This window comes from Bacillus sp. JJ1773 (assembly GCF_036962035.1).
GTDB lineage: Bacteria > Bacillota > Bacilli > Bacillales > Cytobacillaceae > Cytobacillus.
Genome location: NZ_JBALNX010000049.1, coordinates 67,410 through 125,080 on the forward strand (window position 1 = coordinate 67,410; position 57,671 = coordinate 125,080).

Sequence of the window (57,671 nt, forward strand, 5' to 3'; positions counted from 1 at the left end):
TGTCGAAGGGTGCTATAGAGCCGGGCTTAACTACCTTGCGCAACCTTTTTTCCTGTCGAAGGGCATTACAGAGCCGGCTTAACTACCTTGCGCAACTTTTTTTCCCGCCGATGGGCGTTATAGAGTCCCCTTAACTACCTTGCACAACCCTTTTTCCTGCCGATGGGCGCGTTATAGAGCCCCCTTAACTACCTTCCCCTACTGTTTGTCCTGTCGAAGGGTGCTATAGATCGCCTTATTTGCTTTTTATTGCTTTACCTTTTAACATGGAAGATAAATGTGGCATTTTTGTGAAAGGGTGGATTTAGATGACAAAAGTTACAATTAAAGTGAATGATAACGGCTCTTACCGTATTACAGGGGATGTTGAATTAATTGATGCCGAGGGAAACAAGTTTGAAACAAAACAAACTTTCTCGCTTTGCCGCTGCGGCAGATCAGCTAAAGCACCATTTTGCGATGGATCTCATAAAGGAAATTTTGAGTCTGTTGTTCGTGCACCGGAATCCGAAGAAGCATAGTTCAACCAAAACTTTTCATTAAAAACGGGGATATTATCCCCGTTTTTTCGTTTCCTTCCCAACTTTTGCTGGAGCTGCCTCTTCTTCCTCCGTTATCCCCCGCAGAAGTTCCCGATCCATCAAGCTGCTGTCATCCCCTGCACCTGGAGCGACATTAGCCATCGGAAGCTGTTCGAGCTCGTTTCCTCTTGGCATGCGAAAAACACCTCCTTCTTTGTTAAGGTGCTTCTCCTGAAGGGTCTTTAATCATTTCCATTAGAAATGGGCTTTAGAGTCAGACTTGCAGCATATGTTCAAGCAATCGTTTAATCGATTCTAATTTGCGTTTTGGATAAATGATATAGCTTTGAATGATGGGCGGCTTCGTTTTCGATCGAAAGGGAAGTGACACAAGTTCACCTCTTTGTATGAAAGTATCTGCTATAACTGATGGCAAAAGTCCCAAAAAGTTACCACTTCGTAAATATTGGACATACAGGGAGGCGTGATCGACCATTAAAGAATGCGTTTCCTTTCCAACGTTCTCTTCAAACCAGTGGTTATAACTTGGTCCCCAATCCATATGAATATAGGGCAAGTTACTTAAATTAGCCAAATCGATTTCTTCCGTAAAGTCGGTATCTACATTTGTAACAAGTCTAATCTCTTCTTTTTTAAATGGAAGAACCTCGATTTCTGAATGAGTAGGTGGAATAAGGACGACTCCAAAATCAATGACCCCATCGAGAACATGCTGAACAATATCCCATGAATGTCCCGTAATGAAACGAAGTGCTGTTCTTGGGTACTTTGCTTGAAACTCTTTCATTATTGGAAACAGTAAATAATCCCATAATGAATGCAAGCTTCCTATGACTAAGGAGTCTTCAAATGTTTCTTCTATACTCACTTTTCTTGCCCCTTCATCAACAAGCTCAATAATTCTCTTTGCATAGTCCAGCAACTCTTTACCTGCTGTGGTAAGAAGAACTTGTCGATTATCTCGCTCAAATAATTGTTTCCCAAGTGTTTGTTCTAATGCTTTAATACGCATTGTAACGGTTGATTGGGATATAAACATTAATTCTGCTGATTTTGTAAAATTTTTCGTCTGAGCTACAGACAAGAACGCACGTAGCTGTTGAATTTCCACTTTATTCATCCTTACAATTAGGTTTTTTAATTAATGCTATTATAATTATTCGTTATACAAATGGCAATTGTGCTGATACACTTTTAATAGATTCGTTTTGGATGAAAGGTGAGAGCTTGATGAGAGCCATACGGTTATTACTAGTAAATTCATTTCTTATGAATGTCAGTTTTTTTGCATTTATTCCGTTTTTATCTGCCTATATTACTGGGAATTTAGCTCTTTCTGCTGGTATTGCAGGAGTCGTTCTTATGATTCGCCAGTTGACACAGCAAGGCACTTCCTTTTTATCAGGGATGCTCGGGGATCGGTTTGATTATCGAATATTGATTAGTACGGGGATGATTTTACGCGGAGCAGGATTTCTGTTATTTTCATTTTGTACAACTCCGATGGAATTAATTGTTGCTGCTATTATTGCTGGGATAGGCGGTTCCTTGTTTGAGCCAACAAGTAAAGCTGCTATGTCCATTTTTAGTCACCCTTCTAAACGAGGGGATATTTTTGCACTAGATAAAATCGTTCGCCATTCGGGGATTATTTGTGCCGGGATATTAGGGGGAATACTTTTGCAGCTTGACTTTTTCTATTCTTCCTTAGTATGCGGCGGGATTTTTGTTTTCAGCGGGCTAATTACTTTTTTGATGCTGCCTAAAGAAAATGTAAATGTACCGAAGCAGTCCTTTAATGACTCTTGGCAAAAAGTCAAGTCTGATCGACTGTTTATTTATTTTACGATTAGCATGATTGGATTTTGGTTTATGTTTATGCAGTTGTATTTGACGATTCCTCTGCATGCTGCCAAAGTGTTTAACAGTTCAACATTCGTGTCAAGCTTGTTTATCGTCTATGGGATGATTGTCGTTTTTCTCCAATATCCTTTGCAAAAATGGACGAAAAAGTTTTCGCGGTTATCGGTCATTAAAGCAGGTATGGGTATCATGGGAACAGGTATGTTACTAATTGGGTTGTCTGATAGCTTCCTAATTTTCTGGGGTGGCTTTTGTACATACGCTGTTGGCATTATGCTAGTGGAACCAACCTCCTACGAATACACATCGGAAATTGCCCCGCCACAATTTTCTGCCAGCTATTTTGGTTTTTCTCTGCTTGCCATGGCAATTGGAGGTAGCTTGAGCCAAGGTGGTGGCGGGTGGATGTATGAGCATATGCCACATGTAAATTGGATTATTTGTACTTTAGCGGGCCTCCTTTCGGCCATCAGTATTCAATGGCTGCAATGGATAACAAGAAAACATCTCCTATTAAGAGAGGTAAAGAATAGTAACTTATAATATTATTTTCACCATGTTTAGCAAGGTGACAGAACTTATTGTCTTGCTGCAAATTCATATGTTAAAACACATACCAATTTCTATGAATAAACTTAATTATTCCGTCTAGTAAAAAATGTTAAGTAGATATTTATGGTGAAATTATAAGGACCTTTCTTCGTGGAACGTTCGACTTTTATAAAATTAGGAATATTATTACAGTTGTTGAATATATTCAATGAATAATCATACTAAAAAAAAGTTATAGCCTTACACTCTCTCCTATTTCTAGCTATTTTTGACAAGGAGGAAAGCCAGGTTATGTTTCATAAGCATTTTAGTGCCTTATCTCTTGTAATATCAGGAACATTGTTTGTCCTTTATCCAGCAATTCGTCCTTTTTCTGATGAATCATCAATGGAAGGCGCTACAGCATTTGCATCAACAGAATGGCTTGTAGCTCATATTTTTGCAATAATCGGTTTCACATTACTACCATTTGGATTACTCGGTCTTCATAACTTATTAAAAGTTACTGCATTAAAATCTCTGACATATTCTGCGGTAATATTATGTTTATTTGGCGTTGGTTTAACACTGCCGTTTTACGGAGGGGAAACCTACGGACTACATGCTATTGGACTAGAAGCAATAACACGGCAGACTGATGCACTAGTTAGTCTTGTAAATGTGGTACGTTCCGGACCGGGGCTTATTATGTTCATTATAGGTCTTCTGTTTCTTGCTGTTGCTTCAATTATAGTTGCAATTACATTTTGGAGGTCGGGAACATACCAGAAATGGAGCGGTATTCCCTTCGCTTTAGGAATTTCATTATATATCCCACAATTCTTCGCCGGGCAGCCACTACGAATAGCACATGGAGTGCTTGTTTTCCTTGGATGTATATTGATTGCGGTTGCCTTATGGAGGCAAGACCTCCCAAATCACGAAAAGAAAGAATAGAAACTATTTGTTAAATTTTCGGAGAATTTAGGTGATTATGGTGAAATAACAAGCGCTCATAGCTTTTCATGTTATGAGCGTTTGTTGTTGTACTAATAATGGGGCGTTAATTCGCTAGTTTATTTCGATCCATATAACTGTAATTTTGTCATTTGTACTTCAAATGCTTACTCAGCAACCCGCACATCAGCTATATCAGAAATATGAATCCGGTGCACTTCCTCGAAACGATCAACAATATGCAGCTTCTGATTTATTTCATCCCAAAAATGAATGGTCCCCATTACAAGCTCATAATTTTTATGACGATAATGAGTAACAGCAACGCTTTTTCCAAATTCCATTGCCTCCGAAATGACGGTGTTCATGCTTTCAAAATTTTGTTCGTCTATGTCCCGTACTTGATCGTACATATCTTCCTTCGCCCAGTCTCTCAATAATTTCACATGTTCTGGGAGCATCATAGATGTCCACTTGATTCTGCCCCGATCCCGAATCATTTAAGATCCCCCTTCGCTACATTTTATGACCTCCAACTAAAGTCGCCCGGTGCTTAGCTGTTCCCGCATTTGTATAGGAGACTGCTCTTAAAAGGGCGCCTGCTCCGAACTTTGATCTGATGTAATCAACTGTGTAGCCAAGCTCCCTCTTCTTCCAGCCGTTACCATCAAAAAGGTTTAGCTGCATTTCATTATCATCAACAAGTTTTCCAATGGAGAGTGAAATTTGCCGCACTGTTTTTCCTTCATAAAATTGATGAAAAAGCTGTATGCATACACGATAAATATCCATTGTCACATTTGTTGGCTCATCAATTGTTTTTGAACGGTAAAAGCCGCCTCCAAATTCATCTTGGCTGTAGCCGATCCCAAAGCTGATCGTCCTCCCTGCCTTCCGGTGACTTCGCACCCTTCTCGCTACCTCCTCGCACATCTCAAGAATGACATACTTAATTTCATGCTCTTCTTTATAATCTCTGAGCAAAATTTGGCTTTTTCCAAAGCTAATTTGTCCCTCCATAATCGGGGCACCGATATCAGAAAAGTCAATCCCCCATGCATGATGGAAGAGCTGATTTCCCATAATGCCGAATTTCTTCTCCAGCTTTTCTAAATCATAGTGAGCAAGCTGGCCAACTGTGAAAATCCCCATTCCATTCAGCGTTTTTTCCACGCGGCGCCCGATCCCCCACATTTCCCTTAAAGGAGAGACCGGCCACAATTTCGTTTGAACATCCTCATAAGTCCACTCAGCAATTTCTAATTTTTTCGCTTCTAAATCAAGACAAAGCTTTGCGAGCAGCATATTAGGTCCAATTCCAATGGCACATGGCAGCTGAAACTCACGCTCAATATCATCCTTTATCTTTCGGGCAATCGTAAGAGCATCACCCCAAAGATGCAAAGCTCCATCCACCTTTATAAAACTTTCATCCACGCTATACGTGTGAATCGCCTCTTTCGGGACATACCGATTAAAAACTCGAGTAATTTCAGTTGATATCCTCAAATAAGTTGCCATTTTCGGTTCCGCAACAATAATGCGCGGATCATCCGGAACTTCATATAAACGGTTTCCCGTCTTAATACCGAACTCCTTTTTCATCTTTGGCGATGCCGCCAGAACTACACTCCCCTTCCGCTCTTTTTTTCCAGCCACAACAAGATAGCATTCTAGAGGATCAAGTCCCTCTATAACAGCGGAACAGCTTGCATAAAAGCTCTTCATATCGACACACAATATTTTATTTTTGGGCATCGTATTGTAATCAATCATGACTTTTGCCATCCTCCTAGAAAAACACAGGCTCCTTGCATAAAAAAAAAGAGAACACACATTCTTATATATACCCACTATAATAAGCGAATATACGTTCTGATTCAATGGAAATTTTACGACTAATTCCCTAAAAAAAGGGGGCTTTAATATACCTTTCCGCCTAAAAAGTCGTATAATCGACAAGAGGAGGCATACGAAAGATGGATCGAAAACTCATTTTTAAAATGATTCAAACATGCTTAAAGCAATATCATGAATCAATTTCTATTGATAGTGTGGAATTTGAGGGAATGTACGAAAAAATAAATTTACTAAAACATGAAGAAAAAGAAAGTGATTTGTACGACATTGTGAATGATGTCGTGTATGGGTATATAACGGATTCGCCTTATTTTTAGTAAGTGTGAATCAATAAGAAAAACCAGACATACTGAAGTTGTATTCAATACGCATGGTTTCTTTTCCGAATTAGGCTTGCTGTGTTTATTTTTGATTAAACATCCGTCTTCCAAGCCGCTCAAACAAGCGAGGAAAAAGGGTATATACAATACTGCCTGCATTCATCCAGCCCGGCAAATTAATTTCTCGTGTCGGGGTCAGCATCGCATCTACAACCTTTTTTGCCACATACTCTGGCTTTAGCATAAATCTTTTTACATTTTTAACATAGGTTCCTTTTTCATCGGCAATGGTAAAAAAGTTCGTTTCAATCGGTCCAGGGTTAACGGCCGTTACAAAAACACGATGGCTGGTAAGCTCCATCCGAAGACTATTTGTATAGCCGAGCACAGCATGCTTCGTTGCTGAGTAGACACTTGATTTAGGTGTAGCAATTTTTCCTGCCTGGGAGGCAATATTAATAATATGACCGCTTCCCTGCTGTCGCATGATAGGCAAAACCATACTTGTGCAAGCCATTAAGCCAACAACGTTGACAGCAAACATCCCTTTAATATCATCGATTTTTGCCTCATGAGCCTCGCGAAAAACCCCGTAACCTGCATTGTTAACAAGAACATCAACACGGTCAAGCCGCTCCAAAACCATTGAAAAAACAGCCTGCACCTCGTCCGTGTTGGAAACATCAAGCTTATGTATATCAACCTTTACATGAAAACGGCTTTCTAAATCAGTTTTCAGCGAAAGAAGCTTCTCATAGCTTCGGGCGAGCAAAACAAGATTGGCTCCTCTTTCCGCACAAAGTGAAGCCATCGATGCACCGATTCCGGCCGAGGCACCTGTAATAATAATAGTTTTATTTTTCAAACGATCCGACATATTCCACCTCAGCTAAGCAGAAAAATAAAATGCCTTCCCTGCCTTATTTATACTAATTTCCCCCAAAGCATCCAAATAGTCAAGCTGGGCAATCGTTTCTGAAATCGTTAAGCCAAACTCCCTTTCATATACGGCGGGAAATAGACGCTGGCAAATTTCAAAAACGGTAAGAGGCTCCTGCTCAAGCCACTTTTTTATAAAAATCGCACGCTCATGCTGGCGTGCCAGTCTTTTCTCAATTAATTCATTAGGATCATAAATATCCTCTCCATGCCCTGAATAAACAAGCCGGATTGGGAATTGCCTTAACTTCTTTAATGATTCATTATATTGCAGCTGCGGTTTGGGACGCTTTGTTTCTCCAGGAAGGGGCGGTTCCATTAAAGGATTCGGAGAAATATGTGCCAGTAAATGATCCCCTCCGATAAAAACCCCATCCTTCTCTCGGAACAAACCGATATGACTTTGAGCATGCCCGGGTATTTCAATAACCGTCCAGTCACCAAGGCCCAGCGGAGTGTCCCCTTCTTCCAATACACCTGTAAGGGAACGGCTGCAGGAAAAACGCAAAGACTTTTTTAACGAGCTAATAAAAGGAAAAAATTGATCTGGAATTCCGCACTTAGGAAATAGATCATAGTAAAATTCATCATGCGCCTTTAAAAATGAATCTGTCCGCATTAGCCATCTTTCATTAAAACGATGTCCATATACTTCCATACTGGCAGGGAAAAAGTCCAAAAGACCAGCATGATCAGGATGATGATGAGTAAGGACAACCTGATCAATATCCTCAGGAGATAGATTTAAATCTTGCAATTGTGCCTTTAAAGCCTCCCAAGCTTCTTCCGTTTTAGGCCCAACATCAACAAGTGTCAGCCGCTCCCCCTTCACCGCATATATATTCACATCACCAACCGCAAAAGGGGTAGGGATAACCAATTTAGCAATGCCATTTTTCCATTCTGTCATTTCTTCAACTCCTAAAAACTATATCTAAATAAAATAATATCTAATCCATGCAGTATATAAACATAAGTTTACTCTTAAATTTACCAATTGTCATTATTTTCACATAATTAGAGATAGGAGGACCATAGATCCGTTATGTATCTGAAAAGATTGTTTTTATCGAGGTTAATGGTCTCTGATTCCGCTATTACATGAAAAGAATGATATTTTTTCATCATTAACGGATTCTGTGTCCTATTCATTCGACTAAGGAGCAAATTTTACGGAAATAAAGGATTCTCTGTCAGCTAAATATAAAAATCTGAATAAAATTCAAATGCTAAAGAGTCGTTTTCGGTTTTCACTGTGAATGAATGCGCTATTTGATAAGTTTAATCGGAACTTTTTATTAAAATTCGCTTGCCTTATTCCTTGCCTAACATTATTCCTCTTATAAATGAATAAATATAAAAGAAAAGTCGAATTTATGGAGGAAGAAAATGAGATTCGGCAAAAAGAAAACATGGCTTTATATAACGGGAATTACTATTCTATTAATTTTAATAGGAACGGCAATATATGGATATTTAATTTATAAATCTATCACAGAAGCTGTCGTAACCATGCATCAGCCGATCAAACGAGAAATATCAGAAAAGAGGAACGAAGAAATCACATTAACAAAACAAGAACCTTTCTCTGTTTTGCTGCTTGGTGTCGATGAAGCTGAAGGTGACCGCGGCCGTTCGGACTCAATGATCGTACTGACAGTGAGCCCAAGTTTAAATTCTGTTAAGATGCTCAGTATTCCACGAGATACTAGAACGGAGATCATCGGTCGTGGTACAGATGACAAAATTAATCATGCCTTTGCATTTGGCGGAGCAGAAATGGCCATAGCGACAGTGGAGAATTTTTTAGATATGCCGATTGATTTTTATATTCAAATAAATATGGAAGGTTTTATAAAGATTATTGATTCATTAGGAGGGATAACCGTCCATAATGACTTAGACTTTACCTCAGAGGGGAAACATTTCCCAAAAGGTGAATTGACGTTAAATGGGGAAGATGCATTATCATTTTCCCGCATGAGGTATGAGGACCCGAGAGGAGACTTTGGCCGCCAAGGTAGACAACGACAAATCATACTCGCTATTCTTAAAGAAGGGGCAAGCATCTCCTCACTCATCAATTATAAAGAGATTTTTAGTACATTAGGCGAAAATATAAAAACAAATCTAGAATTGGATGAGATGGTTGACATCCAAAAAAATTATCGATCAGCTGCTAAGCAAGTTGACCAAATATCCATCGAGGGAAGCAATGCAATAATGAACCGGATATACTACTTCATTGTTCCTGATGAGGAAAAGCAGCGTATTCAAGGTGAATTAAAAAAACATTTAGAATTACAATAAATAAAAATAAAAACTTCCTAACAAATTCTCTGAAGCAATTCCATTGAATTATTCTTTGGCGAATTGACGAGTGAAGATACTTCATATGTCTCCATCAGTTCCTTATCAAGCGGCTTAAGGAATTGATCTAAATAAGCTGTATCAGTGATTGTTCGATCCAGCCAATTTTTTTCATCTTCCGGCTTTAAAATAACTGGCATACGATCATGAATGTCTTTTACGAGATCATTGGGTGTTGTCGTGATCACAGAGCAGGTGAATACCGATTTCCCTAGTGGAGATTTCCATTGTTCCCATAAACCGGCCATCGCAAATAGCTGATCCGACTTCAGTTTTATCCGCATCGGAGTCTTCGTATTATCATCATGCCGTTTCCATTCATAGAAGCTGTCGGCAATGACTAAACAGCGTCTATTCTTGTATGCATGGCGAAAGCTAGGTTTCTCATTTAACGTTTCAGCCCTTGCATTAATCAGTTTGTAGCCCATTTTCTCGTCTTTAGCCCAGGAGGGGATTAAGCCCCATCTTAAAAAACCTAATCGATTTTTGCTGCCATCATTAATGACCGATAAAACAGATTGGGAAGGAGCCACATTGTAATTCGGAGAAAATAAATCTTCTTCAATAAATTGTTCAATATCAAACCGGTCAATAATTTGCTCGAAAGAAGCTGTTAATGTGAAACGGCCGCACATACAGATCACCTCATGATTGTTTTGTTTATTTTATCAAGAATTAGCGGTTACTTCCAAAATAAGTAATGGAGTCCTCAAAAGCATCAAATTATCTTATTTGTACAGCAAAACAAAAGGGTTAGCAATTCACAAATAAACTATGAATTGCTAACCCTTTCTTTTAATCTATATAGGAGAAGATTGATTTATTGCAATTTCGCCCTACATTCTATCAATAGTTCTTCCACGATTTCATCTTCCGAAATTAAAAAGGCTTTTTCATATAAATTACAAACCGGGCAAATATGGTTAGGGATGATTTGCACTTTATCCCCTACATTCACTTGGTTGCTGAAATCCTCATTGTAAATGATAGCATGTTCGTCAAAAACACCAAAAATATGGACATCATCAAATTCTTTAATAAGACCAAGACCTTTTGTTTTTGTAAGTCCTTTATTTCTTGTTTGAGCTGTAATTCCTTTCGCTCCTACGTCTGTAATAACTCGTTCCTTAGTTGGCTTACTAATGATTGTCGTAAGAACTGATGCTGCACATTGGTCATACGTACCAATTACATTTGCCTGGGAGGAATCCATAAAAATATAAGTCCCTGGTCTTATTTCCGTGACACCTTTTGGTATTTCGAATTTTAGTATGAAAGGTGGGGTAGAACCGATACTAACGACTTTTGGTTTAAGGTCCATCTCTTCTGCAATTTCCGCAAAATGCAATGTTCTCTTTACACTTGCAACATAAAGCTCTCTGCACTCTTCTATATTTTCTGCCTTATAAGTATGTCCATCATGGGAGAAAACACCTTTAAATTCAACATTTTTACACCCTTTAACAGCTTCTAATAAAATACGAAAATCATTTTCTTCAATAATCCCGGAGCGTTCTTCTCCTACCTCAATTTCTACAAGAACTTGAGCTTTTTTCTTTGCTCCTTCGAAAACTTCTTCAATTTCATTTACTTGATAGATATTATCAATGCCAAAGGAGATGTCAATGATCTCAGATAGTTTTCTAATTCGTTCAATTTTTGATTTACCGACAATCTCATTGGCAATAAAAATGTCCTTTAAACCGCTTTTAGCCATCACCTCGGCTTCCCCTACTTTTGCTACCGTAATACCAACAGCTCCTAACTCCTCTTGTAATTGGGCCAGCTTAGGTATTTTATGAGTTTTCGTATGCGGTCGTAAGTTCACTTTGTATTCATCAGCATAATTTTGCATTGAATAAAGATTATCCATCATTATTTTTCTATCAATTAAAAGTGCTGGTGTTTCTAACTCGAAATATTTCATTTATCTCTCTCCTTTATGGCTGCTATAGTTTCAATCTCCACAAGACATCTGGCTTCCAATCAAAATATTCGGTTAATTCGACTTAATTCCTGCTCCGCATAAAGGAATAATAATCGTTTCAGCGGGCGAATGATTGTATTTTAAGTATCCAGCGTAGTTCGCAGCAGTTGTCGGTTCTACATAAAAACCTTTCCTTGCTAATGTAATACGTGCTTGTACAATTTCTTCTTCGGTTGTTGTTATCATTTCTCCATTCGTAGCACGAATTGCTTCTAAAATTTGAACTGAACGTGCTGGTGCTGCTATTGCAATCCCTTCCGCTATTGTGCCGTTATTTTGGACAGGTTCAAACGTTTCATTATTCATAAATACTTTTGCTAGTGGTGCACAATTTTCTGCTTGAATCGCAATTAACTTCGGCATTTTCGATATAAGCCCATTCTCTAGTAATTCCTTGAATCCATAATAGGCGCCTAACAACAAAGTACCATTTCCAACAGGAATAATAAGGGCATCAGGTACACATTTCATCTGTTCCCAAATTTCATAAGCATATGTTTTGGTTCCCTCATAAAAAAAGGGGTTATACACATGACTTGCATAGAATACATTCTCTTCATTTACTGCTTTTTGCGCAGCTTTAGCTACCTCTTCCCGTGTACCATTAATTGCCCGAACGTTTGCACCATGCGCTTTAACCTGTGCAATTTTTTTCGGGGATGTTCCTTCTCTGAGGAAAATATCACAGGCTATACCAGCACGTGAGGCATATGCCGCAATCGAAGTTCCTGCGTTCCCACTACTATCGGCAATGACTTTCGTAACACCTATTTCTTTTGCTTTAGCAATTAATACTGCTGCACCACGATCTTTAAAAGACAAAGTAGGCATCATATAGTCTACTTTGACAAAGGTATTCGGCTCTGATTGATCTAATATAATTAACGGAGTATATCCTTCCCCCAATGTAACTGCTTGCCATATGCCAGAGTTATTTTTAAATGGCATAGCATCTATGTACCGCCACATCGTTGCGGGTTTTTCTCGCAACTTTAATATATCAATGGTAATCCTTTCTTTTATTAAGTCTAACATCCCTCCACATTTGCACTTCCATATATTTTCTGTCACATTATATTTAGTTTCACATGAATAACACACATATTGTTCCTTAATTGTTTTTCACCCCTTTTTGTCAAAATGAAACTATTAAGATTAATAGATTCATAACTTAAATATATGCAATAGCTTCAATTTCTATTTTAAAACCAAAATGTAGCTCATTTGTTGGTACAACGGATCGTGCTGGTTTATGGTTTCCGAAGAATTCTTTGTAGACACGGTCAACACGATCCCATAATTGTATATCCGGAATATATAGTGTCATCCGCAAAATTTGATTCTTTTGGCTGCCTGCCTCATTTAAAATATACTCAATGTTTTTCAGTGCTTGCAGCGTTTCATCTTCAATTGTGCCAAATTTCTTTTGTTGAGTTATGGGGTCAATGGCAAATTGGCCAGATACGTAAACGACATCATTATGAATCGTTGCTAGCGCATAATGGCCGTTTGACTTCAAATTCCCTACCTGAAATATGCTCTCCATTTAGACACTCCTAATTTATTGATTTGATTTTCTATTAATAACTCTCCCTCTGATAAATTGAAAAAATGCTTAAAATTCCCCATGTGATTTTTCAAGGAAATGAATAAATAATTCAGCTGCTTTAGTTTGAATTTGTGTGTCTCTAGTCGCGTAAAAGAAGTGTTGTGTAGAATCAAATCCTTTAATGTTTAATGCTCGAAGCGTTCCTAATGCTAATTCCTTTCTAATCGCCCCTTTAGAAATATAGGAAATCCCTAAACCAACCTCCACAGACTCCTTAATAATTTGGAGGCTGCCAAATTCCATTATTTCTTTAGGCTCAATTCCAGTCTGATGAAACATATGGTCCGTAACTTCCCGAGTACCAGAGCCAGATTCGCGAATTACCCATGTTTCAAATTTCAGTTCTTCTGCAGTAACTGCTTTCTTACATCCCAATGGATGATTGTAGGGGACAATCACAACCATTTCGTCTACGGCAAAGGGTTTGATTAGTAGGTTAGGATGTTGAATTCGACCATTAATAATTCCAATATCTAATTCGCGCCGAAGTAGTTGTTCAATGATACGATGTGTGTTTTTAATCGTTATTTTTGGTTTAATATTTGGATAATTGGCTTTAAACTCATTCATAACTTTTGGAAGTGAGTATTCGCCGAACGTGTAGCTTGCCCCAATCCATAATGCACCACTTGCTGTCGTTTGTATTTCATGTATGAATTTGTCCACAAGTGCATATTGCTCCATAATTTCTTTCCCATGATAATATAAAATTTTTCCAGCTTTAGTTAACCCAATATATTTGTTGCTACGCTCCAAAAGCTCAATGCCAAACTTTTTTTCTAGTGATTTTATCGCCTGACTAACAGCTGATTGCGTGATGTATAGTTTATCGGCAGTTTTAGAGAAACTGTGCTGTTCAGCAACAGTTAAAAAGATGTTTAACTGATGGTCCACCTTCATCTCCCCCCATTCCATTAGAAAAACTTATAATCGTTATTAAAAAAATTCGTTTTACTAACTAAGCTTAACACATTAGTATGAATATTAGAAATATTAATACTAATGAAAAAAGGAGGATTTCAAAAATGGATTTAGCCCGCTTTCCACGAAAACGATATACCGAATACGTTACTCCTATTGAAAAGCTTTCTAATCTTTCAAAAGCCTTAGGTGGTCCAACAATTTATGTGAAACGAGATGATTTACTTGGATTAGCCGCTGGAGGTAATAAAACAAGAAAATTGGAATTTCTTGTTGCCGACGCCCTTGAGCAGGGGGCTGACACGTTAATTACCTGCGGAGCTGTACAATCAAATCATTGTCGACTTACTCTTGCCGCGGCGGTTAAAGAGCAGCTCCAGTGCCATCTTGTACTTGAAGAACGAGTCCCTAATAGTTATTCACCAGACGCTAATGGCAATAATTTTTTATTTAAATTATTAGGTGCAGATGGGATTAGTGTAGTTTCGCGCGGAACAAATATGATGGAAGCGATGGAGGAAGTTCAAAATAAATTAGCTATGGAAGGAAGGAAAGCCTACATAATCCCTGGAGGCGGATCAAATGAGGTTGGTGCAACAGGCTATGTGGCTTGTGCACAGGAGTTATTAAAACAAACATTCGATATGGGGCTAAACTTAGACTATATTGTTACCGCAAGTGGCAGTGCAGGAACACACGCTGGCCTTGTAACAGGGTTTTATGGCACAAATACACCTACCCCAATTATCGGTATGAATGTCAGTCGAAAAAAGGACGAGCAAGAAGAACTTGTTTATCGCCTAGTACAAAAAACTGCAAAGTATGTCGGTATAACAAGTGATGTCCCGAAAGAACTCATTAATTGTTATGATCAATATGTTGGGCAAGGGTATTCCCTTCCTACACCTGGGATGATCGAAGCAATAAAATTATTTGCAGAGCATGAAGGTATTTTGCTTGATCCCGTATATACAGGTAAAGTGGCTGCTGGTTTGATTGATCTGATACGAAATGGATTTTTTAAAAACGATGATCAAGTCCTCTTTCTTCATACTGGAGGTTCACCAGCGTTATATGCATATGATTCTATGTTTTTCTCAAAATCATCGTAAAGTAATCTTCTCTATTTAGTAGAGAAGATTATTGAAATAAGTATAAGTAAAAGTAAAAAAAATTTGTAAAGGAGGCTCTTTTATATGGAACATAAGAAAAAATCAGGATTTAAAAAATTACCTCTATGGGCTCTTATTATTATTGGATTAATCTTAGGTACCATTATTGGGTTACTATGGCCAAGTTTTGGAGCAAACCTCCAACCTATCGGGACTTTATTTATTAAAGCCATTAAAATGATTGTTATACCGCTTGTATTTTCAGCTGTTACTTTGGGAATCTACAAGATGGGCTCAAATCGTAAAGAGTTAGGTCGTCTTGGAGGACTGGCTTTTATCTGGTTTTATTTAGCTACTGGGTTTTGTATTATTTTAGGTATTACGTTAAATGCTATTTTTCATCCTGCAGCAGGAGTGACCTTACAGGCAACAGGTACTCTTCCGGCAAATCTTGCAACATCAATTGATTGGGTTAAATTTATCACGGATCTCATTCCCGACAATGTTGTGAATGCAATGGCCGAGCAAAAAATTATTCCAACTCTCTTTTTTGCTATTTGTTTCGGTCTATCATTATCTGCTATAGGCGATAAAGCCAAAGTTGTCATTAACTTTCTAGAAGGTATTCTTGAAGCTATGTTCAGATTGACTAAAGGAGTTGTAGCAACGGCTCCGGTAGCTGTAGCAGCGATCATGGCATGGGTGTTTGCCACTCAAGGCGGCAGCGTTATATTAGGATTGGCAAAATTAATTGGGGTCATGTATATTGGCTTGCTTGTTATTATGGTATTATTCTGGATTATCCTTGCCTCCCTTAAAATAAATCCTTTCTCGTATACTAAAAAAGTAATGGAACCATTGCTTTTAGGATTTACTACTACCTCTTCTGAAGTTACTTTACCTGTACACATGAATATTCTCGAGAAGTCGGGGATACCAAACAAAGTGGTTTCTTTTGTCCTTCCGCTAGGTTATAGTTTCAACCTTGATGGTGCAGCACTTTATCAGTCTCTCGCTGTTTGTTTTATAGCAGAAGCATATGGTATGCATTTAAGTTTGCCTACTATTTTAACGATTCTTATAACAACCTTAATTGCTAACAAAGGAACAGCAAATGTACCTGCAGCTTCATTAGTCGTTTTGTCAGTTATTCTAACATCTCTTAATCTTCCATTAGAAGCAATCGCTTTAATAACAGGAGTCGACCGATTTATGGATATGGGGCGGACAGCTGTCAATGTTTTTGGGAATACGGTTGCCGCTATATTACTTTTTAAATGGGGTGGCAAGAAACTCGCCGAAACAGAGGATGAATCGAGTGCCGTTAGTTTGTAAGAAGTTTACAGTAAGTATCGTATCATAAAGATTGATAAAGGTAATACCTTACGATATAGACAAGGGGAGCTATTTAAATGAGTAAAAAAATTGGGATACTAGGTGGTATGGGTCCAATGGCAACAGTCGATTTATTTACTGAAATTGTGAGAAATACTCCTGCTAAAACGGATCAAGAACATTTACGTATTATTTTAGATAATCACCCTCAAATACCGCCTAGGGTTCCAGCAATCTTACAAGGAACTGAAAGCCCATTACCAATGATGGTTGAATCTGCGCAACAATTGGAAGCGGCAGGAGTTGATTTTATTATTATGCCGTGTAACACAGCTCATTTTTGGTTAGATCAATTACAAAAGACTATTAAAGTCCCAATCTATAGTATGATTCATAATACAGCAACATACATCCAAAGAGATTATCCCCATTTTTCTGGTAAAACGATACTTCTGGCCTCAAGGGCTACTATCCAAACAAATTTGTATCAAAATGATTTTCATTCCTTAGGCCTTCATTTGTGTGTGCCCAAAGACCAAGATCAAGAAATTATTGATCTTACTATTAAAGAAGTAAAGGCAGGTCACATTGAAACCAATGTTTATATTAAGCAGCTTAGCACTATATTAAATCGATATGAAATGGAGGAAGGGATATTAGCTTGTATTGGGGGCTGTACTGAGATCCCACTTATATTTCCTTATTTAACGAGTGATGTCGTCAAAATAAACCCCACACAATTACTCGCTTTAATGGCTGTTGAACAGGCAAAAGGGATTAAATTAACATATTAAAATCCATTTCCAAAGACATTATAGTTAACATATCACAAAGTTTTATCCTTTTTATAAGCAAAAACCCTGAATTTTTTATGCTAAGCAGAAAATTCAGGGTTGTTTTTTATATCCTAAATTTTATAGACTAATAATATTTTCTTTTTTTACTGTCAACCACGGCCTATTTTCTTCCCAGCGCACACCGACCGGGGTTTTAAAGGTTTCCGATAATAGTTCATCTGTCAAAACCTCTCCCTTTGGTCCAGCGGCTACGATCTTTCCATCACGCAGAAGCAAGGCGTGAGTAATTTCTTCGACTAACTCTTCAATATGGTGAGTCACATAAATTAAATGGCAATTGTTATTGACAATTGCCTTCATAAGAAAAAGAACTTCCTCCCGAGAAAGAACATCTAGACCTGTGCACGGCTCATCGAGTATGAGAAGCTTAGGATTGCTCATTAATGCTCTCGCGATTAGCACTCGTCTCTTTTCACCTTGTGATAAAAGACGGAAGTGCTTCCCTTTAAGGTAATCGAGGCGAAGACTGTTTATTAATGACTCCGCCTTTTCGACATCTTCCGTTGAAACCTCTTCATACAAACCGATGGATGCAAACTTTCCGCTTAAAACAATGTCTTCGACCGTTTCATGATTCAAGCTATTAGAAAACCGGTCCAATGAGCTGCTGACGAACCCAATTTCTCTGCGAAGCTCTGGTAAATTCGTTTTTCCAAATATATTTCCAAGGACAGCTACTTCTCCTGCTGTCGGAAATTGATAGCCGGTTACAATATTTAAAAGAGAAGTCTTTCCTGATCCATTTAAACCAAGAATGGCCCAATGCTCATTTTGACCTATGCTCCAATTTAGATTGCTTAAGATTTCCTCGCCGTTCCTGCGCCATGAAACATTTTTGAAAGATACAATATTCCCCACTAGTATTAGCCTCTCTTTCTAATTAAAAAAATTCCTAATTATCATTTTAATTCGACAATAGCATAAACCTATTTTGATTTAAAGAGAAAATGACTCCATATAAAACTAGAAAAGAAGCTAACGCAATATTAAGCGATAGCTTCTTTATCTAGAAATATTATTTACGAAGCAAGATTTATTATTGAGCTTGCCTCTCCCCAAATCATTTCCGCCCATTCGGGATGATCAATAAATGGATTACGGTTGTGCTGCCATTTTTCATAAATGATATTGTTGCGGTTTCGTTCGAAATCATCTACTGGATCTTGGAGATGCCACTTTAGCAGAACGGATAGCTTGCCATGATACGGCTGCGAGCCATTACCAACTTTATCGTTTAATTCTAAGTCAATTTCGCCATTCGTTCCTTCATAGCGAACAGCCATATAGAAGAGCATTCTAGCAACGTCTCCCTTTACTCTGTCTGGCGGCTCCCAAGAATTCGAAGTTCTGAAGCAGCCATCACAACCGCTAACTGGGTTTCCGCCATTATTAAAGTCAAGATTTCCTCTTGAACTATTAATCTGTACATCAGTCGGACGAAGATGATGAATATCGGTGCCCGGTCCTATGCTCGTTCCGAACCCGCCATGGGATTGCGCCCAAACATGCTCGCGATTCCATTGACCAACATTCCCGCCGTTCGCAAGCTTTGAACGGGACTCCCCTTTGTATAGCAATATAATATTGTTACTATTATTCGGATCCTCATCCGTCTCTCTCAGTGCATCCCATACATTACTATAAGAAATTTTTGTTTGCTCCCGAATAATATTGTGGAGAGCAAACTTCAAATCCGCCCCAGTTTTGCCTGAAGCCGATTCATAATAGCCATCAAATTGCCCCTTCTCTTCTACTGTAAATGAGAAGCGTGCTGTTAACTCACCGCCATTTCCATCTTTAACAGTAACCGCCACTAAGAATGTGCCAATTTCTTCAGTTGAAAGAGTAAGACGGGAGCCGTTCGTTATCTTTCCAAGTGATGATGTGTAAGACAATTGATCTCCATCTGGATCTGAGAAATGCTCGCTTAATTCAAGCGAGACTTGCTCGCCTGTTTTAGCAGTGATTTTTTCTAAAGGCTTTGTCATTACCGGTGCTTTGTTTTCTTTTGGAGCGAACGGAGAAGGAATTTCTTCTCCCTTTGAGTTGGTAAATTTTATATGAGAAGTGTCAACCTTTTTACCAACAGACCAAGATTGAACGTTTTCAGCACCTCTAATTTCCTGCACTTTATCCTTTTCAATCAGTACCTCTTTAACTTCTGTTCCAGTTAAATCAACAATAGTGCCTTTTTGAGCAGAGCTGACCACAACCTTCGTTTTCTTCAAGCCCTCCCCTTTTAGAGTAGCTGATTTTTTCAGCCAAATCCCCTCTGTAATGGAGGAAGTCTTATCCATGATAATTAAGGCATTATGTGGTCCAATAACAAGTTTCTTCGCTTTGTAGCCGACAAGATCATACACTTTGTCATACTTCGGCTCTTCTGGTTTTGCTGGCTCTTTCAATGTAGTTTGAATCAAAACAGGGTCATGATCACTTGCACGGCCATGCTCTTCCATGAAACCAGAGTTAATATGAACAATATCCACTTCAGTTGAAGCAGCAAGATTATTTGATACTAAAATATGATCCAGTACTTGCGCATTTCCTTGATAGTTGTACGTAAAGCGCTCTTCTGCAGGAACTTTTTCAATCATGTTTGTCAATTCCTGCCCTTTTAGAACGTGCAAAGGATTTGAGAATTCGAAGTCATTAAAATCACCAAGCAAAACAATGTTTGCATTCGGATCTTTTGCTTGAACGTCCTTGACAAAATTATTTACAATCGCAGCAATTTGCATTCGTTGGACTTCACTATTTAAGATAGGCGGCTGCACTTTTCCAAACAGAGGAAGATCTCCGCCTTTAGAGTTAAAATGGTTAGCGACAACGATGATACTCTCGCCATTAAATTCAAATTGTGCTGCTAATGGTTTTCGGCTAGATTCAAACGCTGAATTCGTTGGATCAATGCGCCCAGGGTTTAACGTAAGCTTGCCATTTTCAAATCCAACTGCCTGAGTGGCCGTTCCTTTTGTCCCTGGAACAAGTGATACACGTTCCTCATTATAAAGGAAGCCGACACGAATATTTCCGCCTGGCTGCCCGCCATCCACTTTATCTTCAGGTGCAATATCTGTATATGTGTATGTTGGACCGCCGAGTGATTCAATTTTTGCAATTAATTTTGCAGCGCTTTGGCTAGCGTCAGTCGTTCCGCTATCTGTTGATCCATCATTATCCTGAACCTCTGTTAAACCAATAATATCCGGTTGCTTCATACTCGTTACAATAGCTTCTGCTAGTTTAGTAACCTTTGAATCATCTGTTTTTGTTGAAAAGTTTTCAACATTGTAAGAAGCAATCGTTAATTTGTTTTCATCAAATATAATCGGCGTTATTTCCCTTACATTCGAACCTTCAACAAGAGGCGGCAATGCTGCACGATCACTCAATATTTTATAGTTGCTGAATCCATAGCTGACAACTCCTTGAATCGAGCCTTGAAAGCGATCTCCCATTTTGGCAACGAATCTAGTGTCATCGATATCAATGGTCATTCTTTCTGGGTTAAAATCGGTTTCAGTAATACGCAACCCGCCAGCTGTCGTATTTGTTGGAACATTTTCTGGAACAACAATGACTTCACCATATTTTTGCGGTGCGACCACTTTAGGGTTATTTATTTGTACAAGCATCCCTTCTAAGCTTTCAAAAAAGTCAATTCCATCTTCGTTAGGATCAAAATTCTCAAAACGATCATTATCAATAACTTCTAAAGGAAGCATCCGGTCAACGCCGATTACAACCGGTGCCGGAAGCGTTTGGTTGCTTGCAATTATTTGGATATCGGAAGCATTTATTTCAGTAACAGGAAGGTCTGTTTGCAGTTTTTCCGCATATCCTTCTAAAACCCATTCCTTCACCTGACCGCTAACTTTTACAACATCCCCTACTTTAACTCCGTGAGATTTTTTATAAACTAAAATACCTTCAGACGTGTTTGGGTCATGGTCCGGCTGTCTATCCTGCATATAAAAATTACTTCCGTCAACAACCTTTGTAACGATCCCCTCAACACCAGCAACGTTTTGATCCGCATATGGGGAAGAGTGACCAGCACCTTGGATATCATGAATGCGAATGACTTCCTGCTGAATCGCATAATCAAACACAGCCACTTCACTATTTTCCAATCCTTGTTTTACAGCAACCGCTTTGATTGTAATAGGAGCATTTATTTCAATAGGATTCGTATAAAGTGTACTTGACGTTGTCGGCTCTGATCCATCTACACTGAAATAGATTTCTGCTTCTTCTGTAGCTGTAGCAAGAGAAATCTTAGTCCCTTTTAAAATGGTTCCTCCAGCAGGGTTTGCAGTAACTGCTTGTACCTTTTTAGGTTCTGAGTCATCACTAAAGGAATAGCCTGTAGGACTTTTCAATCCAGGGACTCCAAAATAAGCTTCTAAACTTCCTGTAATTTGGATTTTCTTTCCGAGATTTTCTGGATGATCTCGAAGATTTAATTCGTCTCTAATAGCACCTTGAGTCAGCTGTACAGGCAAAATTTTCTTACCATCTGTTTCATTTGCAGAATCAGCAATGGCAATATTGGTGTTAACCGTAAATGGCCCAGTATGCTGATACTTAGGTCCATTATTCGTAATCCCTACAATATACCCCTCCACCGTTCCCTTTCCGCTATTATTGGCGATGGCCTCTGCAACGGTTATAGTCCCAGCGGCTTTTGAAACATGAAATGGAGCAAATAAGCTGAAAATCATGGTGAGGGTTACTACAATGCTGAAAGTTTTTTTCTGAAGCCTTCCTATCATTCAATCTCCTCCATACTCTATTAATTTGGCAAAATGCTATTTCACTTCTAGTTAAGCATGGCTCTATTAACTGTACAATTGCATTTATGTAAATTTTATAAATTTTACCAAAAATGATATTATAAGACTATCGAGCTAATAGGATGTTTTACTCAGTTTTTTCTATTAGAAATAACTTTATTCCTATTTTTCACTTTCAAGCAGGTTACCGAAGTAAATGTTGGAAAAGTCCCCCTTTTCAAAAAATAATTAAATAACCCTTGACAAACACACTTGTCCTCCTCCATAATCACAATTAATATTATTTGAAAGTTCCTATTGTTTGATTAATTGAAAACAAGAAAAAAGCGATGAATAAGGCCAGTAAATGGATAACGGCGAAAGAGAGTGAAGCTCAGCGGCTGAAAGGCTTCACCGTCCACTTGACCATTGAAACCTACCTTATGAGCAGTTAGGAAAACCTAAACGAGCTTCCGGCGTTAACGGAATAGAGATGCCTTTTTCAAGAATATAACCTTTCTGAGAAGGGTAATTAAGGTGGTACCACGAAAAGCAAAAGTCCTTTCGTCCTTTACATGGATGAGAGGGCTTTTTTATTTTCTCTGAACGTTCATAACTACTGTTTAATAAAACAATAAATATTAATTAAGGAGGTCACAACATGAAGAGAATAGCTTTTATCGGTGCAGGATCCATGGCAGAAGCATTAATTTCTGGTTTAGTTGAAAATAAATTAGTTGATAGCAAGAGGATTTGGGTAACGAATAAGGCTGATCAAGAAAAATTAACTGAGCTTCAAAACCGATACGGTGTCCAATCGACCTATCAATTAGATGAAATTTTTCAAGATACTGATATGGTCTTTCTCGCAATGAAGCCTAAAGATGCGGCAGATGCCATTTCACGAATAAAGAATTACTTAACAGAAGAAATCCTTGTGATATCCGTTTTAGCTGGAGTAGGAATTAGCAGTATTGAAAAGCTGGCGGAAAAGCCACTGTCTATTGTAAGAGCCATGCCAAATACATCAGCAGCTGTAGGAAAATCCGCAACTGCACTTGCAGTCAATGAAAAAGTATCGAACGAGCAAATGAAGCTAGTTTCGAAAATGTTTGAAACCGTTGGCTTAACAACGATTGTACAGGAAGAGCAGCTTGACGCTGTCACTGGATTGTCTGGCAGCGGACCAGCCTATATATACTATCTCGCGGAAGCAATGGAAAAAAGTGCAATGGACATCGGACTTGAAAAGACGGTTGCGAAGGAATTGATTGTGCAAACATTACTTGGTGCGGCTGAAATGCTCTCAAAGTCAACGAAAGAGCCAAAGCAACTGCGTAAAGAGGTGACAAGCCCAGGCGGAACAACTGAAGCAGGAATTAAAATTTTGGATTCCTATAGTGTACAAAATGCGTTTATTGATTGTATAAAAGAAGCTGCTGCACAGTCAAAAAGACTTGGCAAGGCATTCGGTTCAGAAATTAGTGTGTAAAAACATTTTGAACCCCATCACTCTTGCCAGTATCCTGACATTTACACCTAGGAGTTGCGAGAGGTACGAAATATCGACTGAGCAAATTGCATAAAAAGGACTACCAAATATTGGGGCAATTTTTTCTATAAACTGTACTTCATTGATATACTATTTATGAAGTAAAAAAGGAGGCTCTTTATGGAAACAAAGCTATTTTCCCCGTTTACAATTAAAAACACGACCTTTAAAAATCGAATTGTCATGTCGCCAATGTGTATGTACTCTTGCCCTAATGAAGACGGGAAGGTGGAAAATTGGCATCGAACTCACTATACGAGCCGTGCTGCCGGTCAGGTTGGACTCATTATTATTGAAGCTACTGCTGTCACACCCCAAGGACGAATTTCGCCTAATGATTTAGGTATTTGGAGCGATGAACATATCGAAGGATTAAAAGAGCTAACTGATTTAATGAAGGAACACGGCTCAGCAACAGGTATCCAGCTTGCCCATGCTGGGAGAAAAGCAGTTCTTGAAGGAGAAATTATTGCCCCTTCTGCCCTCGCATTTAATGAAAAAATGAAAACACCAAAGGAAATGTCGGTTGAAGACATTCAAGACACGATTGAAGCATTTAAGCAAGGAGCTGTAAGAGCAAAAAAAGCAGGTTTTGATGTCATAGAAATTCATGGGGCTCATGGCTACCTAATTAATGAATTTCTCTCCCCATTATCAAACAAGCGTACAGATAATTATGGAGGCTCAGCAGAAAATCGTTACCTATTCCTGCGTGAGATCATTGATGCTATTAATTCTGTTTGGGACGGGCCGCTTTTTGTTAGAATATCAGCAAATGATTATCATGAAGAAGGTTTAGATGTGGACGATTATGTTCAAATGGCAGGCTGGATGAAGGAGCAAGGCGTTGACCTAATTGATTGCAGTTCGGGTGCAGTTGTTCCTGCTAGGATACATACGTATCCGGGCTATCAAGTACCGTTTGCTGAAAAAATTAAAAAAGCTGCTGATCTATCAACAGGCGCAGTCGGTTTAATTACATCCCCACTGCATGCAGAAGAGATACTGCAAAATAATCGCGCTGATTTAATCTTTATCGGACGCGAGCTTCTGCGAGATCCGTTTTGGCCAAGAACTGCAGCCAAAGAGCTCGGAGTAATAATCGAATCACCTAAGCAATATGAGCGGGGCTGGATATAAAATATAAAACAGGATGGAGTTCCATCCTGTTTTGTGCTTTTCCGCAAACAAATTTGCCGCTTTCGCAAATAACTCTCCGCTGCTTTTCAGCTATCTCTCTTAAATAATATTCAAAGAATCAAAAAATGACGATATAATTACTTTTTTACAACTACGATAGGTATATTGAAGAAATTCAAGACACGATTGAAGCATTTAAGCAAGGAGCCTTATACAAGACATAGAGACCCTCTCCCATCAAGTACTTTTCCAACCTCTTGTGCGACCAATAAGGATATCCGAACTTGAGACTCGGTAGTCAGCCCGGCAATATGCGGTGAAAAAATGACGTTGTCCAATTGTAGCAGCGGGTTCATCTGATCGATCGGCTCCGATTCCAAAACATCTAAATATGCTCCCGCTATCGTTCCTTCTTTCAATGCGTAGTAAAGGGCTTCTTCATCTATAATACCACCCCTAGAAGTGTTTATAATATAAGCCGATTGTTTCATGGCGGATAGCTGTGACTCAGATATTAAATTTTTTGTTGATGAGGTAAGTGGAACATGTATAGAAATAAAGTCAGCTGAGATTAACACATCTTCCAACGTATTTTTCAATTGAACGGATGTTTCTGCAACGATATGATCATATGGGGTTAAAAAAGGATCGTATCCGATTACATTCATGCCGAACGCTTTTGCCCGTTTCGCAACGCGGTGGGAAATCTCGCCGAGCCCAACGAGCCCAATCACTTTATGAAAAATTTCCCTGCCAGTATGTTGCTTCCGGTCCCAGTTTCCTTTTCTAACATCTTCATTTGTTAAAAAAAGCGGCCGGTTCGCCATCAATATTGCCGCCATCACATATTCTGCAACAGAGGTGGCGTTCGCATAACGAGGAACAACCGTTTGAATTCCACGTTTTTTCGCATCATCTACTGCAATGTTTTCCAATCCGACTCCTAACCTGCCAATGACCTTTAATTCAAGAGCCTTCTCAAGCAGCTCTTTATCTACCTTTGTTTGATTCCGTACTATGAGTGCATCAACATCATTGACTCGCTCTAGAAGGGCCTCGCGGTCATTCCATAAATGTGAGTCGTAATGAACATCAAAGCCCAGCCTTTTCAATTCCACAAGTCCTTCTTCCCACATTACTTCGGTGACCAATACTTTCATGATATACCCTCCCTAAATAAATAAATTTAAATTTTCTTTTAATATCTTGCTGATTCTTATTATTTCTTCGTCAGTTACTTGGATTTCGATTCCGTTCACCTAGATGAATTCAGGGGCTACAATTTTCACAAGTAGTCACAAAACCCCGTGAATATACATCCTTATGCATATTCACGGGGTTTTGCCTACCTAGTCATTGTCAGATTCAAGCATTTTTGCAAAGTGCTCCGGCACCGTTAACATGATGGTATGGAATAATATGTTGAATTTAACACATTCAAGCGCCAATCCGATCCGTGTCAAGAATGAAGTAGTCCGATATAATCATCGTTCGTACGACCATCAGCATTCGCCAGGATTCCCTAGTGTATCATGCAAGATATCCTCACAAGCAGGGATTTTGTCAATCATTTTCAGCTCCTTCATGACCTCAGCAAAATTGATGAATCCATTGGGCTTGGAAGTATACTTAATATAGTCTTGCGTTATCCATTCTTTGTACTGTTCTGCCGAAGGACTCCCATCGGAATCTCTTGAAAGAATTTCGGCGGCTTGATCTGGATCATCGTTTAGCAAATCAATCGCTCGTTGAACGTTTTTGTATAAGACATTCATTAATTCGCGATTATCATTATAGTAATCTTCTGTAACCCAAATACTATTGAAGGTGTGTTCCCCGAAAAGTTCATAGCTTTTTAAAATTATGTGTGCACCCTCAGCTTCCTCTTGCATTTGGTATGGCGGGGCAGTGAGATGCGCAGAAATTTGATCACTTAAGAGAGCTTGCATAGCGGTTGGGTGCTCTAATGCGACCATATTTTCATCTAAACTTCTTGCATCACCCAGTTGTTCAAGCGCACCTTTTCGTAAAACAACAGATTGAATTGAATCCAGCCCGGGCATCGCAATTTGATCTTTTGGGCCGAAGTCTTCTAAACTTTGTTTGTTAGGATCTTTACCCATAAGCCATAACTCCATGTTGTCCATTGAGCTCAAAATTTTCCATTTCACTCCCTTATCCCAACCGAGAAGAAAGGGACCAATTCCGCCTGCACCAACCTGAATTTGACCGGCAAGGAGACCATCTCTAATCGCAGCACCCGAAGCCAAGGTTTTCCATTCAATATTCACATTTGGAAGTTCTTCATCAAGCCAAGCCATTTCCCGTAAAATAGTTAATGGAGCATATCCAAGACCCGGTTGAACAACAATGGTCATGTCTTGCTTGGCAACGTTATTATCGCCATCTTTTTGATTAGCCTGTTCCGCCGAACCGCCGCCGCATCCAGCAAGAAACAGAAACATAGTGAATGATATAATCATAATAAAGAAATTTTTATTTAAACCCCGGACTTTCAACATCAACCAACACCCCTTTTCCAATTTTCAACATACTGAAAATTTGTTTTATTTACCTTGAGCCTTCATACCCCACCTGATAACAGTTTTCTTCTCAATTTGATTGAACAACACATCAAACAATATCCCAATCAAAGAAATCGTCACAAGACCGGCAAACATATCAGGAATTTTCAAGAAGAAGCGCGCCTGACTGATAAAAAAGCCAAGACCGCCTCCGCTGCCCGCAACACCAAAAACCAACTCAGCCGCAATAATGGTCCGCCAACCAAATGCCCATCCTGTCTTTAGACCAGAGATCATGTGAGGTAACGCAGCTGGCATGTAAACGTCTTTTACCAATCTCCATCCGCGCAGTCCCAAATTTCTCCCTACCATCAGAATTGTTGGAGAAACCGTGCGAAAGCCCATGCTAACATTGATTGCAATTGGCCATGTGATTGCATTAGCTAGTACAAAAACTAGAGAAGTAGGGGTTAGGCCAAACCAAATAATTGCGAGAGGCAACACACCTATTGCCGGAATTGGATTTAATACCGCCGTAAGTAATGTAAGTAAATCATTTCCTATTTGCGTCCAAGTAGCAAGAGTAGTTAATATTGCAGCAACAACAATCCCTATAAACATACCGAGGAGTAATATTTTCATTGTAGCTACAGTTACGCTCAAGAGAGTCCCATTTATCCAATTTTGCCAGAACACTTTTCCAATTTCCGAAGGGCTTGATAAGAGTAAAGGGTTTATGTCCATTACCTTAAAAGTAATTTGCCACAATAGCAGAATAACGACTAAAAGAAGTGTTTGTCTTGCCCATGCGGGTAACTGGGACCATGAAAAAAAATTATTTCCTTTTACTTTACTTTTCACTGGCGCTTCTTTAAGAACCTTACTTTCTATCGACATATTTGTCACCCCCTATTAATCTAGCTTCCTAACAGTTTACGCAAGTGTTGTTGTATCTCGATGGATTCGTCGCTTTCCAAGTTTTTGGCCTTATCGCCAACATTGACAATTTCCGCAATGTACGATGGTGGATGAGTGAGTACGATGATTCGATCAGCGAGAAGCACTGCCTCTTCAATACTATGAGTTACAAAAAAAATAGTCACACGTGTTTTTTCAGCAATTAACCTTAGCTCTTCCTGTAAGCGAGTGCGTGTAAGCGCATCCAAAGCACCAAATGGTTCATCCATCAAGAGCATTGAAGGTTCAAGGGCGAGAGCACGTGCAATTGCTACACGTTGTTTCATACCACCAGACAACTGATGAGGATATAGATCATGAGCCCTTGAAAGATTTGTCATTTCAAGGTAGTATTTTGCGCTATCAATGGCTTCACTTTTTTTCCGACCGGTGACACGCAGGGAATAAACTAAATTATCGAAAACTGTTCGCCAAGGAAAAAGTTGATCGTGCTCCTGAAAGACAACAGCACGGTCAGGCCCAGGCTCTAGGTCAGTACGTCCCGCAAGTAAAATATCTCCAGCAATAGGCTTGTTAAAACCAGCAATCGTCTTTAACAAAGTCGATTTTCCACATCCCGAAGGTCCGATCATCATTATTGTTTCTCCAGACCGAATATCAAAGCTAATATCATTGATTACTAGGTTAAATTCATTTTCAACTTCGTACCCAATCTTTACATTTTTCACGGATAATATTTGTTGTGGCTGTTCGTTATGTTCATTTTCTCTTTGCTTACCTGCCTGGGAATCGCCATAAAGGCTTCTATCTAGCGTGGGTAATTGTTGTTGATTTCCCATTTCGTACTGACCTCCTTATAATTTGAAGCAGAACAAATTTATGTGAACCTGGAAAGTTAAAGCAATTTAATAGTTTTTACTGCTACCCTATAGGAAATCCAGTCTTCTACATTATGTTCGGACAACAAGTATTTGGTATTATCGATAGTTTTTAAATTTTTCAGAAATTTTAAAATAAGTGTTAGTATTGCTCCTTTAAGAATGGCAACCATCTTTTTCGTTGATAAAAACAGCGAATTTTGTTATTTTGTCGTGCAATCAAGGCGATCATGTAGGTGTGGCAACGAGCAAAATTAAAGAAGGTGAAAAGGTCATCGGTGTGTACATGGATGACAATTCAACAGTCGAGGTAGTCGCAAAGGGTGATATTCCTTATGGGCATAAAATTAATTGATGGTCCTATAATGCTATATATCATGCAGTCTGGCTAATTTGATCATGCATCAAATAAATTCAAAAAGAATCAATTTGAATGAGAAAATCGTGTTTCGTTGACAGCTTCTTTTCACCAACAGCTGCAGCTGAACTTGCTTTGCTCACTTTACCTGCCTCCTTCATCATTATGAAATTATGAAATTATGAAATTTAATGAGTAGGATCAGTGACCCTACCACTTGGATATCATTAAACCATTTACAGAAAAATTAGTCAATACTAACTTTTGGGAATTTTCGGAATAAATTATATGAATACTCTATATATTCTATTTCGTAAACTATTTGAAGAACTGAATGTGCAGTCTCGCATAGCAACAGTTTATTTGGTAGAAAGCGTTAAGTGTAGGGAAATTGTACAACCGCTTTGTAAAGACGTATGTAATGATCACTAAGAAAATACTTTTAAAATATAACAAAGTTTTCAAATATATTTTTTGGTTTCTTTGGGATTTCTTTAGGGTCAGACTCCCGCTAAACGGCTTCCTAAAATTGGAATACAAGCCACTGTATTGAGAATACGAGCGGGGCTGGTCTAAAAAATAAAACAGGATGGGAGAACTTTCCCGTCCTGTTTTGTGCTTTTTCGCAAATAAATTGCCGCCTTTCTCAAATAAATCTCCGCTACTTTTCAACTATATATCTTAGAAAATCCAATGAATCTAAAAAGACGATAATAATAACAAGTGGAACAACATATCGCATCAATAAATACCACACAGTAAAAATTAGATGGAATCCTTTTGATCCTTGAATCAGTTCACTTCTTAATAAATCTTTCTTCATTTTATAAGAAACAAAAATAGAAATGAGGAATGCGCCGGTAGGCATTAAAACATTGCTGACAAGAAAGTCGGCACTGTCGAAAATGCTTTTTCCGAAAAATGTAATATCAGAAAGCGTGCTAAACGAAAGGGCTGACGGGATCCCAACTAAGAAAATCGCGGCTCCCATGATCCAAGAAATCGCACTTCTACCTTTTCCCTTTTTACTCGTAATCGCAGCTACAACGATTTCAAGCATTGAAAACGCCGATGTTAATGTTGCAAATAAGAATAAAGCAAGGAACAGCAGCAAAAACCAATCGCCAAAAAGAATTTGGTCAAAAACGGAAGGTAAAACGATAAACAAAAGCCCAGGTCCTGCTGTTGGCTCAAAACCTAGAGAAAACACTGCCGGAAATATCGCCAGTCCTGCAAGAAGAGAAATAAATAGATTCATTATCACAACGGATAAAGCTGGTTGTAGCAAGTTTTCTTTTTTAGATAAGTAAGAGCTATAGGTAACCATGACGGATACCCCCACACTTAATGAGAAAAACGATTGTCCCATTGCATAAAGAACACTTTCTGACGTTAAGCTTGAAAAATCAGGCTTTAAAAAGAAGCTGACTCCATCCATAGCGTTATTCAATGTAAGCGAGCGAAAAATTAAGATGATAAATAATATAAACAAAGCGGGCATCATGATTTTACTTATTTTCTCAATTCCAGCTTGCACGCCTCTCGCAACGACAATGATTGTAATGATAAGAAAGATGCCTTGAGCAATCACAACTTGAAGCGGATTAGATACAGTAGCTCCAAACAGGGCTTCATAATCAACGCCTTCAGACGCTCCAATTAGATCCTTTACATTATAATACAAATACTGAAAAATCCAGCCACCGATAACACTATAAAAGGATAATAACAGAAAGCATGTAAAAACACCTAAATAGCCAATCCAATGCCATTTTGACCGAGGAGCAATCGATTTATATGCGGAAATTGCCTCTTTTCCAGTGCTGCGGCCAACAATAAATTCACCTAAAAGAAGCGGAAAACCAATAAGCAGGGAAAAAACTAAAAATAATAAAATAAATGCTCCGCCTCCGCTTACTCCTGTGACATACGGAAGCTTCCAAATCGCGCCTAGTCCAATCGCCGAACCGGCAGAAGCTAAAATAAATCCTATTTTCGAAGACCATTGTTCATCTTGCTGCATCATGCTTCCTCCTGAAATCAAAATCTGATTAAAAATAAGTGCTAATTAACATAAGAGTCTTCGTTCGAAGATAAGGAAAATTCCGAGTATTAACTCTGATTTTTTTCCGAGAAAACAAAAAAGCCACAGCTTCATAAAAGGGACGTGAATATTTCACGCGGTACCACCCTTTTTGAAAGCATGTGACTTTCCACTCAACATGTTAACGGAATGACCGTTTTACCGCCAGTCAAGACAGTAAAAAAGCTCCAAGCTGAAATTCATCTTATCTTTGTGTTAGTTTTCACCAGCCACTAACTCTCTTAAAACAGGGAAATAAGACTTAATTAATTCTCTTCATAGCTTTACTAATATAATAATTTAAGTTTAAGTGAGATTATAGTATGCCCGTGTATATATGTCAACAAGAATATTTTAAATTACTTTTTTCCAACCGCTATAGAGATCTCTTTAAAGTCCATTGCCATTTCGGTATTGGAAAAAATAGCTTCCGATTCTTGAACTAATCTCAGCCAATCCTTTCGATCATATCGCGAGCTGATATGTGTTAGGCAAAGCTTTTTTGCGCATGCTGATTTTGCAACCTCTGCTGCCTGTGTCGTTGTGGAATGATAATATTCATAGGCAAGATGCTCCTCTCCCGCAGAAAAGGTTGCTTCGTGAATGAGCATATCTGCCCCTTTAGCCAATTCAATAGCCGCCTCACATTTTCGAGTATCTCCAAGGATTGTCACGATTCTGCCCTTTTGCACTGGTCCTAAAAATTCAGATGGATGAATAACACGGCCATCATCAAGAACAACCTGCTCCCCATTTTTGATCCTTTTATAAAGAGGTCCTGGCTTTATGCCTGCCTCTAGGAGCTTCTCCGCCAGTAGGGTTCCAGGTCTATCCTTTTCCACAATTCTATAACCATATGAAGGAATTCCATGCTCAAGGAGCCGGGCTTCAACGAAAAATTCCTCGTCTTCAAAAATGACCCCTTCTTCAATTTCAATAATCGCTAGAGGATATTTTAAATAAGTTTGGCAAATGGCTAAGGATACTTCCACATATTCCTTAATACCCTTTGGTCCATATAAGGTTACCTCTGATTCCCCGCCTTGAAAGGAGCGGCTCGAAAGCAAACCAGGCAGACCGTAAATATGATCGCCGTGAAGGTGGGTAATAAAGATTTTTTCAATTCTTCGCGGTTTAATTGATGTATGTAAAATTTGGTGCTGAGTAGCTTCCCCACAATCAAATAGCCAAATTGATCCTCGTTCCTCCAGTAGCTTTAACGCAATAGAGGTTACATTTCTCGCCTTAGCAGGCATCCCGGCCCCTGTCCCTAAGAAAAAAACATCCATAAATATTCTCCTTTTTCAGTTCAACTCATTATTTTTTACTATACCATATCCTTTCCAATGGCTAGCAACTAGCGAAATCTCTCTACCCTTTTTCTTGATCTGAATGTGTAGAGAAATCATGAAGAAAATCCTTATTAAAGCTAGTTTCTGTTCCAATCCCTTGCTGTTGTTTTTTTATTTCTGGCATGCCGGCTGCAGTGTCAATAATCTGTGAACCATATTTTTCACGCAAATTGGTTAGGGCCTCGAATAGTGGTTCCTTCTTTGCTTCCAGTTCATAATTAAAAAGATCCAGCTGTTTAACTGCTTCATTATGTTCCACTAATTCCATGCCGGTAACTCCCAACAGCCTTACAGGGTCGCCATTCCAATGTTTTAAGAATAATTGCTTTGCGGCTGCAAAAATATCTTCGCTTTTTTGAATCGGGTTTGGCAGCTTTTTGCTTCTTGTCACTGTTTTTCTATCCTTATAACGAATCATGATACTTAAAGCAGCGGCAAGAACCTTTTTTCTTTTGAGCCGAGTGGAAACTGTTCCTGCAAGATCCTCTATTACATGAAGCAGCTCTTGCTGATTGGAGTAGTCTCTTGGCAGTGTAGTAGAATTCCCAACACTTTTGAATTCAGAAGCAGCTTCTGGATCGACCATTCTTCGATCTATCCCATTTGCCCTTTCCTTTAAACGAAGACCATTAATCCCGAGTGCCGATTTAAGCTGGATATCATTTGCAGCTGCTAGATCTCCAATAGTATGAATATGAAGACTCCGCAATTTTTCTCCCGTTTTCCTTCCGACACCATGCATGCTTTCAACTTCCAAAGGCCAAAGAATATTAGGAACATCTCTTTTCCTTAAAACTGTAATTCCCATTGGCTTTTTCATATCGGAAGCTGTTTTTGCCAAAAACTTATTTGGCGCAATCCCAATACTGCAAGGCAAATCAAGTTGCTGGAAAATCTGCTTTTGGATTTTCTCCGCAATTTCGGGCGGTGTTCCGTGCTCATAGCTATTCGTAATATCAACATATCCTTCATCAATCGAAACGGGTTCAACAAGATCAGAATATTCATTAAGGATCTCAAACATCCCGATGGAAGCGGCACGATATCTATCAAAATTCGGCTTTTTAACAATGAGCTGCGGGCATAGCTTTTTCGCCTCCCAGAGCGGCATAGTTGTTCGAACACCAAAGCTTCTTGCCTCGTAGCTGCATGTTACAATGATCCCTCTCCTTTCGGCGGGATTCCCTGCGATTGCAAGCGGCTTCCCTTTTAATGTGGGATCGTATGCCATTTCGACTGATGCATAAAAACTATTCATATCAACATGTAAAATGACTCGGCCATTTTTCGGATACATTTGTTTCATGCTGACACTTCCCTTTACTTATTCTGCTATTATTTTACCAAATCAATAAGGCTCCTTTCATCTTGCAAGGATAATAAAAAAAACAGAGGATGGCCATTCATCCCCTGTTTGAAAATATTATGTAACTTTCTGTGATTTCATAAAATCTTGAATTTGCTTGATTCCTTCTAATGATTGAACCATTTGCGAAGGGTCTATTAAGGTAATAATGCGAGAATCTAAATTAGCAACACCCGTAAAATAGGTTGTTTTTTTGTATGCGATAAGCCCAAGCTGCTTTAATTTATCAGGCGGAATATCAATGATTTCCTTCGCATCCTTGACAATTACTCCGATTGACAGATCATTTGTCTGCAATACAATAATCTTTGTTGTTTCATTTGGCGATGTAGGCTGATTATATAGAACTCTTTCAAAATCGATAACAGGAATCAGATCTCCTCTTACTTTAAAAATTCCATTCACATATTCAGGCAGATGAGGGATCGGCGTAATTCCTTCTATTTTTTCTATTGAAATGACAAATCGGATTGGAATCGCATATTCTTCATTTCCAACTTGAAACACAACAACTTTATTCGTCTCTTCCAAATGCAACCCCTCCTCGTGTAGCGGATAATTTCCCCTATGTATATATTACTAAAGGGAAGAAGTTTTTTGAAGGGTATATTCTTAATAATTAATTAAAATTTCCTATTTATTAATTGCAGAGCGATTAAATTTTTTCAAAAGGCGGCCAAATGACTTCCTATCCTCGTCAGGCCAACTTTCAATTACTTCAGACACCCTCTCCATTCGTGCCTCTTTATATTGAAACAATTCTTTTTTCCCTAAATCGGTAATTTGAAGGAAATAAGCCCTCCCGTCTAATGGATCAGGAATTCTAATTACATATTCTTTTTTCTCAAGCGATGCTGTTTGTCTGCTTACAGTTGATATATCTAGCTGGAACTCTTCTGCCAATACTTTTACACCAGCAGATCCATTATGGGCATTTATTTGATGCAATAATAAATAGGCTGAACGATCAAGATTACCAAGTTTCTTATGATTTGAAAATGATGTGGTCCGCCGGATTAGGATTGCCAATTCAAGTTCAATGGTTTCCAATTCTTGCTCATCCATTTTTACTACCTCGCAATAACTAATAATCTGTACTAATTATATCATAAGCTATTTTCATTTCTAAAAAATTGAAAGCTTTTGCTTAGGACAATATTGACACTTTGGAAAATAGTTGTATAATACAATAATATAGTTTCATAATACAACTATTTATATTCATCGGCAAGCTAATAAAAACTTGTTTTTTACGAAATTATAAAATAAAGGGAGAGATGTGAGAATGTCATCAATAACTCAATCAGCTTCTACGGCAAAAGCAGAAGGGGAAAAGACGAGGCTTCTTAAACAACCAAAATCTGTTTGGGCAGTCTTCTTTGCCTGTATTATTGCCTTTATGGGAATTGGGCTAGTTGATCCCATTTTACCTGCGATTGCTAAGAACTTAAATGCCACACCAAGTGAAGTTTCCCTTCTATTTACTAGCTATAATGCTGTCATGGCGGTCGCAATGCTCATTACTGGCATGATTTCGTCCAGACTTGGCATTAAATGGACGTTGCTTACTGGAATTATCATTATTGCCATATTTTCAGCACTTGGCGGATTTTCAAACGGAATTTGGGAGCTAGTTGGGCTACGGGGAGGCTGGGGTCTTGGAAATGCCCTCTTTGTTGCAACAGCATTAGCAGCCATCGTATCCCTTTCAACGAGCGGTACTGCAAATGCCATTATTTTATATGAGGCAGCAATTGGACTTGGTATTTCTGTAGGGCCACTTATTGGCGGCTGGCTCGGCGGCATGTCGTGGAGAGGTCCTTTCTTTGGGGTAGCTGTGTTAATGATTATTGCCTTTATTGGCCTCATTACGTTGATGCCGAAGCCAAAAACAGTTAGCGCTGCCCGTCCAAAGACGTCTTTAATGGATCCATTTCGCGCCTTGAAGCATCGCTCCCTATTTGTTTTTGGGATCACTGCCATGCTGTATAACTTCGGATTCTTCACCCTTTTGGCTTTTGCACCATTTGTCATGGGTCTTGACGAACATGGACTTGGCCTAGTATTCCTTGGATGGGGGATTTTGCTTGCAGTTACCTCTGTTTTTATGGCGCCAAAGCTGCAGAAGCAATTTGGAACAGTCAAATCTATGTGTGCGATGCTAATTTTATTTGCCCTCGTTTTATTCATTATGGGAATATGGACATCCACTCAATGGGTAGTGATTGCTGCAGTTATTTGTGCTGGAGCCTTATTAGGAAATAATAACACTTTGATCACAACAGCTGTCATGAATTCGGCGCCAGTCGAACGGTCAACGGCTTCTGCAGCATATAGCTTCCTCCGCTTTATTGGAGGCGCAATCGCTCCATTCTTTGCTGGAAAATTAGCAGAATGGTTTAACCCTCATATCCCGTTTATTGTAGGGGCAGTATTTGTACTCATATCCGTGCTGTTCATTTGGGCTAATAGCAAGCATGTTATCCATGTCGATCAAATGGAATCTAGTCATTAATGGATCAGCCAATTATTACTAAGACTGTTTACAAACTCACAATTTGTCAGTCAGATTGAAGGATTTATCAACAATAAGAAAAGCAGTGAATTTCAAAACGAAATTTCACTGCTTTTTTATTAATTTCATGCCTTAAATCACAGCTAAATTAAGCCGCAACTTCCTCAATGATGGCAATCACCATTTCCGCCAGTTTATTCAATTCCTCGATTGGCATACGCTCATTAGTCGTGTGAATTTCTTCATATCCGACAGCAAGGTTGACTGTTGGGATACCAAAACCAGCAATGACATTAGCATCGCTGCCTCCACCGCTTTTCAATAACTCACAGCTTCGGCCGATTTTTGCCGCAGCCTTCCTGGCAACTTCGACAACATGATCGCCTTCTCCAAATTTAAAGCCCGGGTACATTACTTTAATTTCAACGTCTGCTTTTCCACCCATTTCTTCAGCAGCACTTTCGAATGCTTCCTTCATTTTACGGACCTGCACTTCCATTTTTTCATTTACTAAAGAGCGGGCCTCGGCTAAAATATCCACGCGGTCGCATACGATATTGGTTTGAGTTCCACCTTCAAAACGGCCAATATTGGCAGTCGTTTCCTCGTCAATACGGCCTAAAGGCATTCTTGAAATCGCTTTTGCAGCAATTGTGATAGCTGAAACCCCTTTTTCAGGAGCAACGCCAGCGTGAGCTGTTTTACCATGAATGGTCGCCATCACCTTTGCTTGTGTTGGTGCAGCAACAATAATGTTTCCAACCTTGCCATCGCTGTCAAGCGCGTAGCCATACTTTGCTGTCATAAGTGATGGATCAAGGGCCTTTGCACCAACTAGGCCAGATTCTTCCCCAGCTGTAATGATAAATTGGATGGTGCCATGTGGGATGCTTTGTTCTTTAAGAACTTTAATGATTTCGAGCATGACAGCAAGTCCTGTTTTATCATCTGCTCCAAGTATGGTTGTACCATCTGAAACAACATAGCCGTCCTTAATGGATGGTTTAACCCCTTTAGCCGGAACAACTGTATCCATATGAGAGGTGAAATAGATCGTGTCTACTCCCTCTTTTGTTCCTTGAAGCGTGCAAATCAAATTGCCTGCCCCGTGACCTGTCTGTGCTGTAGTATCATCTTCAAAAACCTCTATACCTAAATCAGAAAATTTTTGTTTTAATACCTTAGCAATTTCTGCTTCAAATTTTGTTTCTGAATCTATTTGGACTAGCTCTAAAAATTCGTTAAGTAAACGTTCCTGATTAATCATTCTTTTTTCCTCCAATTTACGTTAAGTACCTGTCTATTATAAATTGTACAATTCCAATTTTAAAGCGGAATGTTCCCGTGTTTCTTCTTCGGTCTGGATTCTTGCTTATTTCGCAGCATTTCGAGAGCTTGAATGAGTTTGATTCTTGTTTCACGAGGGTCAATGACATCATCGACCATTCCTCTGCTTGCCGCAACATATGGATTAGCAAATTTTTCACGGTATTCTTCAATTTTTTGCGCTCTAGTTGTCTCCGGATCTTCACTGTTTTGAATTTCCCGGGCGAAAATAATATTTGCCGCCCCTTGAGGCCCCATCACTGCAACCTCTGCATTCGGCCAAGCAAAAACAAGATCAGCACCAATCGCTTTACTATTCAAAGCCACATATGCCCCGCCAAACGCCTTTCGCAATATGACGGTTAGCTTTGGAACAGTTGCTTCAGAATAAGCGTATAAAATTTTAGCACCATGGCGGATAATTCCCCCATGCTCTTGTTTAACACCAGGGAAAAATCCCGTTACATCCTCAAAAGTGATAATCGGAATATTAAAGGAATCACAGAAACGAATAAATCTCGCTGCCTTATCAGAAGAATCGATATCAAGACCGCCCGCCATAAATTTCGGCTGATTGCAGACAAGACCAACGACTTCACCCTTAATTCTCGCTAAGCCAACGACAATGTTCTTTGCAAAGTCTTGATGAATCTCCATAAAGGAAGTCTTATCAACCACCTGCTCTATAACCTTCCGTACATCATAAGGACGTACTGCATCGAACGGGATGACATCTGTTAAATCCGGACGATAATCGTCTTCATTGTCTACATGCAGCATAGGTGGCTTTTCCTCATTATTTTGCGGCAAATAGCTTAATAAATGGCGAACCCGATCGATGACTTCCGCCTCTGTTTTGGCTTTAAAATGCGCATTGCCGCTAATCGTATTATGTACGTTTGCTCCGCCTAAATCCTCAGCAGATATTTTCTCTCCAGTAACTGTTTCAATTACTTTAGGTCCTGTAATAAACATTTGGCTCGTATTTTCAACCATAAAAACAAAGTCAGTGATCGCAGGCGAATAGACTGCTCCACCTGCACACGGTCCCATGATGACGGAGATTTGCGGAATCACACCTGAATAAATCGAATTTCGGTAAAAGATATGGCCATATCCATCTAATGACACAACACCCTCTTGAATTCTCGCACCGCCAGAATCATTCAAACCAACAAATGGCGCCCCATTTTTTGCAGCTAAATCCATCACATTGGCAATTTTCTTCGCATGCATCTCACCAAGTGCTCCTCCGAAAACCGTGAAATCCTGAGAAAATAGAAAAATCGGTCTGCCATTAACTTTTCCATACCCAGTTACAACCCCATCTCCTGGCCCCTTCTGTCCATCCAGTCCAAAATCAGTACAGCGATGTTCAATAAACGGATTTAGCTCAACGAAAGTCCCTGGATCCACTAGTAAATCAATTCGCTCTCTTGCCGTTAGCTTCCCCTTCTCATGCTGCTTTGCAATTCTTTCATCCCCCCCGCCAAGTTCAATTTCTCTTCGGCGGTCATATAATTCGTTAATCTTTTCATAGATGTCTGCCATGGTCCTTATTCATCCTTTCCTTTCGCAAAATTCATAAAGCACTTTTCCTGTAGATTTTGGATGCATAAATGCAATCTGTGCTCCACCTGCACCCATTTTTGGGGCGTCATTCAGCATGGAAATTCCCTTTTCTTTCATTTCATTAATCCGATCCTGGATGGATTCCACACCTAATGCAACATGATGAAGACCTTCTCCACGATGCTCGATAAATTTTGCGACAGCGCTTTCAGGATTAGTAGGCTCCAATAGCTCGAGCTTCGTATCTCCGGCTTTAAGGAAAGCAACTTTAAGCATTTCACTTTCCACCTCTTCAACGCCAAGCAGAGGAAGCTTTAGAATGTCCGTATAAAAAGGCAATGCCTTCTCAAGTGAGCGAACTGCAATTCCGATATGATCAACCTTTTTAATCATATGTTCCCCTCCAATTGCTATCCTTCTAAAATTATAATCTTTTCTATACTAAAGTGAAACATCAATCATGAATAGGATTCCTTTTATCAAGCTAAGAAGTTGCAATAAAACAGTCATATTATGTATTCTCTAAATATGTCGAAAAATCCTTTCTAAATCGAGCGGTTGTTCATTTTGATTTTTCCTAGTAAAATGTAAGTAGGAGAAAATAGATTAAAGGGGGAATTCTTTTGTCTAATAAAAAAGCACGTAAGATCATCGTTTATTTAATGATTTTTGCAATGCTGGCATCTTCATTGTTTGTTGGAGCCTCGATGTTTTTCTAGTAGATTTTAAAAAGCAGTGGATTAGAAATCCACTGCTTTTTTATTGGATCGCCCCATAGGAACGCCCAATATCTTCAAAATGATTCGGAGAGGAAACAATTAATATTTTCGTACCAACTGGAACCAAATCATATAATGATTCGACTGCTTCATTTTGCAGGCGGATACAGCCTTGAGAAACATATTTTCCAATGGATGCTGGATTATTTGTGCCATGGATTCCATAAATCCTCCCATCGGTTTCCGCTGCATCAAATCCTATCCACCTTGATCCTAGAGGATTATCAGGATCACCGCCCTTAATATCATTTTTCCGATAATAAGGATCTTTCGCCTTTACCGTAATCGTAAAAAAACCTTCAGGTGTTAAATCTTCTGTCTTGCCTGTTGCCGCAGCGATCACTGTTTGAACTTTATTGTCATGAATAAAAGCTATTTCATTCGTTTTTTTATTGACAATAATAAAAGGGTCACCAGGCAATGGATTTTCTCCTAACGGCCAAATGGGCGAAAATGCCAGTGCTATTAGCATGGAAGAAATAAGCTTAAACATGTGATCACCAACCTTTTAAAGGATAGTTTTCACTTTAATCATTATTAACATGCATCTTTCTTCCAATTGGCAGCTCCTTCGTTGTACTTTTGATCAATAAATACTCTTCCATTTCTCGCGTAAATTGAAAAAGAGCCGCTCTAGCTTCGAATTCGATCCTCGTTTTTGGCAACTCCATGATCTTAAATGATTCATTCATTTCATAAAGCTTGTCTAAAAATATTTGGGCAGTATTTCCCGGGTGAATATTTTTTGATAACTCCTCAATAAAATCAGCAACCATTTCTCCTTGTTCAACAGTATGCGAAATGGAGGTAGCAATTGGCAAAACCCGTTCAATAATTTCGAACTGTTTTTCCCGCATTTTAAAGTAATGATAAAAAATATTTTCATTGCGAAGTAGATGATTTTCTACATCCCTGTAGGAAAGGGCCTCAGCTTCCTCAATCAGCCTCGCAGTCTCCGTGATTTCGAGCCCGTCCCAGTCACTCTCATTTACACGCAGATAGATCACAATTTCTTCGAATATCCGTTTAAAATTTTCTTCAATCTGCACTTGATATTCACCTAGCTTCTGATCCAAGCTTGGCATAAAAAGATTTGCAATCAGCGCAACACCTATCCCTATGGTAATAATCCCAATTTCATTAAGAATGATTTCTGTCGTTACCTGCCCTGCGGCATAAATATGTAAAATAATCACACTGCTTGTCACAATTCCATCACTAATCTTAAGCATGACAGTAATTGGAATAAAAAATAGCAGCAAAAGACCAATCATTAATGGGTGATAAGCAATTCCTTCAAAAATCAATCCTGATAAAAGCATGGCGATAAGACAGGCAAAAAAACGGTCTAATGATGCCCTTAGTGACATCTTTTTTGTAGGTTTTATACAAAGAATGGTAATAATTCCAGCTGCAGCGAAATTAGTAAAACCAAATATTTGTGCTAAGATGATGGCAGCAGTTGTACCAATCGCTGTTTTAATCGTTCGATAGCCGATACGAAACTTCATAGTTTGTTAGCTCCTAGTCAAATCCTTTATATGCGAATAATTATAAGCTTCATAACAAATTATGTCCAAAAAAAAGAAGATGATCAAATAGAAATCATCTTCTTTTTTATTCGTAATTTCCTTATTAACATATTTTCCTACATGATTTACAGAACTTTTTGCAAGAAATCCTGAGCACGTGCGGATTTAGGATTAGCAAAGAATTCATTTGGCGGGGCATCCTCCACTAGCACCCCTCCATCAAGAAATAGAACTCGATCAGCAACCTCTTTAGCAAATCCCATTTCATGAGTAACAATCGCCATAGTCATTCCAGTATGTGCTAACGACTTCATAACATCCAACACCTCTTTGACCATTTCAGGGTCAAGTGCTGAGGTTGGTTCATCAAATAGCATGACATCTGGCTGCATGGCTAGTGCTCTAGCTATCGCTACCCGCTGCTTCTGTCCCCCAGATAAGCGATTTGGGTATTCAGAAGCCTTTTCAGAAAGCCCCACCTTGGCTAATAACTCAAGACCAATCTTTTCTGCTTCCTGCTTTGAAAGGCCTTTAACCGTCATAGGCGCATATGTTAAGTTTTGCAGCACCGTTTTATGAGGAAATAGATGAAAATGCTGAAAGACCATCCCTACATTTTGACGGACCTTCATAATATTTGTTTTCTTATTTGTAATATCTTGATCACCGATCCAAATCTGACCAGCAGTTGGCTTCTCCAGAAAATTAATACAGCGAAGAAAAGTTGATTTTCCAGAGCCTGATGGGCCAATAATGGCCACAACTTCCCCATCCTTTATGGTCGTTGAAATTCCCTTCAGCACTTCAAGCTTACCGAACTGTTTATATAAATTTTCAACCTTAATCACTGCGTCTCATCCTCCTTTCGACTGCTTTTCCAAGGAATGTTAAAGTAATAACCATTAAATAGTAAATGAGACCAGCTAATAGCAATGGTTCAATAAAGCGGAACTTGTCGGCACCGACCTGATAAGCCCTGCGCATAATATCCATTACGCCAATCGTTGTTACAATAGCAGATTCCTTTGTTAGAGTAATAAATTCATTCATAAGTGCTGGCAAAATGTTCTTTAAAGCCTGCGGTAAAATGATATTCAGCATCATCTTGCTGTATGGGACTCCAAGTGCTTTCGCTGCCTCGCTTTGTCCTTTATCAACAGCAAGAATCCCTGCCCGAATAATTTCGGAAATATAGGCAGCAGAATTCATCCCAAATGCTAGAACAGCGGCAAAATATGGTTCAATTTGATAACCAAAAATTTGCGGTGATCCAAAGTAAATAATCATTAATTGCAGCACTAAAGGCGTACCACGGAAAATAGAAGTATATAGATCTGCAAACCATAACAGCGGTTTAATGGAGCTAATCTTAAAAAGTGATAATATAATTCCTAGAACAAACCCTAATAATGCAGCTAAACCTACTATTTGGAGTGTTACGGTTATTCCCTTTAAAATATATGGAAGGGAAGGGAGAATGGAAGAAAAATCAAAATTCATCCGAATGCTCAGTCCTCTCTCAATCAGCTAAACCAAAAGGGCAAAAACGTTCAGAAGCCCGATTACTTCTGAACGTTTATCGCCACTTAAGCCATATTATTTCTCTTCAAACCATTTTTTAATAATCGCATCTACTTCGCCATTATCAATCATTTCTTTTAATACATTGTTAAATTCTGCTGTTAGCTCGCTGTTTTTAGGCAATGCAATTGCATATCCGCCATCTGCATCTTCAACAGTAAACCCTTCGATGTCAGCGTTATTATCTAAGTAACCTTTAGCAACTGTATCTTCAATAATTGCTGCATCTAAACGGCCAGCTTTAATTTCTTGAATCAATTCAGGAATACGGTTGCGGTTTTCCACAGACATTTCCACTGTTTCAGCTAACTCTTTAGCTTTCTCTTCTTGAATGGATCCTAATTGAGCACCAATCTTTTTGCCTTTAAGATCCTCTACCTTCGTAATTCCACTATCTTTTTTAGAAACTATCATATGCTTTGATGTATAGTATATTTCACTAAAATCTACACTTTTCTTTCTTTCTTCTGTTGCAGACATCGCTGCCATAACGAAATCAACTTGACCAGATTGCAGAGCTTGAATTAAACCGCCAAAATCCATATCACGAACTTCAAATTCATAACCTAATTTTTCTGTTACAGCTTTTGCAATATCAATATCGACTCCAATAATGTCATCGCCTTTAGCTGTATCGATGTATTCAAACGGAGCATAATCTCCTGATGTCCCCATGATTAATGTCTTCTTGTCAGATTCCTTTTTCTCTGATCCATTTGCTGAAGGCTCTTCACTTGTTCCACATGCAGCAAGTAAGCCCATTAATAGAATACTAACAAAAAAATAAGAAACTATTTTTTTCATATTCATTTCCTCCTATATGTTTCTGAAAATTATTATTATTGAAATATATTATCGTTGATTGTCTATTAATTTTCAAGTACTCTTTTAAAAATTAATATTTATTCAACTAAATGTATTTTAACACATGTTAATAATTATGCAATATATTTTTTTGATCTATACTATTTCACTATTCTGACAAATATTCTTTTAAAAATAAATAGCAGCCTATTAATATTTCGTTGCATAAATATAAAAAATATTGGATTTTAATAATATGAACAAACAAAAGAAAAAGCCCCTAAAAAGGGACTTTTACAGGTCTTCACAATATTGTTCAAAAGCATTTTGCAGTTTTTGAACGACAGCCATTGGTTCGTGTCCTTCGATTTCATGACGTTCAATCATTGTAACCAGTTTTCCATCTTTTAGTAATGCGAAAGAGGGTGATGATGGCGGATATCCTGTAAAATACTCTCGTGCAGCCGCAGTGGCCTCTTTATCCTGTCCGGCAAATACAGAAACTAAATGATCAGGGCGCTTATCATAGTGAACGGAGTGTGCTGCTGCTGGTCGTGCAATTCCACCGGCACAGCCGCAAACAGAATTAACCATTACTAGAGTAGTTCCTGATTTTTTCAGAGCTTCTCCCACCTCGTCTGGTGTTTTTAGCTCTTCATAGCCAGCAGCCACGATTTCTTTACGTGCTTGATTAACGACATCCGTCATAAATAAATTAAAATCCATATTCATATAAATTGTTCCTCCTTATTTCAAAAGTATGCCATACTTACATCATACCAATAATTAAACATACTTTTCAATGCAACTGCATGATGGACAGCTTCCATTTACAAATTTTTCATGTATGCCTCAAATAATTCTCCCACTGCCGAAGTGACAGTACGATTCCCAGCAATGACTTCGTTTTCCATCTTTGGCAGCAGCTGCTTGACATCCTGATGATAGAAAAAGCTGAATTGCAGCTGATCTATGATCATAGAATAAATCCATTCCTTTGTCTGCACTCTTCTTCGTTCAGCAAAAACACCTGATACTTTCGTATGCTGTTCAAAGGTTTTAATTGAATCCCAGATTTCCTCCATTCCTTCATTGTACTTGGCCGAACAAGTAAAAGCTTTTGTTTCCCAGCCTTTTGTTGCGGGCTGCAGAAAATGGAGGATTCGGCTATATTCGGATTTTGTTTTTAATGCGAGCTTTTTATTTTGTCCATCCGCTTTATTAACGACAACCGCATCTGCCAGTTCCATAATTCCTTTTTTCATCCCCTGAAGCTCATCCCCTGCCCCAGTTAATGTCAAAAGCATAAAAAAGTCGACCATATCTCTGACAATCACTTCGCTTTGTCCAACACCAACTGTTTCAATAAGGATGACATCAAAGCCAGCCGCCTCACAAATCAGCATCGTTTCTCTCGTTTTTCTGTGAACACCCCCGAGCTTGCCGGCAGATGGGGAAGGGCGAATATAGGCTCTTGGATTCCGAGAGAGGTGCTCCATTCTCGTTTTATCACCAAGAATGCTTCCTCCGCTGATTTTTGAGCTCGGATCGATGGCAAGAACCGCCACCTTCAAGCCTAAATCACATAAATAAGATCCGAAAGCTTCAATAAAGGTACTCTTTCCTGCCCCTGGAACACCGGTTATCCCAATTCGAAGAGCTCTCCCCGAATACGGGAGGAGCTGCTGCAAAAGCTCCTGAGCTTTACGAAAATGGTGCTCCGCATTACTTTCAATTAAAGTTATGGCACGTGCAAGTATGGAGCGGCTTCCTTCAAGAATGCCAGCGGCTAATTCATCATTATTAAGTTCAAGCTTATTCTTCTTTTTAAATCTAGTATTCTTTGTAAATCCATAGCCCTCCTGCGGCAATTCTACCCCCTTCTTTACTACACTTGTAAAGCTGTCAGGGTTTGCGCCATCAAACCATTCAGGTTTTTTCTCCTTATCCATTTGCTACTTCCTCGTACCCTAGCCGGCTATAAATCTCACGAATGACTTTTTGCGCTGCCACAGGAATAACTGTACCGGGTCCAAATATAGCTGCTGCACCTTGTTCATATAAGTATTGATAGTCTTGAGCTGGAATAACCCCGCCAATGACGACTAGAATATCTTCCCTGCCAAGCTTTTTAAGCTCATCAATCAACTGAGGAAGTAGTGTTTTATGGCCTGCAGCCAATGAACTAATGCCGATAACATGAACATCATTTTCAACTGCCTGTTTTGCTGTTTCATCAGGTGTCTGGAATAATGGGCCAATATCTACATCAAAGCCTAAATCCGCAAATGCTGTTGCAATGACTTTTGCTCCACGATCATGTCCGTCCTGTCCCATTTTGGCTATGAGAATTCGCGGTCTTCTTCCTTCATTTTCCAGGAAGTCATCCGTCATCGTCTTCACTTCTGCAATTTCTTCTTCATTAGAAAATGCAGAACTATAAACACCGCTAATTGATCGAATGATCGCTTTATGACGGTTAGCCACCTTTTCGATCGCATAGGAAATTTCACCAAGTGTTGCCCGAGCTCTTGCCGCTTGAACAGCTAGCACCAGCAAATTGCCATTCCCTGTTTCAGCAGCCTGCGTTATCGCTTCAAGTGCCAGAATGACCTTCTCCTCATCACGAGCAGACTTTAAATTTTCTAGTTTTTCGATTTGCTTTAAGCGGACTGCGGTATTGTCAATATCCAAAATCTCAATGGGCTCTTCTTGTTCAAGCCGGTATTTATTTACACCGATAATCGTTTCTTTCCCAGAGTCAATCTGTGCTTGCCTGCGTGCAGCCGCCTCTTCAATTTTCATTTTTGGCAGTCCTGTTTCAATAGCCTTTGCCATTCCGCCAAGATTTTCAATTTCTTCAATATGCTCCCAAGCCCGTTTGATTAGTTCATCTGTTAGGGCTTCAACATAATAGGAACCTGCCCATGGATCAATTACATTTGTTATCCCCGTTTCCTCCTGCAGATAAAGCTGTGTATTTCTTGCAATCCGTGCGGAAAAATCGGTTGGTAATGCAATGGCTTCATCTAAAGCATTTGTATGAAGTGACTGTGTGTGCCCCATTGCCGCAGCATGTGCTTCAATTAATGTTCTCGTTACATTATTAAATGGATCCTGCTCGGTTAAACTCCAGCCCGAAGTCTGAGAGTGAGTTCTAAGCGCCATCGATTTTGCATTTTTCGGCTCAAAGGTTTTCATCATCTTTGCCCAAATAAACCGGGCTGCACGCATTTTGGCGACTTCCATAAAGTAATTCATGCCGATTGCCCAGAAAAACGATAGTCTTGGAGCAAAAGAATCGACATCTATTCCAGCCTTTAATCCCGTTCTAACATACTCCAGGCCATCAGCAAGTGTATAGGCTAGCTCAATATCTGCCGGTGCTCCCGCCTCCTGCATATGATAGCCGGAAATACTGATGCTATTAAACTTTGGCATATATTTAGAAGTATATTGGAAAATATCAGCAATAATTTTCATTGACATTTCCGGGGGATAAATATACGTATTTCTTACCATATATTCTTTTAATATATCATTTTGAATTGTGCCTGATAATTTGTCCTGGCTGACACCTTGCTCTTCTGCCGTTACAATATAGAAAGCCATGATCGGAAGAACTGCACCATTCATTGTCATGGATACAGACATTTGATCTAAAGGGATTCCTTCGAAAAGCGTTTTCATATCTAGGATAGAATCTATCGCTACTCCAGCTTTTCCAACATCTCCAACAACTCTCGGATGATCAGAATCATAGCCTCGATGTGTAGCAAGGTCGAAAGCAACTGATAGCCCCTTTTGCCCCATTGCCAGGTTTCTTCGGTAAAAAGCATTACTTTCCTCAGCTGTTGAAAATCCAGCATATTGACGGACTGTCCATGGACGGTTTACATACATGGTCGGATAAGGCCCACGGGTATATGGAGGCAAACCAGGTGCACCATCCATATGCTGCAAGCCTTTAAGATCATCCTCTATATATAGAGGTTTTATAGCTATCTGTTCATTCGTTTCAAAAAGAAGATCATCAATCGAAGCATTAATTTCTGCTTCTGCTTTCTTAATCCACTCTTCCTTAGATGGCTTCTGCCCGTCAAAAAGAGGAATGCTTTTAAAATCTGGCTTTTTATTCATTGCTTGCCACCTCCATTTCGCTTAACAGAGTAGATAGGATTTCAAAACAATTACTGCGAAGGTGAATAAATTGATCGACCCCGGCTAGCCTATATTGCTCCTGTTTATCTGCATCCGGAAGTCCGGCAAGATAAAGCTTCACATCGGGCCGCTTTTCTTTTATTAAGCTAATAATTTCAATTCCCGATTCGTCATACTGTTTGTCCGATCCGCAAATAACATAGTGTTTTAGATTAGACTTTATCACGAATTGCACAGCTTTTTCTGACTCAACCATATTCGAACTTTCGTATACGTGAACCCCGCCCGGGGCAAGGAAACCAATTATAAAATCCGTTCTTGCTTTGTGGGCCTTTAACTCCCCTAAACAAATTAATCCAGCTGCCGGCTTGTTCCCTGCTTTCCCTATTCTTTCCGCCAGTTTGCGCAGTTGTTCAAATGGCTCTGATAATCGGACTTGAGGAATGCCCACTTGATTAGCGTTAGCGCTTTCATTTAACTGTAGCGGAGAGTCACTTAGGTTTGCGTAAACATTCGTTCCAATTACACTTTTCTTTCTTGTGAAAATATCCTCGCTTCTTTTAGCCAGGACTTCAGCAATTTGAGCTTTTACCCAGCCAGACGCCAAACATTTCTCAATTCCATCTTGATCTTCTATTTCCTGAAATAATGCCCAAGCTTTTTCGGCAAGCTCTTCTGTTAAACTTTCAATATACCAGGAGCCCCCAGCTGGATCGATCACTTTTTCTAAATGAGCTTCATGTTTTAAGATTAATTGAGTATTGCGTGCAATTCGTTCAGAAAAAGGTGTTGACCTTCCTTCTGGTTCATTAAATGGACTAACATGAAGATATTGAATTCCCCCAAGGACTGCTGCAAATGCTTCATTCCCTGCTCTTAGAATATTTACATATGGGTCAAAAACGGTTTTCGTAAATGCAGCCGTTTCGGCAGTAATGACCATGCTGTGATCTTGAGAATTAAGCCCGTATGCTTCCGTTACCTTATTCCAAAGAAGTCTTGCAGCACGAAGCTTTGCTATTTCCATGAAAAAGTTTGCACCAATGGAAAATTTAAAAACCATTTTACTGAAGATTGTATCAAGCTTTAGTCCTTGGTTATGCAGCTCCTGTACATGGTGAACCCCTGTTGATAATGCCAAAGCAAGTTCTTGAATAGCATTGGCGCCTGCATGATTGTAGACACTTGAATTAACAAGGATAGTCCGAAGATTTGGCATGCTGCTATTAGTTGATTGGATTATATTAGCAAATTTGTCGTATGAAGCTTTTTTAACTGCTGTGCCATTTAAAGCCGTTACCGCTAAAGGATCCATAGCAATATAGCCTGAAATCTTTTCACAATTAGACAATTTCGACAGTTCTGCGAGAAATTCTATTTGTTTTTCATTTATTTCAATTGAAAAAGGAAATTTAGAATACAAGCCCTCTATTAAACTCATAAATTCTTCAATGGTAACTTTATCGGCATTAATCGCAATGGCGGATTGGCCTTTTTCTAACGATGTAAGAAGGGTTTCCCTAAGGCTTTCCCCCTCTTGCACTACTATTTTCTGTGCAACCTTCCATTCCTGTGAAAGATAGCCAAGCGAATTGAAACCCCTTCTGTAGTCAGGCTGACCAGGAAGTTGAGAGGCTTTTTCGTTATCAAAATCCTCTTTTGTATAGAGAGGCTTTAATTTAATATTTTCATACGTTTTTGTGTTTAAGGAATTTACAGGTTTCCCTTTTAAGGCTTCCTCGGCTTTTTGCTCCCAATCACTAAGGGAAAACGTATCAAATGATTCATTCATCATCTTTTTTATTGTCATCATCACTGTCTTAACGACAGCTTCCCCTCCCTCCGTATGCTTATATATATTTTATTACACATAAAATAAACAAGCAATTGCCACTAGTCTTAAAAAGGGGCCGCCAACTTACTTGGCAGCCCCTAGAAATCATTCCCGCTTATTAATAGACGGATGTATTTTCTTTTGATGTATTTTCAAGAATTTCTTTCACACGCTGCAGAAAGCGTCCGCAAACAAGTCCATCTAATACACGATGGTCTAGTGACATACAAAGGTTAACCATATCACGAACGGCGATCATTCCGTTGTTCATTACAACCGGGCGTTTAACAATGGATTCAACCTGAAGAATAGCTGCCTGTGGATAATTAATAATTCCATTAGACTGAATAGAACCAAATGAACCTGTATTGTTAACGGTAAACGTTCCTCCAGACATTTCTGCTGAAGTCAGCTTTCCAGCCCTTACCTTTGCTGCAAGCTCATTAATTTCACGTGCAATGCCTTTGATTGTTTTCTCATCTGCATGTTTAATAACAGGTACAAACAATGCATCTTCTGTAGCAACGGCGATAGAAAGATTAATATCTTTCTTTTGGATGATTTTGTCGCCAGCCCACATGGAATTAATTTGTGGATATTCTTTCAAGGCTTGCGCAACAGCTTTCACAAAGAAAGCAAAGAATGTCAGGTTAAAGCCTTCTTTTTTCTTAAATTCATTCTTAATTGAATTACGATATTCGACTAAATTTGTTACATCGACTTCAATCATTGTCCATGCATGTGGAGCTTCATGCTTGCTGCGAAGCATATTAGCTGCGATTGCCTTACGTACACCAGATACAGGGATTTCTATATCCCCTGGTAGAACCGGGACATTCGGAGCCGATGCAGTTTGTTTTTCAGTTACTGCAGTTTGTGTCGCAGCTTGCGAAGCAACTGGTTGCGGTGATGCAGTTTCTGTTTGTGCAGGCTGACTAGCTTGTGGAATATTACCTGACTCAATAATCTTCGTTAAGTCTTTGCGAGTAATCCGGCCGCCAGCACCTGTACCTGTTACAAGGCTTAAATCAATGCCATGCTCTTGAGAGAGCTTTAATACAGCAGGTGAGTAGCGAGCTTTGTTCCCCTCTTCTGCCGAAGGAGCAGGTACAGCCGATGCAGCCGGAATGTTGCCGGCCTTATCAGCAGGTGCTGCAGCTTCAGCTTGTGGGGTAACTGGAGCATCAGCAGTACCGCCGCCTTCTGTTTCAATAGTCAGAATCACATCACCTACTGCATAGGCAACACCTTCTTCTGCAATTAATTCTTTAATTGTTCCGGTAAAAGAAGATGGAACTTCTGCATTTACTTTATCAGTCATTACTTCTGCAAGCGGGTCATATTTATTTACTTTATCTCCAACAGAAACTAACCATTTACTTATTGTGCCTTCAGTAACACTTTCACCTAATTGAGGCATCTTAATTTGTTCAATTGCCAATGAATTTGCCCTCCTTCTAGCTTCAGAACTTTAGCTGTATTCTATAATTTTTAGCATCTGCGTCTAAACTGGACGCATGCGCTTTCCTATTAAAATTCAGCTAGTTCTCTCATTGCTTTTTCAACTTTATCTGGATTGACCATGAAGAATTTTTCCATCGTTGGAGCATATGGCATAGCAGGAACATCAGGGCCAGCAAGACGCTTAATCGGTGCATCAAGCTCAAAGAGGCAATTTTCAGCGATAATAGCTGAAACTTCACTCATGATGCTTCCTTCTTTGTTATCCTCTGTTAATAATAAAACTTTACCTGTTTTTGAAGCTGCTTCAATAATCGCTTCTTTATCGAGCGGATAGACGGTTCTTAAATCTAGAATGTGCGCAGAGATGCCGTCTTTTGCTAATCTTTCTGCTGCCTGAAGAGCGAAATGAACACATAATCCGTAAGTAATGACAGTAATATCTTCACCTTCACGCTTTACGTCAGCTTTCCCAATTGGCAGCACATAATCATCATCTGGAACTTCTCCTTTAATTAAACGGTATGCACGTTTATGTTCAAAGAAAAGAACGGGATCTTCATCACGGATTGCTGCTTTTAATAATCCCTTCACATCATAAGGTGTAGAAGGCATGACTATTTTTAGGCCGGGCTGGTTGGCAAATATGGCTTCAACAGATTGTGAATGATATAAAGCGCCATGAACGCCTCCGCCATAAGGTGCACGAATAACGATAGGACAGCTCCAATCATTATTGGAGCGGTAACGAATTCTTGCCGCCTCAGAAATAATTTGGTTGACAGCGGGCATAATAAAGTCAGCGAATTGCATTTCTGCTATCGGACGCATTCCGTACATAGCCGCTCCAATTCCAACTCCGGCAATAGCAGATTCGGCAAGCGGTGTATCAATGACACGATCCTCTCCAAATTGGTCATATAAGCCTTGAGTTGCTTTAAATACGCCGCCTTTTTTGCCTACGTCTTCCCCTAAAATAAAAACCTTCGGATCTCTCTCCATTTCTTCACGGATTGCCATTGTAACAGCATCAATATAAGAAATTACAGCCATTATAGTTCCCCCCTACTATTCAGCATAAACATATTTCAGTGCATGGTCCGGTTCTGCATACGGTGCATTTTCTGCATAATCAGTCGCTTCATTAACTTGACCCATAACACGATCATTTATTTCTTTCTCTTTAGCATCATTCATAATTCCTAATTCCTTCAGATAAGCACCAAAGGTTATGATTGAATCCTTTTCCTTCGCTTTGGCCACTTCATCAGGTGAACGATAGCTGCGGTCATCATCATCAGAAGAGTGTGGTGTTAAACGATAAGAAACTGTCTCGACAAGGGTTGGCCCTTCTCCTCTTCTTCCTCTGTCAGCTGCTTCCTTAACAGCTTTATATACGGCAAGCGGATCATTGCCATCAACCGTAACTCCAGGCATACCATATCCAATCGCACGATCAGATACATTTTCGCAAGCTAATTGCTTTTCAATTGGAACTGATATCGCATATTTATTATTTTCACACATGAAAATTACTGGAAGCTTATGCACTCCCGCAAAGTTAGCACCTTCATGGAAGTCTCCCTGGTTTGAGGACCCTTCACCAAATGTCACGAATGTTACTAAATCTTTTCCTTCCATTCTTCCTGCCAATGCGACACCTACAGCATGAGGAACTTGAGTAGTAACAGGCGAAGAACCCGTAACAATACGATTTTTCTTTTGGCCAAAGTGTCCAGGCATTTGTCGCCCGCCTGAGTTTGGATCTTCCGCTTTTGCAAAAGCGGAAAGCATTAAATCTGTTGGAGTCATCCCGAATGTAAGAACAACACCCATATCCCGGTAGTATGGAAGAACATAATCCTTTTCCTTATCAAGTGCAAAAGCTGCTCCAACCTGTGCTGCTTCTTGACCTTGGCATGAAATTACGAAGGGAATTTTACCAGCACGGTTTAATAGCCACATCCGCTCATCAATGCGACGGGCTAAAAGCATGGTTTCATACATATTTAATACCGTTTCATCACTTAAACCTAACTCTTTATGACGGTTTTCAACCATTTCAATACCTCCTAAATAAGTATGGATCAAGAGCTGAAAAGCCCTTGTTTGCTTTATGAAAAATAATAATTCAGCTTAGCCGTGAATGGCCTTTCCATCGACTGCGAGAGCAGCCTCGCCGATTGCTTCTGATAATGTTGGATGAGGGTGGATCGTATGTGCTACTTCCCAAGGGGTAGCATCTAGGACACGAGCTAGACCTGCTTCAGAGATCATATCCGTTACATGCGGCCCAATCATATGAACACCTAATATATCATTTGTATCCTCATCTGCAATAATTTTTACGAACCCATCAGCTTCACCAAAAACTAATGCTTTCCCTATTGCCCGGAAGGAGAACTTTCCTGTTTTTACCTTAAAGCCCATTTCTTTGGCTTCTTCTTCTGTATAACCGACACTTGCTGCTTCTGGTGAGCTGTAGATGCATTTAGAAACAAGGCTGTAATTTATCGGTTGAGGATTTTCGTTAGCTATATGCTCAACGGCTACAATTCCTTCATGTGAAGCAACATGTGCAAGCTGAAGTCCGCCAATCACATCACCAATTGCATAAATATGGGATTCTTTCGTTTGGAAAAATTCATTCGTTGCAATAAAGCCCTTCTCTACTTGAATATCTGTATTTTCAAGCCCAATTCCTTCAATATTTGCTTGGCGGCCAACGGAAACGAGTAGCTTTTCAGCAGTAAATTCCCTTTGCTCACCTTTCACTTCAGCTGAAATGGCAACATTGCTTTCAGCTTGTTTGAGAGTTTCAGGAAGCACTTTTGCACCTGTAACGATTTTTACACCTTTTTTCTTCATTAATCTCTGCATTTCTCTTGATACTTCTTTATCTTCTGTAGGAATGATTCTGTCCGCATATTCGACAACCGTAACTTCTGCCCCGAAATCAGAGAGCATGGATGCCCATTCGATTCCGATTACTCCACCTCCAACAATGATGATTGAGCTTGGAATCTCTTCCATCATAAGTGCTTCATCAGAAGTCATGACATTTCCGCCAATTTCAAGACCTGGTAAAGTTCTTGGACGGGAGCCTGTTGCCACAATTACATTTTTAGGAATAAGCATGGCGTTCTCGTCCCCATTATTCATTTCAACTGAAATGGTTCCCGGCATAGGAGAAAAAATCGATGGACCTAAAATACGGCCAGTTCCTTCATAAATGTCAATTTTGCCTTGCTTCATCAAATGCTGAACCCCTTTATGAAGCTGGTCAACAATTTTATTTTTTCTTTCTTGGACTTTACTAAAATTGACTTCAATATTACTTGCGGAAATACCGAACTCTTCACTTCGCTTCGTTGTTGCGTACACCTCTGCACTTCTAAGCAGTGCTTTACTTGGTATGCATCCTTTATGCAAGCATGTTCCGCCAAGTTTTCCTTTTTCAACTAGAGCTGTTTTTAAACCTAATTGGGAAGCACGGATCGCTGCAACATAACCGCCGGTGCCCCCGCCTAAAATGACTAAATCATATTCTTCTGCCACGTTTATTCCTCCTATTTGAATAGGGCTAGCACTTAGAACAAAATGTGCATTTGCTATTCAACCTTATTCTAATGAACTGCAGCTCTTGTTTGCATTCCTGGATATTCCTTTTCTGCTTCCTCTCCACGAAGTATACGAAGCGCACCTTCTGCTAAAGCCTGCAGCTCGTTTTCTCCAGGATGGACGATAACATCTGCAATCCAATTAATTCGATCACTTATTTCTTTCACAAAATCATTTCCGAACGCAATTCCGCCGGTTATAACAATGGCATCGACCTTTCCGCTTAACACCGTGCTGGCTGCACCGATTTCTTTCGCTACTTGATAGGCCATTGCGGAATATATGAGCTTTGCGTTTTCATCCCCGTTTTTAATCATTTGTTCAACTTTAACCGCGTCATTTGTACCTAAATAACCAACAAGTCCACCATGACCGACTATTTTTTTCATGATCTCTTCACGATAATAGGAACCGGAATAACATAGAGAAACTAAATCCCCAACTGGAACAGTTCCTGCACGTTCAGGACTAAATGGTCCTTCCCCATGTAAACCATTGTTGACATCGATTACTTTTCCTTTTTGATGAGCACCGACTGTAATTCCTCCGCCCATATGAGTAACGATTAAATTTAGATCTTCATATTTTTTCCCGATTTCTTTCGCTGCTCTTCTCGCGACGGCTTTTTGGTTCAATGCATGAAAGATACTTTTTCTTTCAATTAATGAAAAACCGGAAATACGCGCAATTGGAGCTAATTCATCAACGACAACCGGGTCAACAATATAGGATGGAATATTTAATGAGGCAGCAATTTCATAAGCAATTATGCCTCCAAGATTAGAAGCATGCTGACCTGCATAGCCTTCTCTCAAATCCTTTAGCATAGCCTCATTGACAGAATAGGTTCCACCCTCAATTGGTCTTAATAAGCCTCCTCTTCCGCAAACTGCACTAATCTTAGAAATATTAAATCCTTCTTTATCCAATGTCTCGAGGATTACATTTTTACGGAATTCGTACTGGTCAATAATATTTTCGAAAGCATTTATTTCATCTGTATCATGGCGTATTGTTTTTTCCAAGATAGATAAGTCATTATCGAAAACTCCGATTTTCGTAGAGGTAGATCCAGGGTTGATAACGAGAATTCGATGTTCTTGTTCTTGCACTTTGAAACCTCCGTGTGAAAAGCGATTATGCTCACCGAACTAAAATTTAATCCGGTGAGCAAAGTATAATCCGCTATTCTTCAGTCTATTATTAAATATTTTAACGCACCTATTTACGACGGCTTAAAATATGGTGGCCATTTTGCAGGAATTGGCTCCTAGAATTGCGCATTCTTTCAATTCTTTCTTCTACCATACGGTCAGCAGCTTTATAGGTAGGAATTTGATCTCGTTTTGAAATTTCAATAACCTTTTCAATGCTTTGGTAAAGTCCTTCAACCTTTTTCAATGCCCGCTCTGCATTGTAGCCGTATAATTCATCTGCAACGTTAATGACTCCGCCAGCATTAATAACATAGTCTGGAGCGTAAACAATTCCCATTTCATGAAGGATATCTCCATGACGCTCTTCTTTTAATTGATTATTTGCAGAGCCCGCAATGACCTTTGCTTTTAATTGTGGAATGGTTTCATCATTCACTGTTGCACCAAGTGCACAAGGCGCATAAATATCACATTCGACTCCGTAAATCTCATTTGGGTCAACTGCCTTTGCACCGAAATCATTCACTGCACGCTGAACAGCTTCTTTATTTATATCTGTTACGATTAATTGAGCACCTTCTTCATGAAGATGCTTGCATAGGCTGTACGCAACATTTCCAACACCTTGTACTGCGATTACTTTTCCTTCTAATGAATCTGATCCGAACGCTTCTTTCGCCGCAGCCTTCATTCCAACGTAAACCCCATAAGCTGTTACAGGTGAAGGGTTGCCTGATGAACCAAATGCAGGTGAAATTCCAGTTACATAATCAGTTTCTTCATGAATAAGATCCATATCTGCTACAGTCGTACCGACATCTTCAGCAGTGATATAGCGGCCATTTAACCCTTGGATATAACGGCCAAAGGCACGGAACATTTCTTCGTTTTTATCCTTCTTAGGATCACCGATGATGACAGTTTTTCCTCCACCAAGGTTAAGTCCAGCCGCAGCATTTTTATAAGTCATTCCTTTTGCAAGACGCAATGCATCTTCAATAGCAGCTTCTTCTGATGCATATGTCCACATACGCGTTCCACCTAGAGCTGGTCCTAATGTTGTATCATGGATCGCGATAATGGCCTTTAAGCCTGATGTTTTGTCCTGGCAGAATACTACTTGCTCGTAATCATATTTTTCTAGATATTTGAAAATTTCCATTTGAAATTCCTCC

Annotated in this window: 52 protein-coding genes and 1 other annotated feature; of the genes, 12 read left to right on the forward strand and 40 right to left on the reverse strand. The window is 39.3% G+C overall.

Features of this window, described 5'->3' with window-relative positions:
- Positions 1–308 precede the first annotated feature (308 nt).
- A complete protein-coding gene (locus tag V7127_RS14380; protein ID WP_335487017.1) occupies positions 309–521 on the forward strand; it encodes a CDGSH iron-sulfur domain-containing protein in 213 nt (70 codons plus the stop codon).
- A gap of 33 nt (positions 522–554) precedes the next feature.
- Here the strand turns inward: V7127_RS14380 and V7127_RS14385 are convergent, their stop codons facing one another.
- The gene (locus V7127_RS14385; RefSeq protein ID WP_335487019.1) at positions 555–716 is read right to left on the reverse strand and encodes a hypothetical protein; all 162 of its coding nucleotides are present in this window, start codon (positions 714–716) and stop codon (positions 555–557) included.
- Between the two features lie 79 nt (positions 717–795).
- Positions 796–1,653, reverse strand: coding sequence for a LysR family transcriptional regulator (locus V7127_RS14390; protein WP_335487022.1), 858 nt, complete (start codon positions 1,651–1,653; stop codon positions 796–798).
- Positions 1,654–1,772: 119 nt separating this feature from the next.
- Between V7127_RS14390 and V7127_RS14395 the strand changes: the two genes are divergently transcribed.
- The gene (locus tag V7127_RS14395; RefSeq protein WP_335487025.1) at positions 1,773–2,948 is read left to right on the forward strand and encodes an MDR family MFS transporter; all 1,176 of its coding nucleotides are present in this window, start codon (positions 1,773–1,775) and stop codon (positions 2,946–2,948) included.
- A 300-nt stretch (positions 2,949–3,248) separates the two neighbouring features.
- Entirely contained in the window at positions 3,249–3,893 is a 645-nt protein-coding gene (locus tag V7127_RS14400) for a hypothetical protein (RefSeq protein WP_335487028.1), read from the forward strand.
- A 167-nt stretch (positions 3,894–4,060) separates the two neighbouring features.
- On the opposite strand, the gene V7127_RS14405 is transcribed toward V7127_RS14400, so the two are convergent.
- On the reverse strand, positions 4,061–4,393 hold the full coding sequence (locus tag V7127_RS14405; RefSeq protein WP_335487031.1) for a YolD-like family protein: 333 nt from the start codon (positions 4,391–4,393) through the stop codon (positions 4,061–4,063).
- Between the two features lie 16 nt (positions 4,394–4,409).
- On the reverse strand, positions 4,410–5,669 hold the full coding sequence (locus tag V7127_RS14410; protein WP_335346634.1) for a DinB/UmuC family translesion DNA polymerase: 1,260 nt from the start codon (positions 5,667–5,669) through the stop codon (positions 4,410–4,412).
- 203 nt (positions 5,670–5,872) lie between these two features.
- Here V7127_RS14410 and V7127_RS14415 point away from each other — a divergent pair, with 203 nt between their 5' ends.
- The gene (locus tag V7127_RS14415) at positions 5,873–6,070 is read left to right on the forward strand and encodes a YqzH family protein (protein ID WP_335346625.1); all 198 of its coding nucleotides are present in this window, start codon (positions 5,873–5,875) and stop codon (positions 6,068–6,070) included.
- 85 nt (positions 6,071–6,155) lie between these two features.
- On the opposite strand, the gene V7127_RS14420 is transcribed toward V7127_RS14415, so the two are convergent.
- On the reverse strand, positions 6,156–6,950 hold the full coding sequence (locus tag V7127_RS14420) for an SDR family NAD(P)-dependent oxidoreductase (RefSeq protein WP_335487035.1): 795 nt from the start codon (positions 6,948–6,950) through the stop codon (positions 6,156–6,158).
- A gap of 12 nt (positions 6,951–6,962) precedes the next feature.
- Positions 6,963–7,922, reverse strand: a complete 960-nt coding sequence (locus V7127_RS14425) for an MBL fold metallo-hydrolase (RefSeq protein ID WP_335487038.1) — start codon at positions 7,920–7,922, stop codon at positions 6,963–6,965.
- Positions 7,923–8,401: 479 nt separating this feature from the next.
- On the opposite strand from V7127_RS14425, the gene V7127_RS14430 reads away from it, so the two are divergent.
- Positions 8,402–9,322: an LCP family glycopolymer transferase gene (locus V7127_RS14430; RefSeq protein ID WP_335487041.1), complete on the forward strand. Its 921-nt coding sequence runs from the start codon at positions 8,402–8,404 to the stop codon at positions 9,320–9,322.
- 17 nt (positions 9,323–9,339) lie between these two features.
- Here V7127_RS14430 and V7127_RS14435 read toward each other — a convergent pair whose 3' ends face one another.
- From V7127_RS14435 to V7127_RS14455, 5 genes are all read right to left on the reverse strand, one after another.
- Positions 9,340–10,017: an SOS response-associated peptidase gene (locus V7127_RS14435; RefSeq protein WP_335487044.1), complete on the reverse strand. Its 678-nt coding sequence runs from the start codon at positions 10,015–10,017 to the stop codon at positions 9,340–9,342.
- Between the two features lie 185 nt (positions 10,018–10,202).
- Positions 10,203–11,309, reverse strand: a complete 1,107-nt coding sequence (locus tag V7127_RS14440; protein ID WP_335487047.1) for a D-TA family PLP-dependent enzyme — start codon at positions 11,307–11,309, stop codon at positions 10,203–10,205.
- 72 nt (positions 11,310–11,381) lie between these two features.
- The gene (locus tag V7127_RS14445) at positions 11,382–12,485 is read right to left on the reverse strand and encodes a threonine synthase (protein ID WP_335487298.1); all 1,104 of its coding nucleotides are present in this window, start codon (positions 12,483–12,485) and stop codon (positions 11,382–11,384) included.
- Positions 12,486–12,540: 55 nt separating this feature from the next.
- Entirely contained in the window at positions 12,541–12,915 is a 375-nt protein-coding gene (locus V7127_RS14450) for a RidA family protein (protein WP_335347537.1), read from the reverse strand.
- A gap of 69 nt (positions 12,916–12,984) precedes the next feature.
- Positions 12,985–13,872 (reverse strand): LysR family transcriptional regulator, encoded by an 888-nt coding sequence (locus tag V7127_RS14455; RefSeq protein ID WP_335347536.1) that lies wholly within the window; start codon positions 13,870–13,872, stop codon positions 12,985–12,987.
- 131 nt (positions 13,873–14,003) lie between these two features.
- Between V7127_RS14455 and V7127_RS14460 the strand changes: the two genes are divergently transcribed.
- The 3 genes from V7127_RS14460 to V7127_RS14470 all read left to right on the forward strand — a co-directional run bounded on the left by V7127_RS14460 (position 14,004) and on the right by V7127_RS14470 (position 17,140).
- Entirely contained in the window at positions 14,004–15,011 is a 1,008-nt protein-coding gene (locus V7127_RS14460) for a D-cysteine desulfhydrase (protein WP_335355448.1), read from the forward strand.
- Positions 15,012–15,095: 84 nt separating this feature from the next.
- Entirely contained in the window at positions 15,096–16,346 is a 1,251-nt protein-coding gene (locus V7127_RS14465; protein WP_335347534.1) for a dicarboxylate/amino acid:cation symporter, read from the forward strand.
- 77 nt (positions 16,347–16,423) lie between these two features.
- On the forward strand, positions 16,424–17,140 hold the full coding sequence (locus tag V7127_RS14470; RefSeq protein WP_335487051.1) for an aspartate/glutamate racemase family protein: 717 nt from the start codon (positions 16,424–16,426) through the stop codon (positions 17,138–17,140).
- 120 nt (positions 17,141–17,260) lie between these two features.
- Here the strand turns inward: V7127_RS14470 and V7127_RS14475 are convergent, their stop codons facing one another.
- Positions 17,261–18,061 carry an ABC transporter ATP-binding protein gene (locus V7127_RS14475; protein ID WP_335487054.1) on the reverse strand — a complete coding sequence of 267 codons (801 nt, stop codon included), beginning with the start codon at positions 18,059–18,061 and terminating at the stop codon, positions 17,261–17,263.
- A gap of 161 nt (positions 18,062–18,222) precedes the next feature.
- On the reverse strand, positions 18,223–21,981 hold the full coding sequence (locus tag V7127_RS14480) for an endonuclease (RefSeq protein WP_335487057.1): 3,759 nt from the start codon (positions 21,979–21,981) through the stop codon (positions 18,223–18,225).
- A 661-nt stretch (positions 21,982–22,642) separates the two neighbouring features.
- On the opposite strand from V7127_RS14480, the gene proC reads away from it, so the two are divergent.
- Both proC and namA read left to right on the forward strand, forming a co-directional pair.
- Positions 22,643–23,473: a pyrroline-5-carboxylate reductase gene (proC, locus tag V7127_RS14485; protein ID WP_335487060.1), complete on the forward strand. Its 831-nt coding sequence runs from the start codon at positions 22,643–22,645 to the stop codon at positions 23,471–23,473.
- A 180-nt stretch (positions 23,474–23,653) separates the two neighbouring features.
- Positions 23,654–24,673: an NADPH dehydrogenase NamA gene (namA, locus tag V7127_RS14490; RefSeq protein ID WP_335347950.1), complete on the forward strand. Its 1,020-nt coding sequence runs from the start codon at positions 23,654–23,656 to the stop codon at positions 24,671–24,673.
- Between the two features lie 209 nt (positions 24,674–24,882).
- On the opposite strand, the gene V7127_RS14495 is transcribed toward namA, so the two are convergent.
- The 9 genes from V7127_RS14495 to V7127_RS14535 form a co-directional block, all read right to left on the reverse strand.
- Positions 24,883–25,833: a hydroxyacid dehydrogenase gene (locus V7127_RS14495; protein ID WP_335487063.1), complete on the reverse strand. Its 951-nt coding sequence runs from the start codon at positions 25,831–25,833 to the stop codon at positions 24,883–24,885.
- Between the two features lie 342 nt (positions 25,834–26,175).
- Positions 26,176–27,195 (reverse strand): ABC transporter substrate-binding protein, encoded by a 1,020-nt coding sequence (locus tag V7127_RS14500; RefSeq protein ID WP_335347952.1) that lies wholly within the window; start codon positions 27,193–27,195, stop codon positions 26,176–26,178.
- 45 nt (positions 27,196–27,240) lie between these two features.
- Positions 27,241–28,095 carry an ABC transporter permease gene (locus V7127_RS14505; protein ID WP_335487066.1) on the reverse strand — a complete coding sequence of 285 codons (855 nt, stop codon included), beginning with the start codon at positions 28,093–28,095 and terminating at the stop codon, positions 27,241–27,243.
- Positions 28,096–28,115: 20 nt separating this feature from the next.
- Positions 28,116–28,955 (reverse strand): ABC transporter ATP-binding protein, encoded by an 840-nt coding sequence (locus V7127_RS14510; protein ID WP_335347954.1) that lies wholly within the window; start codon positions 28,953–28,955, stop codon positions 28,116–28,118.
- Between the two features lie 1,058 nt (positions 28,956–30,013).
- The gene (locus V7127_RS14515; RefSeq protein WP_335487301.1) at positions 30,014–31,375 is read right to left on the reverse strand and encodes a sodium-dependent transporter; all 1,362 of its coding nucleotides are present in this window, start codon (positions 31,373–31,375) and stop codon (positions 30,014–30,016) included.
- 135 nt (positions 31,376–31,510) lie between these two features.
- Positions 31,511–31,724 (reverse strand) — a binding site (T-box leader).
- A gap of 70 nt (positions 31,725–31,794) precedes the next feature.
- A complete protein-coding gene (gene rnz, locus V7127_RS14520) occupies positions 31,795–32,724 on the reverse strand; it encodes a ribonuclease Z (protein WP_335487068.1) in 930 nt (309 codons plus the stop codon).
- 82 nt (positions 32,725–32,806) lie between these two features.
- On the reverse strand, positions 32,807–34,093 hold the full coding sequence (locus V7127_RS14525; protein WP_335347719.1) for a DNA polymerase IV: 1,287 nt from the start codon (positions 34,091–34,093) through the stop codon (positions 32,807–32,809).
- A gap of 117 nt (positions 34,094–34,210) precedes the next feature.
- On the reverse strand, positions 34,211–34,684 hold the full coding sequence (locus tag V7127_RS14530; protein WP_335347718.1) for a chemotaxis protein CheW: 474 nt from the start codon (positions 34,682–34,684) through the stop codon (positions 34,211–34,213).
- Between the two features lie 102 nt (positions 34,685–34,786).
- Positions 34,787–35,218 carry a MarR family winged helix-turn-helix transcriptional regulator gene (locus V7127_RS14535; RefSeq protein ID WP_335347717.1) on the reverse strand — a complete coding sequence of 144 codons (432 nt, stop codon included), beginning with the start codon at positions 35,216–35,218 and terminating at the stop codon, positions 34,787–34,789.
- A gap of 220 nt (positions 35,219–35,438) precedes the next feature.
- On the opposite strand from V7127_RS14535, the gene V7127_RS14540 reads away from it, so the two are divergent.
- Positions 35,439–36,668, forward strand: a complete 1,230-nt coding sequence (locus V7127_RS14540) for an MFS transporter (protein WP_335487071.1) — start codon at positions 35,439–35,441, stop codon at positions 36,666–36,668.
- A gap of 148 nt (positions 36,669–36,816) precedes the next feature.
- Here V7127_RS14540 and V7127_RS14545 read toward each other — a convergent pair whose 3' ends face one another.
- Genes V7127_RS14545 through mce form a run of 3 tightly spaced genes read right to left on the reverse strand, consistent with a single transcriptional unit; the run spans position 36,817 to position 39,959 of the window.
- Positions 36,817–37,935 carry a tripeptidase T gene (locus V7127_RS14545; protein ID WP_335487073.1) on the reverse strand — a complete coding sequence of 373 codons (1,119 nt, stop codon included), beginning with the start codon at positions 37,933–37,935 and terminating at the stop codon, positions 36,817–36,819.
- A 59-nt stretch (positions 37,936–37,994) separates the two neighbouring features.
- Positions 37,995–39,545 carry an acyl-CoA carboxylase subunit beta gene (locus V7127_RS14550; RefSeq protein ID WP_335487076.1) on the reverse strand — a complete coding sequence of 517 codons (1,551 nt, stop codon included), beginning with the start codon at positions 39,543–39,545 and terminating at the stop codon, positions 37,995–37,997.
- 9 nt (positions 39,546–39,554) lie between these two features.
- Positions 39,555–39,959 (reverse strand): methylmalonyl-CoA epimerase, encoded by a 405-nt coding sequence (gene mce / locus V7127_RS14555; protein ID WP_335347713.1) that lies wholly within the window; start codon positions 39,957–39,959, stop codon positions 39,555–39,557.
- Positions 39,960–40,189: 230 nt separating this feature from the next.
- Here mce and prli42 point away from each other — a divergent pair, with 230 nt between their 5' ends.
- A complete protein-coding gene (prli42, locus tag V7127_RS14560; RefSeq protein WP_315665429.1) occupies positions 40,190–40,285 on the forward strand; it encodes a stressosome-associated protein Prli42 in 96 nt (31 codons plus the stop codon).
- Positions 40,286–40,325: 40 nt separating this feature from the next.
- On the opposite strand, the gene V7127_RS14565 is transcribed toward prli42, so the two are convergent.
- From V7127_RS14565 to bcd, 15 genes are all read right to left on the reverse strand, one after another.
- Positions 40,326–40,838, reverse strand: coding sequence for a L,D-transpeptidase (locus tag V7127_RS14565; protein WP_335355261.1), 513 nt, complete (start codon positions 40,836–40,838; stop codon positions 40,326–40,328).
- A 34-nt stretch (positions 40,839–40,872) separates the two neighbouring features.
- Positions 40,873–41,856: an aromatic acid exporter family protein gene (locus V7127_RS14570; protein ID WP_335355262.1), complete on the reverse strand. Its 984-nt coding sequence runs from the start codon at positions 41,854–41,856 to the stop codon at positions 40,873–40,875.
- Between the two features lie 146 nt (positions 41,857–42,002).
- Positions 42,003–42,725 (reverse strand): amino acid ABC transporter ATP-binding protein, encoded by a 723-nt coding sequence (locus V7127_RS14575; RefSeq protein ID WP_335355263.1) that lies wholly within the window; start codon positions 42,723–42,725, stop codon positions 42,003–42,005.
- Positions 42,718–43,377 (reverse strand): amino acid ABC transporter permease, encoded by a 660-nt coding sequence (locus V7127_RS14580; RefSeq protein WP_335347710.1) that lies wholly within the window; start codon positions 43,375–43,377, stop codon positions 42,718–42,720. The genes V7127_RS14575 and V7127_RS14580 overlap by 8 nt, the downstream gene beginning before the upstream one ends.
- Before the next feature lie 96 nt (positions 43,378–43,473).
- Entirely contained in the window at positions 43,474–44,262 is a 789-nt protein-coding gene (locus V7127_RS14585) for a transporter substrate-binding domain-containing protein (protein ID WP_335487080.1), read from the reverse strand.
- Between the two features lie 294 nt (positions 44,263–44,556).
- Positions 44,557–44,994 carry a BrxA/BrxB family bacilliredoxin gene (locus V7127_RS14590; protein ID WP_335487084.1) on the reverse strand — a complete coding sequence of 146 codons (438 nt, stop codon included), beginning with the start codon at positions 44,992–44,994 and terminating at the stop codon, positions 44,557–44,559.
- Positions 44,995–45,092: 98 nt separating this feature from the next.
- Positions 45,093–46,214 (reverse strand): methylmalonyl Co-A mutase-associated GTPase MeaB, encoded by a 1,122-nt coding sequence (meaB, locus tag V7127_RS14595; protein WP_335487087.1) that lies wholly within the window; start codon positions 46,212–46,214, stop codon positions 45,093–45,095.
- Positions 46,207–48,402 carry a methylmalonyl-CoA mutase gene (gene scpA, locus V7127_RS14600; protein WP_335487090.1) on the reverse strand — a complete coding sequence of 732 codons (2,196 nt, stop codon included), beginning with the start codon at positions 48,400–48,402 and terminating at the stop codon, positions 46,207–46,209. The genes meaB and scpA overlap by 8 nt, the downstream gene beginning before the upstream one ends.
- Positions 48,395–50,236, reverse strand: a complete 1,842-nt coding sequence (locus tag V7127_RS14605; RefSeq protein ID WP_335487093.1) for a methylmalonyl-CoA mutase subunit beta — start codon at positions 50,234–50,236, stop codon at positions 48,395–48,397. Before V7127_RS14605 ends, scpA begins: the two co-directional genes overlap by 8 nt.
- A 139-nt stretch (positions 50,237–50,375) precedes the next feature.
- On the reverse strand, positions 50,376–51,698 hold the full coding sequence (locus V7127_RS14610; protein WP_335487096.1) for a dihydrolipoamide acetyltransferase family protein: 1,323 nt from the start codon (positions 51,696–51,698) through the stop codon (positions 50,376–50,378).
- A gap of 89 nt (positions 51,699–51,787) precedes the next feature.
- Positions 51,788–52,771 (reverse strand): alpha-ketoacid dehydrogenase subunit beta, encoded by a 984-nt coding sequence (locus tag V7127_RS14615; protein WP_335487099.1) that lies wholly within the window; start codon positions 52,769–52,771, stop codon positions 51,788–51,790.
- 15 nt (positions 52,772–52,786) lie between these two features.
- The gene (locus tag V7127_RS14620; protein WP_335344131.1) at positions 52,787–53,779 is read right to left on the reverse strand and encodes a thiamine pyrophosphate-dependent dehydrogenase E1 component subunit alpha; all 993 of its coding nucleotides are present in this window, start codon (positions 53,777–53,779) and stop codon (positions 52,787–52,789) included.
- Positions 53,780–53,854: 75 nt separating this feature from the next.
- On the reverse strand, positions 53,855–55,276 hold the full coding sequence (lpdA, locus tag V7127_RS14625; protein WP_335344130.1) for a dihydrolipoyl dehydrogenase: 1,422 nt from the start codon (positions 55,274–55,276) through the stop codon (positions 53,855–53,857).
- 68 nt (positions 55,277–55,344) lie between these two features.
- Entirely contained in the window at positions 55,345–56,451 is a 1,107-nt protein-coding gene (buk, locus tag V7127_RS14630) for a butyrate kinase (protein ID WP_335487102.1), read from the reverse strand.
- 109 nt (positions 56,452–56,560) lie between these two features.
- Positions 56,561–57,658 (reverse strand): branched-chain amino acid dehydrogenase, encoded by a 1,098-nt coding sequence (gene bcd / locus V7127_RS14635; protein WP_335487105.1) that lies wholly within the window; start codon positions 57,656–57,658, stop codon positions 56,561–56,563.
- Between the last annotated feature and the right edge of the window lie 13 nt (positions 57,659–57,671).

Excerpts from the sequence above, each read along its gene's own strand:
- V7127_RS14510 (WP_335347954.1), bottom strand. The coding sequence starts at position 28,955 with ATGGGAAATCAACAACAATTACCCACGCTAGATAGAAGCCTTTATGGC.
- V7127_RS14515 (WP_335487301.1), bottom strand. The coding sequence starts at position 31,375 with ATGCAGCAAGATGAACAATGGTCTTCGAAAATAGGATTTATTTTAGCT.
- rnz (WP_335487068.1), bottom strand. The coding sequence starts at position 32,724 with ATGGATGTTTTTTTCTTAGGGACAGGGGCCGGGATGCCTGCTAAGGCG.
- V7127_RS14470 (WP_335487051.1), top strand. The coding sequence starts at position 16,424 with ATGAGTAAAAAAATTGGGATACTAGGTGGTATGGGTCCAATGGCAACA.
- V7127_RS14605 (WP_335487093.1), bottom strand. The coding sequence starts at position 50,236 with ATGATGACAATAAAAAAGATGATGAATGAATCATTTGATACGTTTTCC.
- V7127_RS14380 (WP_335487017.1), top strand. The coding sequence starts at position 309 with ATGACAAAAGTTACAATTAAAGTGAATGATAACGGCTCTTACCGTATT.
- meaB (WP_335487087.1), bottom strand. The coding sequence starts at position 46,214 with ATGGATAAGGAGAAAAAACCTGAATGGTTTGATGGCGCAAACCCTGAC.
- V7127_RS14620 (WP_335344131.1), bottom strand. The coding sequence starts at position 53,779 with ATGGTTGAAAACCGTCATAAAGAGTTAGGTTTAAGTGATGAAACGGTA.
- V7127_RS14590 (WP_335487084.1), bottom strand. The coding sequence starts at position 44,994 with ATGAATATGGATTTTAATTTATTTATGACGGATGTCGTTAATCAAGCA.
- V7127_RS14545 (WP_335487073.1), bottom strand. The coding sequence starts at position 37,935 with ATGATTAATCAGGAACGTTTACTTAACGAATTTTTAGAGCTAGTCCAA.
- V7127_RS14540 (WP_335487071.1), top strand. The coding sequence starts at position 35,439 with ATGTCATCAATAACTCAATCAGCTTCTACGGCAAAAGCAGAAGGGGAA.
- V7127_RS14480 (WP_335487057.1), bottom strand. The coding sequence starts at position 21,981 with ATGATAGGAAGGCTTCAGAAAAAAACTTTCAGCATTGTAGTAACCCTC.
- V7127_RS14385 (WP_335487019.1), bottom strand. The coding sequence starts at position 716 with ATGCCAAGAGGAAACGAGCTCGAACAGCTTCCGATGGCTAATGTCGCT.
- proC (WP_335487060.1), top strand. The coding sequence starts at position 22,643 with ATGAAGAGAATAGCTTTTATCGGTGCAGGATCCATGGCAGAAGCATTA.
- V7127_RS14585 (WP_335487080.1), bottom strand. The coding sequence starts at position 44,262 with ATGAAAAAAATAGTTTCTTATTTTTTTGTTAGTATTCTATTAATGGGC.
- V7127_RS14525 (WP_335347719.1), bottom strand. The coding sequence starts at position 34,093 with ATGAAACAAATGTATCCGAAAAATGGCCGAGTCATTTTACATGTTGAT.
- V7127_RS14415 (WP_335346625.1), top strand. The coding sequence starts at position 5,873 with ATGGATCGAAAACTCATTTTTAAAATGATTCAAACATGCTTAAAGCAA.
- V7127_RS14465 (WP_335347534.1), top strand. The coding sequence starts at position 15,096 with ATGGAACATAAGAAAAAATCAGGATTTAAAAAATTACCTCTATGGGCT.
- V7127_RS14535 (WP_335347717.1), bottom strand. The coding sequence starts at position 35,218 with ATGGATGAGCAAGAATTGGAAACCATTGAACTTGAATTGGCAATCCTA.
- mce (WP_335347713.1), bottom strand. The coding sequence starts at position 39,959 with ATGATTAAAAAGGTTGATCATATCGGAATTGCAGTTCGCTCACTTGAG.
- V7127_RS14580 (WP_335347710.1), bottom strand. The coding sequence starts at position 43,377 with ATGAATTTTGATTTTTCTTCCATTCTCCCTTCCCTTCCATATATTTTA.
- V7127_RS14425 (WP_335487038.1), bottom strand. The coding sequence starts at position 7,922 with ATGACAGAATGGAAAAATGGCATTGCTAAATTGGTTATCCCTACCCCT.
- V7127_RS14500 (WP_335347952.1), bottom strand. The coding sequence starts at position 27,195 with ATGTTGAAAGTCCGGGGTTTAAATAAAAATTTCTTTATTATGATTATA.
- V7127_RS14410 (WP_335346634.1), bottom strand. The coding sequence starts at position 5,669 with ATGATTGATTACAATACGATGCCCAAAAATAAAATATTGTGTGTCGAT.
- V7127_RS14440 (WP_335487047.1), bottom strand. The coding sequence starts at position 11,309 with ATGAAATATTTCGAGTTAGAAACACCAGCACTTTTAATTGATAGAAAA.
- V7127_RS14495 (WP_335487063.1), bottom strand. The coding sequence starts at position 25,833 with ATGAAAGTATTGGTCACCGAAGTAATGTGGGAAGAAGGACTTGTGGAA.
- V7127_RS14505 (WP_335487066.1), bottom strand. The coding sequence starts at position 28,095 with ATGTCGATAGAAAGTAAGGTTCTTAAAGAAGCGCCAGTGAAAAGTAAA.
- V7127_RS14550 (WP_335487076.1), bottom strand. The coding sequence starts at position 39,545 with ATGGCAGACATCTATGAAAAGATTAACGAATTATATGACCGCCGAAGA.
- scpA (WP_335487090.1), bottom strand. The coding sequence starts at position 48,402 with ATGAATAAAAAGCCAGATTTTAAAAGCATTCCTCTTTTTGACGGGCAG.
- bcd (WP_335487105.1), bottom strand. The coding sequence starts at position 57,658 with ATGGAAATTTTCAAATATCTAGAAAAATATGATTACGAGCAAGTAGTA.
- V7127_RS14430 (WP_335487041.1), top strand. The coding sequence starts at position 8,402 with ATGAGATTCGGCAAAAAGAAAACATGGCTTTATATAACGGGAATTACT.
- V7127_RS14405 (WP_335487031.1), bottom strand. The coding sequence starts at position 4,393 with ATGATTCGGGATCGGGGCAGAATCAAGTGGACATCTATGATGCTCCCA.
- V7127_RS14395 (WP_335487025.1), top strand. The coding sequence starts at position 1,773 with ATGAGAGCCATACGGTTATTACTAGTAAATTCATTTCTTATGAATGTC.
- V7127_RS14420 (WP_335487035.1), bottom strand. The coding sequence starts at position 6,950 with ATGTCGGATCGTTTGAAAAATAAAACTATTATTATTACAGGTGCCTCG.
- V7127_RS14460 (WP_335355448.1), top strand. The coding sequence starts at position 14,004 with ATGGATTTAGCCCGCTTTCCACGAAAACGATATACCGAATACGTTACT.
- V7127_RS14400 (WP_335487028.1), top strand. The coding sequence starts at position 3,249 with ATGTTTCATAAGCATTTTAGTGCCTTATCTCTTGTAATATCAGGAACA.
- V7127_RS14450 (WP_335347537.1), bottom strand. The coding sequence starts at position 12,915 with ATGGAGAGCATATTTCAGGTAGGGAATTTGAAGTCAAACGGCCATTAT.
- V7127_RS14615 (WP_335487099.1), bottom strand. The coding sequence starts at position 52,771 with ATGGCTGTAATTTCTTATATTGATGCTGTTACAATGGCAATCCGTGAA.
- V7127_RS14435 (WP_335487044.1), bottom strand. The coding sequence starts at position 10,017 with ATGTGCGGCCGTTTCACATTAACAGCTTCTTTCGAGCAAATTATTGAC.
- V7127_RS14570 (WP_335355262.1), bottom strand. The coding sequence starts at position 41,856 with ATGAAGTTTCGTATCGGCTATCGAACGATTAAAACAGCGATTGGTACA.
- V7127_RS14565 (WP_335355261.1), bottom strand. The coding sequence starts at position 40,838 with ATGTTTAAGCTTATTTCTTCCATGCTAATAGCACTGGCATTTTCGCCC.
- namA (WP_335347950.1), top strand. The coding sequence starts at position 23,654 with ATGGAAACAAAGCTATTTTCCCCGTTTACAATTAAAAACACGACCTTT.